The sequence below is a fragment of the Bacillus sp. AG4(2022) genome (assembly GCF_031844465.1).
Taxonomy (GTDB): domain Bacteria; phylum Bacillota; class Bacilli; order Bacillales; family Cytobacillaceae; genus Bacillus_AB; species Bacillus_AB infantis.
Map to the genome: position 1 here is coordinate 1 of NZ_JAUZVH010000015.1, position 49,425 is coordinate 49,425.

The 49,425-nt window shown below is 44.4% G+C and carries 43 protein-coding genes, 2 tRNA genes, 1 pseudogene and 2 riboswitches; of the genes and pseudogenes, 41 read left to right on the top strand and 5 right to left on the bottom strand.

The genetic code is table 11. From position 1 onward, the window contains the following. The first annotated feature begins 21 nt into the window (after positions 1 to 21). From Q9R36_RS25050 to tsaD, 6 genes are all read left to right on the top strand, one after another. A tRNA-Met gene (locus Q9R36_RS25050) sits at positions 22 to 95 on the top strand. A gap of 54 nt (positions 96 to 149) precedes the next feature. After that, positions 150 to 225, top strand: a tRNA-Asp gene (locus tag Q9R36_RS25055). A gap of 264 nt (positions 226 to 489) precedes the next feature. Further along, on the top strand, positions 490 to 945 hold the full coding sequence (tsaE, locus tag Q9R36_RS25060; RefSeq protein WP_253616024.1) for a tRNA (adenosine(37)-N6)-threonylcarbamoyltransferase complex ATPase subunit type 1 TsaE: 456 nt from the start codon (positions 490 to 492) through the stop codon (positions 943 to 945). Further along, the gene (tsaB, locus tag Q9R36_RS25065) at positions 942 to 1,652 is read left to right on the top strand and encodes a tRNA (adenosine(37)-N6)-threonylcarbamoyltransferase complex dimerization subunit type 1 TsaB (protein WP_311226065.1); all 711 of its coding nucleotides are present in this window, start codon (positions 942 to 944) and stop codon (positions 1,650 to 1,652) included. The genes tsaE and tsaB overlap by 4 nt, the downstream gene beginning before the upstream one ends. 4 nt (positions 1,653 to 1,656) lie before the next feature. Then, the gene (gene rimI / locus Q9R36_RS25070) at positions 1,657 to 2,106 is read left to right on the top strand and encodes a ribosomal protein S18-alanine N-acetyltransferase (protein WP_035403427.1); all 450 of its coding nucleotides are present in this window, start codon (positions 1,657 to 1,659) and stop codon (positions 2,104 to 2,106) included. Beyond that, the gene (gene tsaD / locus Q9R36_RS25075; protein ID WP_101552853.1) at positions 2,099 to 3,118 is read left to right on the top strand and encodes a tRNA (adenosine(37)-N6)-threonylcarbamoyltransferase complex transferase subunit TsaD; all 1,020 of its coding nucleotides are present in this window, start codon (positions 2,099 to 2,101) and stop codon (positions 3,116 to 3,118) included. The genes rimI and tsaD overlap by 8 nt, the downstream gene beginning before the upstream one ends. Before the next feature lie 299 nt (positions 3,119 to 3,417). Here the strand turns inward: tsaD and Q9R36_RS25080 are convergent, their stop codons facing one another. Next, the gene (locus Q9R36_RS25080) at positions 3,418 to 5,337 is read right to left on the bottom strand and encodes an ABC-F family ATP-binding cassette domain-containing protein (RefSeq protein WP_311226066.1); all 1,920 of its coding nucleotides are present in this window, start codon (positions 5,335 to 5,337) and stop codon (positions 3,418 to 3,420) included. 141 nt (positions 5,338 to 5,478) lie between these two features. Here Q9R36_RS25080 and moaC point away from each other — a divergent pair, with 141 nt between their 5' ends. The 4 genes from moaC to tatC all read left to right on the top strand — a co-directional run bounded on the left by moaC (position 5,479) and on the right by tatC (position 7,729). Further along, positions 5,479 to 5,961 (top strand): cyclic pyranopterin monophosphate synthase MoaC, encoded by a 483-nt coding sequence (gene moaC, locus Q9R36_RS25085; protein WP_148951026.1) that lies wholly within the window; start codon positions 5,479 to 5,481, stop codon positions 5,959 to 5,961. 43 nt (positions 5,962 to 6,004) lie between these two features. After that, positions 6,005 to 6,673 carry a redox-sensing transcriptional repressor Rex gene (locus tag Q9R36_RS25090; RefSeq protein WP_009795806.1) on the top strand — a complete coding sequence of 223 codons (669 nt, stop codon included), beginning with the start codon at positions 6,005 to 6,007 and terminating at the stop codon, positions 6,671 to 6,673. A gap of 102 nt (positions 6,674 to 6,775) precedes the next feature. Next, entirely contained in the window at positions 6,776 to 6,955 is a 180-nt protein-coding gene (locus tag Q9R36_RS25095) for a twin-arginine translocase TatA/TatE family subunit (RefSeq protein WP_009795807.1), read from the top strand. A gap of 18 nt (positions 6,956 to 6,973) precedes the next feature. Then, positions 6,974 to 7,729, top strand: a complete 756-nt coding sequence (gene tatC / locus Q9R36_RS25100) for a twin-arginine translocase subunit TatC (protein WP_009795808.1) — start codon at positions 6,974 to 6,976, stop codon at positions 7,727 to 7,729. Between the two features lie 21 nt (positions 7,730 to 7,750). Here the strand turns inward: tatC and Q9R36_RS25105 are convergent, their stop codons facing one another. Together Q9R36_RS25105 and Q9R36_RS25110 are read right to left on the bottom strand one after the other, a co-directional pair. Further along, positions 7,751 to 7,963 carry a YdiK family protein gene (locus Q9R36_RS25105; RefSeq protein WP_009795809.1) on the bottom strand — a complete coding sequence of 71 codons (213 nt, stop codon included), beginning with the start codon at positions 7,961 to 7,963 and terminating at the stop codon, positions 7,751 to 7,753. After that, positions 7,964 to 8,695 (bottom strand): CPBP family intramembrane glutamic endopeptidase, encoded by a 732-nt coding sequence (locus tag Q9R36_RS25110; RefSeq protein WP_009795810.1) that lies wholly within the window; start codon positions 8,693 to 8,695, stop codon positions 7,964 to 7,966. 365 nt (positions 8,696 to 9,060) lie between these two features. Here Q9R36_RS25110 and groES point away from each other — a divergent pair, with 365 nt between their 5' ends. Together groES and groL are read left to right on the top strand one after the other, a co-directional pair. Next, a complete protein-coding gene (gene groES, locus Q9R36_RS25115; protein WP_101552863.1) occupies positions 9,061 to 9,345 on the top strand; it encodes a co-chaperone GroES in 285 nt (94 codons plus the stop codon). 57 nt (positions 9,346 to 9,402) lie between these two features. Continuing rightward, the gene (gene groL / locus Q9R36_RS25120) at positions 9,403 to 11,034 is read left to right on the top strand and encodes a chaperonin GroEL (protein WP_009795812.1); all 1,632 of its coding nucleotides are present in this window, start codon (positions 9,403 to 9,405) and stop codon (positions 11,032 to 11,034) included. 122 nt (positions 11,035 to 11,156) lie between these two features. Here groL and Q9R36_RS25125 read toward each other — a convergent pair whose 3' ends face one another. After that, entirely contained in the window at positions 11,157 to 12,341 is a 1,185-nt protein-coding gene (locus tag Q9R36_RS25125) for a DUF4317 domain-containing protein (protein WP_009795813.1), read from the bottom strand. Positions 12,342 to 12,756: 415 nt separating this feature from the next. On the opposite strand from Q9R36_RS25125, the gene Q9R36_RS25130 reads away from it, so the two are divergent. From Q9R36_RS25130 to Q9R36_RS25220, 19 genes and pseudogenes are all read left to right on the top strand, one after another. Further along, positions 12,757 to 13,335: a histidine phosphatase family protein gene (locus Q9R36_RS25130; RefSeq protein WP_311226067.1), complete on the top strand. Its 579-nt coding sequence runs from the start codon at positions 12,757 to 12,759 to the stop codon at positions 13,333 to 13,335. A 111-nt stretch (positions 13,336 to 13,446) separates the two neighbouring features. Beyond that, a pseudogene (locus tag Q9R36_RS25135) lies at positions 13,447 to 14,001 on the top strand (N-acetylmuramoyl-L-alanine amidase family protein); the annotation flags it as partial. A gap of 790 nt (positions 14,002 to 14,791) precedes the next feature. Further along, entirely contained in the window at positions 14,792 to 15,601 is an 810-nt protein-coding gene (gene cpaB / locus Q9R36_RS25140) for a Flp pilus assembly protein CpaB (protein WP_311226068.1), read from the top strand. 34 nt (positions 15,602 to 15,635) lie between these two features. Then, positions 15,636 to 16,796, top strand: coding sequence for a CpaE/TadZ family protein (locus Q9R36_RS25145; protein ID WP_009795820.1), 1,161 nt, complete (start codon positions 15,636 to 15,638; stop codon positions 16,794 to 16,796). A 15-nt stretch (positions 16,797 to 16,811) separates the two neighbouring features. Next, positions 16,812 to 18,137 (top strand): TadA family conjugal transfer-associated ATPase, encoded by a 1,326-nt coding sequence (locus Q9R36_RS25150; protein WP_396137138.1) that lies wholly within the window; start codon positions 16,812 to 16,814, stop codon positions 18,135 to 18,137. A 12-nt stretch (positions 18,138 to 18,149) separates the two neighbouring features. Then, entirely contained in the window at positions 18,150 to 19,076 is a 927-nt protein-coding gene (locus tag Q9R36_RS25155) for a type II secretion system F family protein (RefSeq protein WP_009795822.1), read from the top strand. Between the two features lie 2 nt (positions 19,077 to 19,078). Next, positions 19,079 to 20,017, top strand: coding sequence for a type II secretion system F family protein (locus Q9R36_RS25160; protein WP_009795823.1), 939 nt, complete (start codon positions 19,079 to 19,081; stop codon positions 20,015 to 20,017). 100 nt (positions 20,018 to 20,117) lie between these two features. Then, positions 20,118 to 20,348, top strand: coding sequence for a hypothetical protein (locus Q9R36_RS25165; protein WP_009795824.1), 231 nt, complete (start codon positions 20,118 to 20,120; stop codon positions 20,346 to 20,348). A 29-nt stretch (positions 20,349 to 20,377) separates the two neighbouring features. After that, positions 20,378 to 21,748, top strand: coding sequence for a vWA domain-containing protein (locus tag Q9R36_RS25170; protein WP_009795825.1), 1,371 nt, complete (start codon positions 20,378 to 20,380; stop codon positions 21,746 to 21,748). Positions 21,749 to 21,769: 21 nt separating this feature from the next. Next, positions 21,770 to 22,165, top strand: a complete 396-nt coding sequence (locus Q9R36_RS25175) for a TadE/TadG family type IV pilus assembly protein (RefSeq protein WP_009795826.1) — start codon at positions 21,770 to 21,772, stop codon at positions 22,163 to 22,165. Next, the gene (locus Q9R36_RS25180; RefSeq protein WP_009795827.1) at positions 22,166 to 22,819 is read left to right on the top strand and encodes a hypothetical protein; all 654 of its coding nucleotides are present in this window, start codon (positions 22,166 to 22,168) and stop codon (positions 22,817 to 22,819) included. 64 nt (positions 22,820 to 22,883) lie between these two features. Beyond that, positions 22,884 to 24,155, top strand: a complete 1,272-nt coding sequence (locus tag Q9R36_RS25185; RefSeq protein WP_311226069.1) for a hypothetical protein — start codon at positions 22,884 to 22,886, stop codon at positions 24,153 to 24,155. 12 nt (positions 24,156 to 24,167) lie between these two features. Continuing rightward, positions 24,168 to 25,037: a hypothetical protein gene (locus tag Q9R36_RS25190; protein ID WP_009795829.1), complete on the top strand. Its 870-nt coding sequence runs from the start codon at positions 24,168 to 24,170 to the stop codon at positions 25,035 to 25,037. Continuing rightward, positions 25,018 to 25,695, top strand: coding sequence for a hypothetical protein (locus Q9R36_RS25195; protein WP_009795830.1), 678 nt, complete (start codon positions 25,018 to 25,020; stop codon positions 25,693 to 25,695). The genes Q9R36_RS25190 and Q9R36_RS25195 overlap by 20 nt, the downstream gene beginning before the upstream one ends. A 346-nt stretch (positions 25,696 to 26,041) precedes the next feature. After that, positions 26,042 to 26,842: a hypothetical protein gene (locus Q9R36_RS25200; protein ID WP_311226070.1), complete on the top strand. Its 801-nt coding sequence runs from the start codon at positions 26,042 to 26,044 to the stop codon at positions 26,840 to 26,842. Positions 26,843 to 26,971: 129 nt separating this feature from the next. Further along, positions 26,972 to 28,393 (top strand): vWA domain-containing protein, encoded by a 1,422-nt coding sequence (locus Q9R36_RS25205; RefSeq protein WP_311226071.1) that lies wholly within the window; start codon positions 26,972 to 26,974, stop codon positions 28,391 to 28,393. Between the two features lie 661 nt (positions 28,394 to 29,054). Further along, positions 29,055 to 30,464 (top strand): VWA domain-containing protein, encoded by a 1,410-nt coding sequence (locus Q9R36_RS25210; RefSeq protein WP_311226072.1) that lies wholly within the window; start codon positions 29,055 to 29,057, stop codon positions 30,462 to 30,464. A 147-nt stretch (positions 30,465 to 30,611) separates the two neighbouring features. Beyond that, positions 30,612 to 31,457, top strand: coding sequence for a hypothetical protein (locus tag Q9R36_RS25215; RefSeq protein ID WP_311226073.1), 846 nt, complete (start codon positions 30,612 to 30,614; stop codon positions 31,455 to 31,457). A 102-nt stretch (positions 31,458 to 31,559) separates the two neighbouring features. After that, positions 31,560 to 33,248, top strand: a complete 1,689-nt coding sequence (locus tag Q9R36_RS25220; RefSeq protein WP_311226074.1) for a hypothetical protein — start codon at positions 31,560 to 31,562, stop codon at positions 33,246 to 33,248. A gap of 146 nt (positions 33,249 to 33,394) precedes the next feature. Here the strand turns inward: Q9R36_RS25220 and Q9R36_RS25225 are convergent, their stop codons facing one another. Next, positions 33,395 to 33,694 (bottom strand): hypothetical protein, encoded by a 300-nt coding sequence (locus Q9R36_RS25225; protein WP_009795838.1) that lies wholly within the window; start codon positions 33,692 to 33,694, stop codon positions 33,395 to 33,397. 545 nt (positions 33,695 to 34,239) lie between these two features. On the opposite strand from Q9R36_RS25225, the gene Q9R36_RS25230 reads away from it, so the two are divergent. From Q9R36_RS25230 to ptsG, 10 genes are all read left to right on the top strand, one after another. Then, entirely contained in the window at positions 34,240 to 34,530 is a 291-nt protein-coding gene (locus Q9R36_RS25230; protein WP_311226075.1) for a hypothetical protein, read from the top strand. Positions 34,531 to 35,182: 652 nt separating this feature from the next. Then, positions 35,183 to 35,554 (top strand): DUF4064 domain-containing protein, encoded by a 372-nt coding sequence (locus Q9R36_RS25235; protein WP_009795842.1) that lies wholly within the window; start codon positions 35,183 to 35,185, stop codon positions 35,552 to 35,554. A gap of 16 nt (positions 35,555 to 35,570) precedes the next feature. Beyond that, positions 35,571 to 37,001: a vWA domain-containing protein gene (locus Q9R36_RS25240; protein WP_311226076.1), complete on the top strand. Its 1,431-nt coding sequence runs from the start codon at positions 35,571 to 35,573 to the stop codon at positions 36,999 to 37,001. Between the two features lie 377 nt (positions 37,002 to 37,378). Beyond that, positions 37,379 to 38,332 (top strand): AAA family ATPase, encoded by a 954-nt coding sequence (locus Q9R36_RS25245; RefSeq protein ID WP_035403445.1) that lies wholly within the window; start codon positions 37,379 to 37,381, stop codon positions 38,330 to 38,332. A 1-nt stretch (position 38,333) separates the two neighbouring features. Further along, positions 38,334 to 39,551: a DUF58 domain-containing protein gene (locus tag Q9R36_RS25250; RefSeq protein WP_101552935.1), complete on the top strand. Its 1,218-nt coding sequence runs from the start codon at positions 38,334 to 38,336 to the stop codon at positions 39,549 to 39,551. Further along, complete coding sequence (locus tag Q9R36_RS25255; RefSeq protein WP_311226077.1) at positions 39,548 to 41,749, top strand: transglutaminase TgpA family protein; 2,202 nt, start codon at positions 39,548 to 39,550, stop codon at positions 41,747 to 41,749. The genes Q9R36_RS25250 and Q9R36_RS25255 overlap by 4 nt, the downstream gene beginning before the upstream one ends. A gap of 37 nt (positions 41,750 to 41,786) precedes the next feature. Beyond that, positions 41,787 to 41,888, top strand: a riboswitch (purine riboswitch). A 270-nt stretch (positions 41,889 to 42,158) separates the two neighbouring features. Beyond that, the gene (guaA, locus tag Q9R36_RS25260) at positions 42,159 to 43,679 is read left to right on the top strand and encodes a glutamine-hydrolyzing GMP synthase (protein ID WP_170939627.1); all 1,521 of its coding nucleotides are present in this window, start codon (positions 42,159 to 42,161) and stop codon (positions 43,677 to 43,679) included. A gap of 85 nt (positions 43,680 to 43,764) precedes the next feature. Further along, positions 43,765 to 43,866, top strand: a riboswitch (purine riboswitch). 111 nt (positions 43,867 to 43,977) lie between these two features. Continuing rightward, a complete protein-coding gene (locus tag Q9R36_RS25265; protein ID WP_094769991.1) occupies positions 43,978 to 45,306 on the top strand; it encodes an NCS2 family permease in 1,329 nt (442 codons plus the stop codon). A 792-nt stretch (positions 45,307 to 46,098) separates the two neighbouring features. Continuing rightward, positions 46,099 to 46,941: a glucose PTS transporter transcription antiterminator GlcT gene (gene glcT, locus Q9R36_RS25270; RefSeq protein WP_009791724.1), complete on the top strand. Its 843-nt coding sequence runs from the start codon at positions 46,099 to 46,101 to the stop codon at positions 46,939 to 46,941. 189 nt (positions 46,942 to 47,130) lie between these two features. Then, entirely contained in the window at positions 47,131 to 49,197 is a 2,067-nt protein-coding gene (gene ptsG / locus Q9R36_RS25275; protein ID WP_094769990.1) for a glucose-specific PTS transporter subunit IIBC, read from the top strand. Positions 49,198 to 49,425: the final 228 nt, after the last annotated feature.

Genomic DNA, 49,425 nt, shown 5'->3' on the forward strand with positions numbered 1-49,425 from the left:
GTTTTAGAATACTTTTATCGTCGCGGGGTGGAGCAGTTCGGTAGCTCGTCGGGCTCATAACCCGAAGGTCGCAGGTTCAAATCCTGCCCCCGCAATAATCCATTTACATAAGGATGACAGCAGACTTATACTTTAATAACTGCTATTACGGTCCCGTGGTGTAGCGGTTAACATGCCTGCCTGTCACGCAGGAGATCGCGGGTTCGATTCCCGTCGGGACCGCCATTTTAATAATTTTGAAGTTTACCAGACGGAACGGAGTTTCGTTTTTTTTATGCTTAAATATGAAGACCCGGCAACCTGCCGGGTCTTATTTTAATTGCAAAAAAAGTTGGATGTACTCAATGGCATGATAAAGGCTGCATCCGGCCTTTTTGCCCAATCCCTCAAAATCATGTACACTTATATAAGATGTGTTTTATAAGGTCCTGCGCTTAATTTGTACGTTTTTCACACAACAATTACTTTACTGATAAAGGTGACTATAATATGAAGCAGTTTGAGTTTGTTTCCGGCAGCCCGGATTTGACGATGGATTTTTCAAAAAGGCTTGCAGAGCGTCTTTTGCCAGGCGATGTATTGACCCTGGAGGGCGATCTGGGAGCAGGGAAGACGACTTTTACAAAAGGCCTTGCCGAGGGTTTGGGCGTCCAGCGGAATGTAAGCAGCCCCACTTTTACCATCATCAAAGAATATATGGGCCGTATGCCGCTTTATCATATGGATGTGTACCGTGTAGAGGATTCCTTTGAGGACCTTGGGTTTGATGAGTATTTTGAGGGCAAAGGTGTTACCGTTGTCGAATGGGCCCATCTCATTGAAGACCAGCTTCCGGAAGAAAGACTTCAGATTGATATCCGGCACGGTGAGGCAGGAAGCAGGATGCTTATCCTTAAACCGTATGGCGTTAGATATGAGGAATTATGTAAGGAGATATTGGGATGAAGGTATTAGCGATAGACACATCCAATTATGTGCTGGGAATAGCCGTAATCGATGATGAGAAAGTTATAGGCGAGTATATAACCAACTTGAAAAAAAACCATTCTGTCCGAATTATGCCCGCAATTGAAACATTATTAAGGGACTGTGATTTGACCGCCGCGGATTTAGAGAAAGTTGTGGTTGCACAAGGGCCTGGATCTTATACCGGTGTCCGGATCGGCGTTACAATAGCCAAGACTTTGGCCTGGTCCCTTCAGGTTCCGCTGACTGGCGTTTCAAGCCTTGCAGTGTCGGCCGCATCTGCAGGACGTTATTTTGACGGCCTTGTATCTCCTCTGACAGATGCCAGAAGGGGCCAGGTATATACCGGCCTTTATCGTTATGAAAAGGGCAATCTGGTGAATGTTGTGGAAGATCAGCTGCTATTATCTGCTGATTGGGCAGAGAGGCTGAAGCAATACGATGAACCGGTGCTGTTTACAGGAAATGATGTTCCCCTCCATAAGGAAGTAATAGCTAAAACGCTTGGAGATCAGGCAAGGTTTGCAGGGTTGACTGATTATAATCCGCGTCCTTCTGAATTGGCGCTGCTGGGAAAAGATAAAGAAAGCACCGACGTCCATACATTTGTGCCAAACTATATCCGTTTGGCAGAGGCGGAAGCAAAATGGCTGGAAAGCAAGAATAAGCCGGAAGCCGGGCTATAAGATCATGGGTTATTCATTTCGTTTTATGGCAGAGGAAGATATCGACCAGGTGCTCGTCATAGAGCACAAGTCATTTACACTCCCGTGGAGCAGGGATGCTTTTATCAATGAACTGACTAAAAATCAGTTTGCGGTATATCTTGTACTGGAGGATGATGATGCTGTTATAGGTTACTGTGGTGCCTGGATAGTCGTAGATGAGGCACATGTGACCAATATAGCTGTCCTCCCGGAGTACAGGGGAAAGAAGCTTGGAGAGGCCCTGATGAAGAAGATGATGGAAGCAGCCAAAGAGCTGGGGGCTGTCACTATGACGCTTGAAGCAAGGGTTACGAATATTGCTGCACAGTCTTTGTATCGAAAGCTGGGATTCCAAAACGGCGGCATAAGAAAAAACTATTATACAGACAATCAGGAAGATGCGATTGTAATGTGGGTGAAATTAGATGAATAAAGATACATTAATTCTAGGAATTGAGACAAGCTGTGATGAGACAGCTGTTGCAGTCATCAAAAATGGAACAGAGATACTGTCAAATGTAGTGGCATCGCAGATCGAAAGCCATAAGCGGTTTGGAGGCGTTGTTCCCGAGATAGCTTCCCGCCACCACGTTGAGCAGGTGACGCTTGTACTGGAGGAAGCCCTGCAGCAGGCCGGGATTTCCATGAAGGAAATAGATGCAGTTGCCGTAACGGAAGGACCAGGTCTTGTAGGAGCGCTGCTCATCGGAGTTAATGCTGCAAAAGCCCTTGCATTTGCCCATAATAAGCCGCTGATCGGCGTTCATCATATTGCCGGCCATATTTATGCTAACCGCCTGATCACAGAGATGAAGTTTCCGCTTTTATCGCTTGTTGTATCAGGAGGGCATACAGAATTGGTGTATATGAAAGAGCATGGCCATTTCGAGGTGATTGGGGAAACGCGGGATGACGCTGCAGGTGAAGCTTATGATAAAGTTGCCCGCATTCTGGGGATGCCTTATCCCGGAGGTCCCCATATTGACCGCCTCGCTCATGAGGGAAGTCCGGCCATCCAATTTCCGAGGGCCTGGCTGGAGGAAGGGTCTTATGACTTCAGCTTCAGCGGGCTTAAATCATCTGTCATCAATACCGTACACAATGCGGAGCAGAAAGGCATCAAAATTGCGCCTGAAGACCTGGCTGCAAGCTTTCAGGAAAGTGTCATTGATGTACTCGTAACTAAAACGGTAAAAGCAGTCAAAGAATACAATGTAAAGCAAGTGCTGCTTGCAGGTGGAGTGGCGGCCAATAAAGGGCTGCGGGCTGCACTGGAAGGAGAATTCAGCACCCTGGAATCCGAGCTGGTGATTCCTCCTCTTTCACTTTGCACAGATAATGCAGCCATGATTGCGGCTGCCGGCACTATTTTATACGAAAAGGGTATCCGGTCAGACCTTGCACTTAACGCCAATCCAGGATTAGACCTCTCTCTTCATAACTAATGATATCTAAGCCGGTTCATAACCTTTCAAAGGTGCTGAACCGGCTTTTTATGTCTTCAGCAGATGTTATCAACAGATTTAAATTTCTGAATCTATGTTAACAGAAAGAGATGTGGATAACTGAGATAAATTCTGTTGAATCTGTGGACAATGTGGATAAAAACATCTTTAATTGTGGATAATGTGGAAAACCCTGTGGAATACAGTTAAATATACACTCTGTCTGTGAATAAAAATGTGAATAACAAAAATAAAGAACCAGGCTGTGGAAGCCTGGTTCTGCAGATTAAAATGAAAGCCTATTCAGCAAGCTCTGCCCATTCTTCCATTAGCAGTTCGAGTTCTTCTTTAGCTTCGCTGTTGTCTTTAGTGATGGCTAAAACTTTTTCATGGTCCTGATAGATCTCTGGCTCGCAAAGCTGCTGTTCATAATCCTCAATGGATGATTCCAGCTGTTCGATCCGTGCTTCAATCTCTTCAAGCCTGCGCATTTTCTGCCTCTCAAGCTTCTTTGTTTCTTTATCCTGTATATATGACTGCTTATCTGTTTTTACAGGTGCAGCCTTCTCTGCTTTTGTTGTCTCCAAGGCCAGAAGCTCAGCCTGCTCCTGCTTTTTATCAACATAATAGTCATAATCCCCGAGGAATTCTGTTGCTCCGCTGTTTTCCAGCTCCAGCACTTTTGATGCTATCCGGTTAATAAAATAGCGGTCATGGGATACGAATAAAATTGTGCCTGGATAGTCTATCAGGGCATTCTCAAGTATTTCCTTGCTGTCGAGATCCAGATGGTTCGTCGGCTCATCTAGGATCAGGAAATTGGCTTTCTGCATCATCAGCTTAGCAAGGGCGAGCCGCGCTTTTTCGCCTCCGCTCAGCGCGGATACTGGCTTTAGGACATCATCTCCAGAGAAAAGGAAATTCCCCAGTACCGTGCGGATTTCTTTTTCATTATGGAGAGGATAGTCATCCCATAATTCATTCAGGACACGTTTGTTTGATTTCAGCTCAGCCTGCTCCTGATCATAATAGCCAATCTCTACATTTGACCCGTAATCGATACTGCCGCCGATTGCCGGCAGTTTTTGAATGAGGGTCTTCAGCAGGGTAGACTTACCGACGCCATTTGGACCCACTAGTGCAGCGCTGTCTCCTCGTGACATGCGGAAAGAGATATTCTCTGAAACCTTATTCTCGCTGTAACCGACCTCAAGGGAATTGACCTTCAGGACATCATTGCCGGTCTGCTTTAAAATATCAAAGCTGAAAGCAGCTGATTTTTCATCGCCGAGCGGCCTGTCCATCAGTTCCATCCTTTCAAGCTTTTTCCTCCGGCTCTGTGCCCGCTTGGTTGTCGAGGCGCGTGCCAGGTTGCGCTGGATAAAGTCCTGCAGCTTGGCCACTTCCTCCTGCTGCTTCTCATACTGGCGCATATCCCTTTCGTAATTCTCAGCTTTTTTCTCTAAATAGTAGCTGTAGTTGCCAGGGAATTTGGAAATCTGCTGGCGTGTTATCTCATATACCTGTGTGACGACTTTATCAAGGAAGTAACGGTCATGGGAAACGATGAGAATGGCTCCCTCATAGCCCTGCAGATATTGCTCCAGCCAGGATAGGGTTTCAATGTCCAGATGGTTGGTGGGCTCGTCCAGAATCAGGATATCTGGCCTGGTCAGCAGCAATTTGGCTAAAGCCAGCCTTGTTTTTTGGCCGCCGCTAAGGACAGATATGCTTGTATCATAACTAAAGGAATGAAAATTCAGTCCGTGCAGGATGGAGCGGATATCGGCTTCATACTGATAGCCTCCCTGTTCCTTGAACTGTACCTGCAGCAGATCATATTCCTTAAGGATCTTCTCGTAGGAGCCAGGATCATTGAATGCGCCGGGATCTGCCATTCTTTCTTCCAGCCGGCGGAGCTCAGCTTCCATCTCCCTCAGCCCCTTGAAGACCGAAAGCATTTCATCCCAGATGGAAAGGGCAGATTCAAGCCCTGTATTCTGTGCCAGATAGCCGATGGAAACATCCTTCGGTTTAATGATTTCGCCTGAATCATGGGACATATGCCCTGCTATTATTTTCAAAAGCGTTGATTTGCCCGCACCGTTCCTGCCCACAAGGGCGATCCTGTCGCGCGTTTGCACCTCAAGCTTTATATTGGATAAAATCATGTCAGCTCCAAAGTACTTTGACAGCTGATTTACCTGAAGTAAAATCATTGTTCTCACCTCTGTATTCTAAAGGTTAGTGTATCCTATTCATTCCCTCACAGCAATAAGATGAAATTTGTGAAACATCATACAATATAGCTTACATACCTATTTAAAATAGTGTATGATTCTTTAGAGAGGTGTTTATGAATGTCAGAATTCACACATTTTAATAATGAGGGCAGAGCCCGCATGGTGGATGTCAGCAGCAAGCCCGAAACTGTCCGGACTGCATCTGCTCACTCAAGTATAACGGTTAACAGTGAAATATACGAAAAAATAACCGGCAACAGCATGAAAAAAGGCGATGTTTTGGCAGTGGCCCAGGTAGCTGGCATCATGGCCGCCAAAAAGACGTGGGAAATCATTCCTATGTGCCATCCCATTCCGCTGACCGGCATCGATATTTCTTTTGGATGGGAAAAATCAGAAGAAGATTACCGGCTTAATATTTCTGCTCAGGTTAGGACAAAAGGGTCTACCGGAGTTGAAATGGAAGCGCTGACAGCTGCCAGTGCCTGTGCGCTGACGGTCTATGATATGTGCAAGGCTCTCGATAAGGGAATGATTATCGGACAAACCTATCTTGTTGAAAAGACAGGCGGAAAAAATGGGGACTTCAAAAAAGAATAGCAGACAAATACAATAGAAAATCAGCAGGGTGGGGGGAAAAGCTATGTCAAATGAAGCCATTAAAATACCGCAGGCAACGGCCAAACGACTGCCGCTGTATTATCGATTTTTAAAAAATCTCCACTCTTCAGGTAAACAGAGAGTTTCCTCGGCGGAGCTCAGTGAAGCTGTGAAGGTGGATTCTGCTACAATCAGAAGGGATTTTTCTTACTTTGGTGCGCTTGGGAAAAAAGGCTACGGCTATAATGTTAACTATCTGCTGTCTTTTTTCCGCAAGACGCTGGATCAGGACGAAGTGACAAAGGTTGCCCTTATCGGGGTAGGAAACCTTGGGACTGCTTTTTTGAACTATAACTTCCTGAAAAATAATAATACCAAGATCGAAGCGGCATTCGATGTTGATGCCGGAAAAGTAGGCACAGATATTGGCGGTGTGCCTGTTTTCCATATGGATGATTTGGAAAGAATATCTGAAGAGCACGCTATTAAAGTCGCCATCCTGACAGTGCCGGCACCGGTTGCCCAAGCCATAACGGACAGGCTTGTAAAAGGAAGCATCAAGGGCATCCTCAACTTTACACCGGCAAGGCTCACAGTTCCTTCTGCCATCAGGGTCCATCATATCGACCTGGCTGTGGAGCTGCAGTCACTCGTCTACTTCCTGAAGCATTATCCAATGGAAGCCCTTCAGGAAGTGGAAGCAGAAGAGTAAGGTTCCGGAATGTGACAATTATCGCAAAGTTAGCATTACGGATAGAATTATACAGGCGTTAGTGGTATCATCAATATGATAGATAAAGGGAGGTGAGGCGCAATGATGAATTTAGGAATGGGAAGCCTCTTGCTTATTGTTTTTGTCGCTTTGCTGATTTTTGGACCGAAGAAACTGCCTGAGCTTGGAAAAGCTGCCGGCAATACCCTCCGTGAATTCAAATCCGCTACCAAAGGGCTTATGAATGACGAAGATGAAGAGAAGAAAAAAGAAGTTAAGTAACATAAGGATGTTATATGTATGAGTCATAAGGATATGACAATTTACGAACATATAGGCGAATTAAGAAAACGGCTTGTCATGACAGTCGTTTTCTTGTTCTGCGCGATGATTTTAAGCTTTTTCCTCGCCGAGCCCCTCATTGTGTATCTGCAGGGCGCCGATGAAGCGAAAGAGCTGACGATGAACGCATTCCGCCTGACCGATCCAGTCAAAATCTATATGCAGTTTGCTTTTATTATAGCTTTTGTCATGACATCCCCGGTCATCCTTTACCAATTCTGGGCGTTCATCAGTCCAGGTTTGTATGAGAAGGAACGGAAGGTCACACTGAGCTATATTCCTGTTTCTGTGATCTTGTTCATTGGCGGAGTGGCATTTTCATACTTTATACTTTTTCCGTTTGTTGTGGACTTTATGACCCGGATTGCGGACAGGCTTGATATCAATCAGGTGATTGGGATCAATGAGTATTTTCAGTTCCTGTTCCAGCTGACCATTCCGTTCGGGATCCTTTTTCAGCTGCCGGTTGTCATCATGTTCCTGACCAGGCTTGGCATTGTCACACCGATGTTTCTGTCAAGCATCCGTAAGTATGCATATTTTGTGCTGCTTGTCATTGCGGCCTTCATTACGCCGCCTGAGCTGCTGTCGCATATGATGGTAACAGTGCCTCTTTTGCTTCTATATGAATTGAGCATTTTCATCTCCAGATTTTCATATAAAAAAGTGCTGGAGGCTGAAAGGCTGCAGGCAAAGGAAATGGAAGCCAAATAAAAAATGAGCCTGGAATAAGGCTCATTTTTTTTGGTTATTTTTAATTTGTTTGATTTTATAGTGAAAGGCAATCATCCGAAGGCCTGAACCGAAATCAAAAGTTGCCAGAAGCACGAGCAGATACGTGAAAAATCCCCATTCACCGGTTTCATTTATATTCTGGATCGCAAAGTAAGTAAACAGCACGCCCAGGAATATATAGATGAATCCGGAAAACAGCGGTGACTGCCTCATTTAAAATCCCCCAATAAAACTTTGAATTTGTTCCATTTCTTCTATCCACTTTTGTAGTTTGTCCTGATTCATTTGAATGATGACTACCAAAGTATTCATCGACACATGCGCAAAAATCGGGACAAGGATCCGCTTGGTCCGCACATACAGGAACGCGAATGTGAAGCCCATTGCAGAATAAAGGAGCACATGCTCAGGCTCGAGGTGCGCGAAAGCAAAAATCACTGAGCTGATCAGGGCCGCCAAAAAGAAGTTCATTCTTTTATGAAGGGCGCCGAAGATGACCTTCCGGAAGACGATTTCCTCCAGTATCGGGCCGATGATGCTGCTGACAATCACGACGAGCGGCAGGGTCTCGATGATCCTGATGATCTGCTGGGTGTTCTCAGAGCCCATTTCAATGCCGATCAGGTTTTCGATATTAGCTGCAAGCGACTGTGCAAACAGTGCCAGGAAGACACCAGCAATTGCCCAGGCGACGGAAGCAAGCGGAGACGAAGCACTGCGGTCAAGCGTCTCCTTTGATTTAAATTCTTTCCGCAGCAGGAATAGCACAAGGATCAGGGCAACTGTAAAGCTGAAAACAAGCCAGTAGGCGACAGACAGCGCCTGCACTTCCGCCGGGCTCCCGCCGGATATAGTTCCGATCACTGCGAAAAGCGGAACTCCAAGATAGCTCGATAACTGCATGCCTATATAAACAATCAGGATAATCCAATATTCATTCTTCAAAAGTTTATTCTCCTTTATCTAAAAACATGCCATACATACCATTCTACTAATAATGAGCATAGATCACAAATAAGAGGGCGCCGCCTAAAATATATAGAATAAAATCTTATTTCCTTCATATACTTAAAGGGTTGGCCAAAAATGAACATGGATTTGTCAGTGTTCCATGTTCATTTTTGGCCCATACGTGTTAAGCTCTGTTTCACACAGCCTTATACATAGAAGCAGCACATTTTTAACAAAATTTTTTATGCGTCCCACTTGCAAATAAAGTGAAGATTCATTAATATAATAATTGTGTTAGCACTCATTAGATGAGAGTGCTAATAAATAACTACATAAAAGATTTGAGGAGGTTGTTTCACTTGTTAAAGCCACTAGGTGATCGTATTATTATCGAGCTTGTTGAAACGGAAGAAAAGACTGCAAGCGGCATCGTACTGCCAGACACAGCTAAAGAGAAGCCTCAGGAAGGCAAGGTTGTTGCTGTAGGTACAGGGCGCGTTCTTGAAAACGGCGAGCGTGTTGAGCTGGAAGTTGCTGCTGGCGACACGATTATCTTCTCAAAATATGCCGGTACAGAAGTGAAATACGAAGGCAAAGAATACTTAATTTTACGCGAAAACGATATTCTGGCAATTGTAGGCTAATAGCCCCCGTAAGCCGGACACTATACACACCATAAAACTTGAGGAGGTTTTTTTACAATGGCTAAAGAGATTAAGTTTAGTGAAGAAGCCCGCCGCGCCATGCTGCGTGGAGTGGATTCCCTTGCAAATGCGGTAAAAGTTACTCTTGGACCTAAAGGACGCAACGTGGTTCTTGAGAAGAAATTCGGTTCACCTCTTATCACAAATGACGGTGTTACCATCGCAAAAGAAATCGAGCTTGAAGATGCATTCGAAAACATGGGTGCCAAGCTTGTAGCTGAAGTAGCAAGCAAGACAAACGATGTTGCCGGTGACGGTACGACAACTGCAACTGTCCTTGCACAGGCTATGATCCGTGAAGGCCTTAAGAACGTAACAGCAGGCGCTAACCCAATGGGCATCCGCAAAGGTATTGAAAAAGCGGTAACTGCGGCTGTAGAAGAGCTTAAGTCCATCTCCAAGCCAATCGAAGGCAAAGAGTCCATTGCACAGGTTGCTGCAATTTCTGCTGCTGACAACGAAGTCGGACAGCTGATTGCAGAAGCAATGGAGCGCGTTGGCAACGACGGCGTCATCACAATCGAAGAATCAAAAGGCTTCACAACTGAATTGGATGTTGTAGAAGGTATGCAGTTCGACCGCGGATATGCATCTCCTTATATGGTAACTGATTCTGACAAGATGGAAGCTGTTCTTGAAAATCCATATATCCTGATCACTGACAAGAAGATCACAAGCATCCAGGAAATCCTTCCTGTTCTTGAGCAGGTTGTACAGCAAGGCAAGCCATTATTGCTTGTAGCTGAAGATGTGGAAGGCGAAGCGCTTGCTACGCTTGTAGTGAACAAACTTCGCGGCACATTCAATGCTGTTGCTGTTAAAGCTCCTGGCTTCGGCGACCGCCGTAAAGCCATGCTTGAAGACATCGCAGTCCTTACTGGCGGTGAAGTAATCACTGAAGAGCTTGGACGCGACCTTAAATCTGCGACAATCGATTCTTTAGGACGCGCTTCTAAAGTAGTGGTTTCCAAAGAAAACACAACAATCGTTGAAGGTTCTGGAGACAGCGCTCAAATCGCTGGCCGCGTGAACCAGATCCGCGTTCAGCTGGAAGAAACAACTTCCGAATTCGACCGTGAAAAGCTGCAGGAGCGCCTGGCTAAATTGGCTGGCGGTGTAGCAGTTGTCAAGGTTGGAGCTGCAACTGAAACTGAACTGAAAGAGCGCAAGCTCCGCATCGAAGACGCCCTGAACTCTACTCGCGCAGCAGTAGAAGAAGGAATCGTTTCCGGAGGCGGCGTTGCCCTTCTGAACGTATACAATAAAGTGGCTTCCCTTGAAGCAGAAGGCGACGAAGCGACTGGCATCAACATCGTTCTTCGCGCAATGGAAGAGCCTGTACGTACAATCGCCCACAACGCAGGCCTTGAAGGTTCTGTCATCGTTGACCGCCTGAAGCGCGAAGACGTAGGCACTGGCTTCAACGCTGCTACTGGCGAATGGGTAAACATGATCGAAGCCGGTATCGTTGACCCAACAAAAGTAACTCGTTCAGCCCTTCAAAACGCTGGATCTGTTGCGGCTATGTTCCTGACTACAGAAGCTGTAGTTGCTGACAAGCCGGAAGAAAATGCCGGCCCTGCAATGCCTGATATGGGCGGCATGGGTGGAATGGGCGGCATGATGTAATCAACATCATAACCCCTGAAATGAGCTTTAAGCAGAAGCCCCCTGCCAGTACCGAAATGGCAGGGGGCTTCTTATGGATAAAACCCGGTTCCTTCTCATAAGGAACCGGGTTTTATTTACTCCTATTCTTCCGTACCGCCACCGCCAAATGCCTCCGGAATCATCGTAAACCCTTCAATCACTGTCTCTTCCTCCACCTCAATCATCAAATAACGTTTCCCATCCACCACAATCTGCTTCACATACCGCAGATCTGGGGGGCTGATGGAGATGTTGGCGACTTTGGTGCTGATTTTTATAGATTTTGATGTAAATTTAGGCAGGACACTGCTGGCTTTGATTTCGTATTTGTCGTCGTCAATGATCTTTTGATAGGAAGATTCAACTTTTTCGGAATCGACATCCTCAAAGCCGCTCATTTTGAGAACGCGTTCTACGTCTTTGGAATCGAGCTTTGGCGGCTCTTCTTCTTCATTTTCCACAATCATGCGGTTGATTTCCTCATAGACCGTGGAGAGCGCAGAGGTGCTCAGCTGATCTCCTGTGACATCCTTGATGATTTCCTCGAAGACGATTTTATCATCCTGGGCTGTCATTGTTTCTTCCCCGTTAAGCACATCCTCTATGAACAGGTGATCCGGCTCGTGGACCTTGCCTGCAGAATAGAGAACATGGTTGACATCCGCTGCGTTATCGGTGAAACATGGAAATAAGAACCCGGAGAGCGGAGCATTAAGGTTGATGATTGGATCCATTACAAAGTGGTATCTGAATTCTTTTTCGACATAGTCAAAAAGCAGTTCCTTCTTCGGCTCCTGGGTGTTATTGATGCTGCAGAGAATGAAGGGATGGGAATAGACGGTATCCCGTTCGCTTTCTTCTGCTTCATCATTGCGGCGCTTCGTCGGCTTGTAATATTCCCCGCGGATGAATGTGATGACGATATCTTTTTCATATTGCCGGACTGCAAGCAGTTTTTCTACAATCTTAAGCATCTGCTCTGCCCAGCCTTCCACATCACTGCTCAGCAGCCCTTGATGGAGAATCAGCTGGCTGCTGTTGTCCGCATCGCGCTGGAACTTCAATTCGAAGAGCTTTTCATCGAGCTGGCCGGCGAGCATCTTTTTAAAATTGTGCAGAAACAGCTCCTGCTGCTCCTGATCCAGCATTTCAAAAGGCTGGCTCTGGTAATGAAAAATGTCGCTGGAATCCTTCATGATATACACATTAAAAATATCGGAGATTTTCAGCAGATCATTATTGATCTTGAACTGCTTCCGAATTTGGGCGATGTCTTTTTTGTTCATGTTTTTTAACACTCCTAAGCTGCCTTCTTGGCATATGTACTAGGATAACAAATAAAGGGTCATAGTGAAATCCTATTATGATCACTGCCTACATAACTTTTTGAAACCTTTTCCATTCCTTGTCGTCTAACGGTGGAATTTTTCCAAAGGGGAGGTGCTAATGGTTGAATTATGAGCTTCATTTATCGGCACAGCAAGATGCAGGGGAAGATATACTGAGAACATTGAACTAATGGGGCAGCCGGAGAAAGCGAAAGCGTTGCTTATATGCTTGATGGTGAAAGAACAAGTGATATGGAAATATTTATTAAAAACGATAGTGCTGGAGTCCGTCTGGGAGACGGGCTTTTTTTATTGGTTGAGGTCCTATCTGTCATTTATACTGAAATCAAAAAGGGAAAAATGGTGAATGGATATGAAAACCGAAATCTATTTTATAAGACATGCCCATTCTGAGTTTTCGCTGGCGCATGAAGAAACACGGGGATTGTCTGCGAAGGGCTGGTCTGACGCCCGCAGGGTGGCTGATCTATTGGCAGTAGAGGGAATTCAGCATATTCTCTCAAGTCCTTATATGAGAGCAATACAAACAGTCGAAGGGCTGGCAAGAAACTTAGGAAAAGAAGTGGAATTGGACCCGCGTTTGCGGGAAGGGGATTTGGCATCTAGAAGCCATCATTTTGAAAAGCCGCTGGAAGCCTTGAAATATGTGTATGATAACCCTGGCTTTAAGTATCCAGGCGGAGAATCAAACCTGGAAATCCAGGAACGGGGGATATGCGCGCTCAGAGATGCTGTTTCTAAATATGGCGGCAGGAAAATTGCTATAGGCATCCATGGCCATATCATGACCTGCCTGCTGAATTATTTTGATGAGAAATTCAATTTTGACTTCCATCAAAGCACCACCAAACCGGATATATACAAACTTACACTTGATGACCAGTTTAATATGGCTGGTTTTGAAAGGCTTTGGAGGCCGGCTTTAGTTTGAGCAAATGTCCAGGCAAACTGCTTATCTGGAATACTGTAGCAAAAGCGCCACCCGCAATGTACAGGCTGGCCAATGACCTTCCTCATAAACAGTAGGGAGGTGGTGAAAATCATGGTAAAAATATTTATTGACCCGGGACATGGGGGAGCTGACCCGGGAGGAGCGGGATCAGGGCTGCTGGAGAAAAATATAACGCTGGAAATTGGGACAAGAGTGCGGTCCATCCTGCTTAATGAGTATCGGGGAGTTCTTGTGAGGATGAGCCGCAGCGGGGATCAGACAGTATCACTGAAGCGACGGACAGATGCCGCCAACAGCTGGGGGGCTGACTTCCTGCTTTCACTCCATGTAAATGCCGGCGGAGGCACCGGATATGAGGACTATACCTATCCGGGAATTGGGGCACCGACTTCCACCTATCAGAATATCATCCATCAAGAGATAATCAGGCAGACAAGCTTCGCCGGCCGCGGGAAAAAGCAGGCCAATTTCCATGTACTCCGCGAATCACGCATGCCGGCGCTCCTCACTGAAAGCGGCTTTATCGACAATCCGGCAGATGCCGCCAAGCTCAGGAAGGGCTCTTTTCTTGAAAGCATCGCCCGGGGACATGCCAATGGAATCGCAAAGGCCTTCAATCTGCGGAAGAAGAATAAGCCAGTCTACCATCTGGTTAATGCCGGGGAAACTGTGTATGCATTAAGCAGATCAGAAGCTGGAACAGACTAGACAGTGCCTAAACCATCTACCCTGGGCAGCGCCTGCGGGTAAAATAAAGCAGAATGATCTTAAATCATATATTATCACTTCGAGATAGATTCTATATTAATAGAAGAAACTCGGAATAAAAGAAGGTTTCCTTAAACGGGAGCCTTTTTATTTTTGCCTGGAGAAGGTGCTCCTTTCTGACTAAGAGAAGAAGCCGGCAGCGCTTTAAACAGACAAAATAATACTTAAAGAATCACAGACTTTTGGCAGACCTGAAAATATTCTTAATGAGTTAAACAATTCCATAAAGTGAAAAATTACTCTTTAAAAACTTATTATGCAGAAAATTGAACTGGTATCTCGTCGTCAAAATGCTTTCTAGATACATTTCCCTAAAAAATAATACTAAATACCCGCAAAATTTAACAATTGTAAAATAAATAACCTAAAATATTACAATTTTAAGGTGGTTATATAACTCTTCACCTGCTCGCTTGCCCAACTTTTGTCTCAAAAAAAAATCTCGATTTAAAGAGTTGCTAGGAAGATAATTACAGACAAAATTCGACAAAACTGGAAGCATGTTTGACGGAAATGTGAACGCATGATAGTTAATATATAGTATATAAAAAGAAAATTTTTGAAATTGACCTGGTTTAGAAAGGTTTAAACGAGGTAAATAGTAGGGAATTTACAGGAAAGATTTTCTTATAAAAATAAAAATTACCTATAGGAGAGAAGCCGCAGGATGTTGGAGTCGAAGAGGAGAGCTATCATATTTATTCTTGTATCAGTTTTATTAGCAGCAGCAGCGGGATTTTTCGTATTGCAGAAGGTCAGCGCGCTGAATTCAGAGCTGGGAGGGATGACAGAGGTTTATGTAGCTGCAAGTGATATACCTTCACGGACACTTATTGAGAGGGAGCAGGTAAAAACTGTTGAAATCCCTAATCGGTATGTGAACAATTCCCATGTAACCAATGTTGAAGATTTAATTAATAAGGTACTAGTTGTACCGGTAGCTGCAGAGGATGTTATTACTAAAACAATGATTAAGCCTGTATCAAATGTCAGGGACGAGAATAATAGGCTTGTGATGATTCCGCAGTCAGATAAAGTAAATTTTGATCAGCAGCTGGAAGCTTTAGATAGGGTTGACATTATCGTATCGCACAAATTTAATGACAAGCCCGTAACAGAGACATTTATGAAGGACGTTCCAGTAGCAGCGGTGCTTAAAAGCAATAAAAAGTTTAAGGGGATTGTTGTGGAGATTGCAGATAAAGACGCTCCACAAGTCATACACATGCAAAATTATGCAGATAGTATGAGGATTCTAAAAGCCAATGTAGGCAAAGAGGAGCCTGCAGAAGGGGAAGCGGCTGAGGCAGACGAAGCTCAGGCTTCAGAACAGAAGTCAGCAGAGCAGAAAGCAGCGGAGCAGAAAGCTGCTGCAGATAAGAAGGCAGCTGCAGATAAGAAAGCAGCAGAGCAAAAAGCTGCAGCAGAAAAGAAAAAACAAGAAGAGCAGCAGAAAACAAACGGCACGGGAAGTTAAAGGCCAATCAACCAGTTAATATTGGAGGACGAACATGGGTGACGAAATTAAAATTCTGCTTGTAAGCGATGAAGAACAATCACTAACAAGTATCAGAGGTCTTTTCACTGATTTCAAACAGGTAGAGACAATAAACCACAATGAGGTCAGGACTGAACTGGACCGCTTGGCGCCTGACCTGGTGTTTTTGATTGAGTCTGAGGGAGAAGCTACTGTAGATACCATTGATTATATCCATGCGGCAAGCCCTATGCTTCCGATCGTATTCATTGCCTTCTCGCAGGACTTTGACTTATTAAGAAATGTTACTAGGGCAGGAGTCGTTGACTATTTTATTCTGCCGGATGAAAATACAATGCTGTATGGAAGATTGGACAGCATCATACAGATGGCTGTCCAGAGAAAGCAGCAGCTATCGGAGACAGCCTCAACAAGCCAGTCGTTTAAGAGGGGCAGGGGAAGAATCTTCTCTTTTTACAGCGGAAAAGGTGGAAGCGGCAGAACAATTATATCCAGCTCATTTGCTCAAACATTAAAGCTGGAATCTACTGCTCAGGTCATCTTGATTGATTTGAATCTCCAGTTCGGCGGAGTCGAAACTTACCTATCTATTGAATCAAACAGGTCATTGGCAGATCTGCTTCCTGTAATCGAGGAACTAAATGAAAGCCATATCCGAAATGTATCTGAAAAGGAAAGATACTCTAAACTGGAAATTCTGCTAAGCCCGCGTGATGCCGAGGTTGCGGAAAATCTGCCAGAAGGCTTTGTTTCCCGTTTATTGCGGACTTGCCGGAGAAGTTATGATTTTGTGCTTGTAGATTTGCCTACAGTCATGAATGAGCATACGTATTCTGCGTTAGAGGAGTCTGACAAAATTTACTATACTCTTAATTTAGATACACCATCAATAAGCATGCTGAAGCAGGTAGAGGGGTTATTTTTGAGGCTCGGTATTGAGACAGAAGGCAGAATGGAACTTCTTCTTAATGAAGTCGGACGAGAGAATGAAATTAAACCCGCTGATCTGAAAAATATCATTCAATATCCGATAGCCTTTAAAATCCCTCGGGATATCAAAGGGGTTCAGGCACATATCAATAAAAGCGAGCCATTCAGGAAAGAAGCTGTAGAAAAGAAACTCATCCCGTTCACAAAATCCATTAAAAAATGGGTAAGCCAAATTTTAGAGTAAAAGGGTTGATGACCTGTGTCACTATTTGAGAAAAAAACAGAAAAAAAGGCAAGCCGATCATCTTCCAGGGCACTATTGGAAAATCACTATATCTCTGAACTGGTAGACCATTATAAGACAAGGATATTAAAGGAGGCTAATCTCGAGGTCCTCACGAATTTGCCGCAGGGCGAAATGAGGCTGAGAATTGAACAGCTCATCAGCCAATATATGAGTGAGGAGAAAATTATCCTTCCTAGGCATGACAAGGAACTGCTGCTCACGAGAATCATTGATGAATCTATAGGATATGGTCCCCTGGAGCCGCTTCTGAATGATGCCACCATTACAGAGATACTTATTAACGGACCGAAAGAAATATATATTGAGAAGCTCGGCAAGCTGCAGCCTGCACCCATCTCGTTCCGGGATGACAGTCATGTCCGCCATGTGATTGACCGGATTGTTGCTCCGCTGGGCAGAAGAATTGATGACAGCTCGCCAATGGTCGATGCAAGGCTTCCGGATGGGAGCCGTGTGAATGCAGTCATTCCCCCAATCAGCTTGAATGGGCCTCTAGTTTCGATACGTAAATTCCGGAAAGACCCTTTCAAAATGTCAGATCTCTTAAAATTTGAAACTTTAAATGATGATATGTCAGTCTTCTTGGACGCCATCGTAAAGTCTAAGCTGAATGTACTGATTTCCGGCGGAACAGGAAGCGGGAAGACGACACTCCTGAATGTACTTGGAAATTCGATACCAGCTAAGGAAAGGGTCATCACTATTGAGGATTCAGCTGAGCTTCGGTTGGATAAGCCAAATGTTGTAGGAATGGAAGCAAGACCGGAAAACATGGAAGGCGAAGGGGAAATCACCATTCGTCACCTAGTGAAAAACTCTCTGAGGATGAGGCCGGATCGAATTATTGTCGGTGAGGTCCGTGGAGCTGAAGCATTTGATATGCTGCAGGCAATGAATACCGGACACGAAGGCTCCATTACTACAGTTCACGCCAATACCCCATTTGATGCCCTCAGACGGGTAGAGGGGATGGTTATTATGGCAGGAATGGATCTTCCTTCAAGCATCATCCGTGAATATATTGTCGGTGCCCTTGATATTATTGTTCAAAGCTCCAGGCTGACAGACGGCACAAGAAAGATCACCTCTATCTGCGAAATTTACCGCAATGAGAACGGTGAAATCACCACAAATGAAATCTTCACTTTTAAAAGGAATGGACTGAAGGGCAATGGCCAGGTGGATGGCTATTTTACCCCTACGGGCCATCTGCCAAAGTGCCTGGAAAGAATAAAGATCTTTGGAATCGATATTCCAGATACACTATTTACCGCATAGGAGGTGAGCCTGATGGAAAGTGCCGTCTTATTCGGGGCAGCTGTGCTGCTGTTTATTTGGGGGATGTACAACTACCTAGGGTACAGGAAAGAAAAGAAGGAAATCCAAAAGAAATATGAAGAGCTGTTCAAAACAGAAAACCAGCGAAGCAGTTTTATTGCAAAAGTTGGGGACCGGTTTGATCAAACAGATTACGCACTGGAGCTGAAAAAGAAGCTGGTTCAGGCTAATATCCCTATTTTGCCTTCCGAGTTTTATGCAATCCTCATTTTTATCGGGTTCCTGATGTCGATCTTGTTATTTGGCTTTTTTAACATACCGTTAATCATTAGTGCTGGAATATCTGCTATAGGGATGATTGCAGCATACTGGTTCATATTCTTCATCAGGAAAAATAAGTACACGGAGCAATTAAATAATCAGTTATCAGAGGCATGCAGACTGCTTGGAAATGCCACAAAATCAGGAATGACCATTACTCAGGGACTGGAAGTTGTTGCTTCAGAAATAAATTCCCCCGCAAGAGAGGAATTTAAAGTGTTAACGCAAAATCTCAGGCTGGGGCTGGATTTTGAACGTGCTCTTGCCGAGATGGAAAAAAGGATTAAAACGAGAGAATATAAGCTTTTTATTTCTGCATTGATGATCCAAAAAAGATCAGGCGGAAACTTAACGAAAGTACTTTACGAAATGGCGCAGACACTTGAGGAGCGGAAAATTTTGCGGCAAACCATTAAAACAGCAACAGCAGAGCAGCGTTTTGTCTCATATATTCTGCCTGCGATGCCTATCTTTCTATTATTCATGCTGAATAATATTATGGATGGATTTATTGACCTTATATTCACAGTTCCAGGAGCTATTTTAATGACAATCTTTATAATCGGGATGGCAGTAGCTCTTATTCTGGTAAGAGCTGTTACCAATATCAAGGTGTAGCTATGGATTCAATCATTTTGATTACTGTTATACTTTGTTGGCTGACGCTAGTCCTAGGATTAATTAACCTTTACCAGTTTGCTAAAAGAAAAGAAGTTTTAAAGCTTCATATTGATGAAATCGCCGCTTCCTCTGCGTTCGACGTTTCCAAGAAGAAGAGTGGGTCTGAAAAAGTCATTACTTTCTTAGCGAGATATGCTGACGATTTTTCTACAATTGGGGAGAGAGTAAATTTATTAAGTGAATCCGCTGAAATTCAAACTCTCCTTAGGAAAGCAGGCAATCCATTTGAGATGACAGTTGGCCGCTTTCAAGGGTTTAAGATTGTTTGTGTGATTATTGGATTCATTGCTGGATTGTTCGCGGTATTATTAGGGCTTCCTTTATCCAATATAGCGTTTGTAACACTTCCTATTTTTGGATTCTTTGTTCCTATACTCCTGGTCCGTTCAAAGGCAAAAAAACGGCAGCAGCAGTTAAGGAGTGATCTGCCAGATTTCTTGGATACCGTTAGTGTGAGCTTGCAGGCGGGCTCCAATATGGATAGTGCTTTAAAGGAAGTCATTAAATATTTTTCAGGCCCAATAAAAGAGGAGTTCTCCATATTCCTGCAGGAAATCGACTTAGGGGTCCCCAGGGAAAAAGCCTATGGAGGCCTGCTCGAAAGAAATGACAACGAAGAGTTCCAAAGTTTTATAAAATCATTAATTCAAGCCACTAGATTAGGAGTTCCAATGGCCTCGACATTAAAAAGCCAGGCAGAGGATATAAGGAAAATCAGCTTGGAGCAGGTGAAAGAAAAGGCAGCAAAAGCATCGCCTAAAGTTACAATGATCACATCATTCATCATTGCTCCATTAATCATGCTGCTGATTATCGGGCTGGTGCTGCTGAATATGATCTACGGTGAAAATAGTTTGTTACAGTTCTTCACCACTTAGTAATGCCGAAACTTGGAAGGGGTGATGCCGAAAACTATTCGTTCCGGATAAATGTGTACTAAGGATTTAATAGATAACTAAAAATTAGGAGGAATTTATAATGAAAACGATGTTAACAAAAATGAACAATTGTGTGATTGGGCTATATGCGAATGCAAAAAGCAAGGTTCAAAATGAAGCAGGTGTTTCAACAATTGAATGGGTTGGGCTGGCAGCAGTTGTTGTAGCATTAATGTTTGCAGTTGCCGGAGCGATGAGTGGACAGGGAAGCGGACTCGCAGGTGCTATCGTTGGGAAAATTTCAGATATGATCGAGTCAATTGGGAACTAATTTTGTTTTAGTAAGCTTGGAGGACATCTATGCGTAAATTATTTAGAATTCTCTTTGCTCCTCTTCTCATAGGGAGTATCATTTCCGGGTGCTCCGCAAGCGGAGGAGAAGATGATAAGCAGGTTCAAAAACAAGAAGTCAAGAAAGAGAAGGCTGATGCTGATCAGGCTGTTGGCAATGCTGACAACCCGTCAAAGCTTGAAAGTCCTCCTTTGCCCGTATCATTGGAGGAAATCTTCTCTTATCCTGAGGGTTCCTTTTCCAGTGAGGATTTAAGCATAGACACTTCAGATACAGAGGCTGCGTTGAATGCAGTTCCTGCAGTGCCAGAAGATGCTTCTGATGAAGAGATTAAAGAGCTATTTGGGTACCTGTATTCTCTGTACAAAATGGAATATCAGGATCCAAGGGCTATCATGGAATCAGCATCTGAGGTGGAAGGACCTGAATCAGAGGGCGGATCCCAGGAATCACCCGCCAGTTTTAATGTTGAGATTGTCCTGGATGCCAGCGGAAGTATGGCTAATAAACTAGGTTCCAAGACCCGGATGGAATTAGCGAAAGAATCTATAAAAGAATTTGCTTCCTCCCTCCCTGAAGAAGCAAATATCAGTTTAAGAGTATATGGGCATAAAGGAACAGGGTCAGATTCAGATAAAAAAATGTCCTGCTCATCCAATGAGCTGGTGTATCCGCCCCAGCCTTATAATGAAGGTGAACTGAACAGTGCACTGGATAAATTCAATCCAGCGGGCTGGACGCCGCTTGCGCAATCCTTGATAGAAGCCCAAAAGGATTTGGCCCAGTTTGAAGGGCAGGATAATAAGAATATGGTTTATGTGGTCAGTGATGGGATTGAAACATGCGACGGTAATCCGGTAGAGGCTGCAAAAGATCTGAAAGATTCCGGTGTAGCCCCTGTTGTCAATATCATTGGGTTCGATGTTAAGGGGAAGGATCAGCAGCAGCTGGAGGAAGTAGCAAAAGCTGCAGGAGGAACGTATCAGAATGTTACCAGCCAGCAGCAGCTGCAGAATGAGCTGAATAAGGCTGTAGAGGAATCTTTAAAATGGCGGACCTGGTATTACGAAGAACGAATGAATTCCTTGGAAGACTTCAATACTCAGAAACTGGATATCCGCTCCATTAAGAACGACTGGGTGAAGAATCATAATATTGAGAAAGCGAAAATCACCACCTCATTAAGCCAAATAAAGCAAAAGGGCAAAATAACTGATGAGCAGCTTTCACAATTAACAGACTTCAGAGATGACTATTACAAAAGCCAAAGGCAAGTAATTGATGATTTGGCAAACGTATTAATTGATGCAAAACAATCTGATATGGAAAGTATTAGGCAGCAAATAGATGAATTATATGAAAAAAATGTATCCAATTAAACAACAAGGAGGGGGCGCATTGTGAAAAAGCTAAAAAATGAACAGGGCTCGGCCACCATTGAATTCCTCGCAATGGTGCCCCTTGTTTTGTTGATATTGATGATTTTTGTTCAATTTCTGGTAGCAGGATACGCCGTCATGGTGGCTCAGTCTGCAGTGAATGAGGCAGCTAAGGTTTATTCAACCTCAGGAGATATGGGCGAAGCTAATACTGCAGCAAGCACTGTCTTATCTAACGCAGGAGGAAATCTGAATTTCAACGGAGTCGTTGAAAGCGGACGAAATGGCAATAACTTTACACTTACACTGAATGTAGATTTAAGACTGATCTTTATTCCTGAAAAATATACAGGATCACTGCCGAATATATCATTTGCCAGGTCGATCAATGGCAGGGTGATAGGGGTGATGGATTAAGTGGAACGCTTGAAAAATGAAAAAGGCAATACTACTTTATTCATGATCAGTTTTTTTGGAATTTTTGCTCTGATGTTTATGATGATTGCAAACTTTGCGAATGTACTAATTGAGAAGCAGCATGCCTCCAATAATGCGGAACAGGCGAGTCTTGTAGCATCAGGGGTTATTTTGGAAGCACTTGATACAGCGATAACTGAATACGATGAAGAGGTTGTTAGACGCCTTTTGGAGAATCCCGATTTAGATCTTGAAAAGCTGCGGAAAAAGGTTGACGATGAAATCAAAGCTTTGCCAGAGGACTACAAGAAGTATGAGAAAAACCATATTGCGATTAATAATATCCTCAAACAAGAACTGCCAGGCAATGGCCTGCTTCAAGAAAAAGTTTTGGCAGAATTGAATAACGCGGAGAGTCTAATTCCTTTTGAAGTCGGCTCAAATATTTCAGGAAATAATGGAAAGGTTGAAGAAACAACCATTTTCCTAAACAATAAAAACAGGATCGAGGTAGAAACCTCTACACGATATAAGGCAGTGAAATTCGACGAGTATTTTTCTGAAAATCAGCGTTACATCAAACAAAAGGGGCAGGGCCCGAGTTTTGATTTTGCAGAAGCAATGAGTTGGAGTCTTAATCTGTCGCCATTTTAAAAAGATTGGAGGGTAAAAAATGAAGAGTGTCAAAAGGATATTTGTTTCCCTTATGGCATTGGCAGTGATATTTTTCATGAACCCCGGATTTCTTGCTATAAATGCATATGCCTGGGAAACGTGGAACTCAAATTCCGGCTGGAATAACAATCCAACCTGGAGCAGTCCTGGCTGGGAGAGCTCTCCTGAATGGACAAATCCCGGATGGGAAACAGCTCCTGAATGGCAAACAAAGCCTGACTGGACCAAACCAGCATGGGAAACAGCTCCTGAATGGCAAACAAAGCCCGACTGGACCAAGCCTGCATGGGAGACAGCACCTGAATGGAACAATCAGCCTGAATGGAACACCAAACCTTGGGAAACTAAGCCAGAGTGGAATTCAGGTCCAGGCAATAATAACCCAAATGGGCCTTCCAGCAACCCGAATGGAAACAATCCAGGAAACAACCCAGGAAGCAATCCCAACAACCCTTCAACAGTGCCTGGCGGCAATACCAATAATCCCCCGCCTGGTCCGCCTTACAGCCAAGACTATAAAAACCCCGGATTGGAAACTCTTGACCAGCTGAATCAGACAAAAAATCCACCGTCAAACAACAGCAGCAATACTGCCGAAGATCCATTCCTGTCCATTAACTCTCCAAAGCCTTACGATGTCCTTAAATATTCTGCTAAGGATATAGTAGGAGGAACTATTAATCTGGCAGATAAAGTTGTGAGAGGGAATGATCTGGAGCTTAAGGATTATCTGGATTACAAAAAAGGTCTCGCGGTTAATGGATTTAAGACATTAACAAAGGGCGACCCTACTTTAGATGCCATCTACGATGCCCAGTCTGTTTATAAAAACTCAAAAGATCTTTATCAAAAGTACAAGACATTTGAAGAGTTTAGAAATATAAACAACCTCAAAAAAGCTGGAGATATTATAGAGGCAGCAGAAAAATTCGATGATTTATATCGGGCGGGTAAAACCTTTACGCCTGGAAACGCTATTGTTTCTGCTGTTACACTGCCTTTTGCTGTCAATGATACAGTGAATAATGTTAAGAAATTCAACAGTGCCGGTACATCTGAAGAGAAAACGGCAGCAGCCTTTGACCTGGTTGGTAATTCTGGAGAAATTATTACAGGTCTAGCCCCTGCAGTAGCGCTGATCCCAGGAGCGCAGCCGATAGCTGCGGGAATGGTGGTCGTCGGAGGGGTATTGAGTCTGGCGAGCCTTGGTCACAAAATGTATAGGAACAGAGAGAAAATTGTTAAAGACGTTAAAAAGAAATTTAATAAGGCAAAAGAAAAGGTAACAGGTTTCTTTAAGTCAGTGTTTGGATAATGAGGTGCAGAAATGATTGATGTAAAGCCATCGAAAGAACATTTGAAAAATATAAAGGAACATAAAAAGTTTCTGGAGAAGTGGGACATGTGGGATTTTGCCTACTATGACGGCAGTGAATACTATTTTCTGACTGCTTATAATTCAATAACCGGTGGCATCACCGGTTACTTGATTTTGAATGACAAAGGAGAGGAAATATCCTACAGCCAGGCTAAGGAGCCTGCCTATTACCTTATTAGTTACAATACATTGGTGCATAACACCATAAATGGCCTGGCACCGCGGATGAATAAGAATATGCAGCCTTACCAGGATATGGTGGAATTATTAAGTAATCATAAAGCAGAGATCGTTCAACAGGAGCCAGGTCTAAGTGGAGCAATAGACCAAATAATCGATTATACCCAGAAAAATATTCAGGAAGCAGCTTATGTTAGAGAGATTGTCTATACCTTGGGTGGCTATCAAAGAGAAGTAACTAGAGAAAGAGGATATTTCGATAAGGAATTCTTAAGAGTGATGGAGAATGAATTTGGACGGTACAGCGAAATCATGTACACATATGGAATTAGGGAGCGTGAAATGCAGCCTGATTATCAAAAGCTGTATCGTCTTCTGGACTCAGGAAAGATCTCAATCTCAAAGCTGAAAAGTATACTAAAGGCTGCCATTGAGACAAATGAAAAGGAACTTGAAAAATCTATGTCTACCTATGAGAGGGACCCGGACGGTGCTTCTCTGGAAATCGACCGGAATAATATAAAAGAATCCCTAAGAGTAAACAGGTCTGTCCAGGGCAAAAAAGATTTTGAAAAGATTTCAGCACCGTTAATTAGAAATCATAACTCAGGAGAGGCCAATGAAAAAAATCTTCTCTAATTCATTCAGCCTGTATGCGCAAGAATTTTATAAAATCATTCTTTTATCTTTGCTGACTTACGTGCCACTGCTTCTGGCGCATGCATTTATTGTCAACTATATTTACGAACAAACCTTATACACGGATTATCCTAACTTAATAGGTGATGTAGCCAATGGTGTATTTATGCTGATTTTCTTGACAATTGCGCAAATTCCTTTTATTAAATATACCTTGCTTGAGGATGAGGGAGAGGATAACCCGTTTAAAAAAGCTATTTCTTTCTCTCTTGAAAAGGCTATCCCCGTTTATATTTTTGCCTGCCTTTACTCACTTCTGATTTTTATTGGAGGACTTTTCTTTGTATTGCCTGGACTGGCCGTATTGCTGCTATTTTACTTTGTCCCTTACTTTTTTACTGATAGCGTGAAAAGTTTTAAAGTGGCAATCAAAAAATCAGTCAGCTTTATGAAGAAAAATTTTTTCAAGGCGTTTTTCTTAATTATACTGCTTTCCCTAACTCAATTGTTTTTTGAAAATGTTTTGATAACCCTTTTGACTTTTTATACAGATGTATATTTCACATTACTCATTGTAAAGATCCTGCTCCTTATGCTGCTGCTTCCGCTCCAAACCATCATTGTGACTAATCTATATAATGAGTGGAAGGCAGTCTAAACGATTCGTATTCAAGAAAGGAATGGGTAAAATCGTTACAAAAAAAGAAAGAAAGTGGAAATGGATCTATCTATTGATAATGTTGTTTACCTATCTTATATACATTCCCGCATTCTTATTAGATTGGCTGGTGCTGGATGGGAAGTTCCCTCTTATCCCCCTATTTATAGGAGCAGCCATTCCTTTTATGAGGAGGAATCACCTTAAGAAAATAAGATTTGAGGACTAATGATATAAGCGCAAATATATAAGACCCGGAATATTGTATCCCGGGTTTTATTTAATGGCCTTTTTATAAAAATAGTCGGGAATTTGAAGCGAAAATATAGTGAAAGGGGATATGCTGATGCTCGACTACAAAAAACTGCCAGACCATATCAAAAAAGTAGCCAAAGAATATGACCCCTCCAGCAACAGGATCGACTGCCTGCCTTCAAAGTTTCACTATAACGGGCAAAAATACTACGCGATAAGCTACTATCCAACCCTTCAGGACCTCTATATCAGGGAGGATGGCTCTGTCCCTCCTTACGAAGAAGTGAAAAGAGCAACTCTCATCGTCCATGTTTATCGAACAGCAGGCTCAACTATAGTCACAACCGGAGCAAAGTGGGCGCTGTCTCCTTCAGCCAAACTGTACAGAAGATGGGAAAAGGTCCTCACATCGCTGAAGAACAAGCTTCAGGCCACTGCTCCTCCGGAAATGATGGAAAGCATAAACCGCTGCCTGGACTCTGCCAAAAGATTAAGGGAAGATCAGGCTATCATTTATAACAGCGTCGAAAAAGGAACGGACTTGCTGGTAGAGGCCAATGATACAGAGATCGTAACAGAGGAAACCCAACGGCAAGTAAGGGTCTGTGTGGTGGAAATGGTAAGGGCAGCCGTCCGGAAAAATGATGAACAGCTCAAGACAGAAAGAGACCGGAAGGAGATTCTAGCCTACTTACATACCGTATTTTTTAAAAAGCCATCACTCCTTCTGGATTATCTCTGGTTCATGAGAAATGAACCCCATATGCTGAGCAGCTATTCTGAAACAGCGAGAGACATGCCAGAACTCAGGGAAATGGTGAAGGAAGATACCCCGGTGGATGAGCTGGATAATAAGGAAGAGCTTTATAGGCTGCTGATGAATCCGAAGTGATTTTTAGAGTGTTAAAGAAGAATATCAAGTACTACTTTCAACTGAAATGGCAGTGATAAAGATTATCTTATTAAAAAAGCAAAATGCAGTGCACAAACATAAAATAGAAGGCTGATCTGGAGGTCTAAAATGAGCAATTTTATTAAAAAACTCACTATTCTATTCCTATCAATATTCATCATCACAGCATGTTCAAAAGAAAGTGGGAATAACACTGAACAAAAACAGTCAAAAGGCAATGATGCAGCGGCTATCGGGCAAGTCGACGAATCTGAAGACACTGAAAACGCTGAAAACGCTGAAGACGCTGAAGACGCTAAGGAACAAATAAATCTAGCGGAAAACAAAAAAATCCCAGCCAGTCTGGAGGAAATCATCAGCTATCCAAAAGGTCCATTTACTGCTGAAGACACACAGATTAAAGACCCAGAGGTACAGCAAGCCTTGAGCAAGGTCCCTGAGCTTCCGGAAGAGGCATCCGAAGAGGAGTTAAATGACCTGTTTGCTTACTTGTATTCTCTTTTTAGAAAAGAGTACCGTGATCCGAGAGAGGCTATTGTTTCTTTAACCGTAAGTGGGCCGGAATCAGAAGGAAGTTCCGAAGAGAAGGGAAGCTTTAATGTTGAAATCATATTGGACTCCAGCGGGAGCATGGCAAATAAAATGGGATCTCAAACACGTATGGAGCTGGCAAAAGCGTCGATAAAAAAATTTGCATCCGCACTGCCTGAAGAAGCAAATGTCGGATTAAGGGTGTATGGCCATAAAGGAACAGGTTCGGATGCCGATAAAAAAATGTCCTGTGCATCCAATGAGCTTGTTTACGCCCCTCAGCCATATATTGAGGCGGAATTAAATACAGCTTTAAATAAATTTAAGCCTGCAGGATGGACTCCGCTGGCCCAATCACTGATGGAAGCCCAGAAGGACCTGGAAGCTTATAAAGGGGAAAAGAACAAAAATATTGTTTATGTGGTGAGCGATGGAATAGAAACCTGCGATGGCAATCCGGTCGAGGCGGCAGCAAGTTTAAAAGACTCAGGAGTGGCACCAGTCGTCAATATCATCGGATTCGACGTAAACGGTAAAGACCAGCAGCAGCTGGAAGAAGTCGCACAGGCCGCTGGCGGTACATATCAAAATGTCAAAAGCCAGGAACAGCTGGATAATGAGCTGGAAAAGGCTATTGAGGAATCAGGAAAGTGGACTAAATGGTATGTAGATGAAACAGGGAAAAATGTTCAAAATAATATCCGGCAAAAAGATGAGCTTCTTTCTATATCAAACGATTGGATTTTTAATCAAACGTTTGAAGAATATAGAATAATCTCAGCTTTATCTTCTTTGGAATACGAAGGTAAAATTACTGGTGACCAAGGGTTGAAGGTATTGGAAATAAGGGATGCATACTATAGCAGCCAGAAAGAAATTTTTGACGAGCTTGAGACTGTTCTAATGGATATGATTGAACAAGGCTACGATGACAATGAAAAAAGATCAATGAGCTGTATGACAAAAACATCAATTAATCTTGCAATATTACGGTTATGATTGGCTTCTAATAGGGTGCCTGTGATTTTAAGCAGTACACAATATCCGCAGCTCATAAGCTTTTCTTCTATTTACTTTACTGTTAGAAAAGCCTGAAGGACTGCAAAAAGAAAGCCGAGAGCACCTTGAGAGAATTAAAAAGAAGCCGATGTTATTAAGTCAGAACTCTAGAAAAGCGGTAGAGGCCAACAATGAGTAGGGCTGTAAAGTGAAGGAATATACAATCTGAAAATCTATGATTCTAGAATGAATTAGTTTAGAAAGTTAAAAGCACCGATATCATTAGAAGAAACTTATGCCTATCCAGAGGACCCAATTTCATCAATAAATACAGCAGCAATAATCCAGCGGTCCAGGAAAAGCCAAAGAATCTAGGGAAGAACAAATAAGTCTTAGGCTATAAATACCTTCATAAACTGTGAAAAATGTAACAAAAGAATTGGATGATAGCTCAAGCAGAAAACTGCATGAAAAGGTAATCCCCATGCTACAAGGGTCTTATACCAGAGAAGATGGCCAGGGGAATGCCTGATACTCCCCGCAATGAGCTAGAAAGGCATACAATCATTACTCCCGTATGAACTGTAGACTATCCAAATTTCAGTAGAATAGGAATGGTTCAATTTTGTTAATTTTAATTTTTAAGGGGTGTTTTTCCACTATGGGAAAAAAGTTTCGGAACATTTTTGTTATTTCTATAGTCATGCTCACTTTGCTGACAGCATGCAGCGATAAACAGACGGATACAAAACAAGATGATCAAAAAGAAACCTCTGCCATGAAAGAGGCTGAAGACAACAAAGACAGTACAGACAGCAAAGATGAAACCTCAATTGAAGAGATGTTAGCTTCATTGCCAGAACCAACAAAAACCACTGTTGAGCTAGCCAATGCAGAAGCAGGCATGTTTTCCGGGCAGGATTATGATGAGCTAACTCCTGAACAGCAAAAAGGACTGTTAAAACAATTAAAGGAGCTTCCTGAGCTTGGTGAGGAACCGACCGGCGAAGAGATTGAATTGTATTGGAGAAAGTTGCTGAACTTATTCCACGAAGACTATCCTAATCCGGCAGAAGTATTGGATGAACTGGAGATGGAATCGTTTGGCAGTCCGGATATTAAGGACGAGCGCTACCAGTTTAAAGAAAACCTGAATGTAGAGATTCTCCTGGATGCCAGCGGAAGCATGGCAAACCAAATCGATGGCAAAACCATGATGGATATCGCTAAGGAGTCTATTGGAGAGTTTGCCGAAGACCTCCCTGAAGGAGCAAATGTTGCCTTAAGGGTTTATGGACATAAAGGTACAGGTTCTGACCAGGACAAAGAGCTTTCCTGTAAGAGCAATGAACTCATCTATGAAATGGGTGACTACAACGGCGAAAAACTCAATAGCACTTTGCAGACTGTCAAGCCTGCTGGATGGACCCCGCTTGCCGCTGCAATAGAGGAAGCAAAAAATGATTTGCTGTCCTATAAAGGAGATACGAATACCAACATTATCTATCTGGTCAGCGATGGAGTTGAAACCTGTGATGGCAACCCTGTGGAACAGGCCAAGAGCCTTGGAGATTCTGATATTCAGCCGATTGTCAATGTGATTGGTTTTGACTTAGATGCAGAGGGGCAGAATCAGCTGAAGGAAGTAGCCAAAAGCGCAAAAGGGTTATTTAGCAATGCACGCAATCAGAGTGAGCTGAAGGAAGAACTGGATAAAGCCAAACAGATAGCGAAAAAGTGGGATGAGTGGAGAAATAACGCTATAAACGATGCTTCGAGCCAGAGATACGATTTAAAACTAAAAAACATCCCAACCTTCGGCATTGAATGGAATCAGGCAAACCGTTATGAAAACCTCAATATCCTAAAAACACTTACAGCCTTGAGAGATGAAGAACAAATTACTAGAGAAGCACATAGCCTCCTGTCAGATCTGGCTGATGAACGATTTAGCTCTGTATCGGACCTAAACGACGAAATTAGGCTCGAACTACGAAGCCTAGCCGATTCAAATTTTGAAAGTGTTAAACAGGAAATTGAAAAAAAGTACAATGAAAACCAAAATAATTAGTTAATGCGATCAATAGTATTGGTGACAGCATTTGTTGAGATAAGGACTAACAAACTATTTTAAACTATAACCTTGTAATCTCTAAAGTCTTGATTGGCTAACATGCCAATCAGGGCTTTTTATCATACACAAACCGGAGGTGCCCCAATGATCAACGTCAAACCAACAAAACAGCACATCCAAACCATCAAGAAGCACAAGAAGTTCCTCGAAAAATGGGATATGTGGGATTTTGCCTATTTTGACGGGAAAGAGTATTACTTTTTGACGGTGTACAATACTTTATTGGGTAAAATCACAGGATATTTGCTTTTGGACGCATCAGGCCGGGAGCCAGAGGCTGAAAAGGTTGAGGAAGCTGCTTACTATTTAATTTCCTACAATACCATGGTGCATAACACTATTGCAGGCATTGTTCCAAGGATGCATATGAATATGGAGCCTTATCAGCAGATGGTGAAGTTGCTGGGCAAGCATAAAGGAGAGCTGGTGCGGGAAGACCCCGAGTTGGAAGCTGCCATAGAGGAAATCCTTGTATTAACGAAGGTGATTATAGAAGAGTCTTCGCAAATCAGGGACATTGTGTATACAGTAGGAGGCTATCAAAGGGAGATTACGAGGGAAAGAGGCTTTTTTGACCTGGCCTTTCTGCGGAAAATGGAGGAAGAGTTTGAAAGGTACAGTATTATTATGTACACTTTCGGGCTGAGAGAGCGGACAATGGCCCCGGCATATAAACGTATTTATGAGTTGGTCTCCTCAGGCAAAGTTAAGGCTCCCAGGCTCAAAGGCCTCTTGCAAGCAGCAATGGAGACCAATGAGAAAGAATTAGAAAAATCCATGTCCACCTTCGAAAGAGATCCTGATGGAAATCCACTCGAGATTGATAAGGAAAATATCCAGGAATCACTCAGGCTGAATAGGAAGGTGCAGGGGAAGAAGGACTTCAAGGAAAAAATTGTGCCTATCATCAGGAATTATTTCAATAAGTGAAGTGAGCTGCTGACCCTTTTCCCAACAAAACGAAACCCCTTCGCCCCTCATCCGTATACATACTATGCATCAAGAAATAATAACTCCTGAAAGGGGAAGCATATGGGAAGCATTTTTATATTTTCGATTATAATCGGTCTGGTGATAGCAGTTCTGCTTGTGCCGCTTCAAGGCGGCAGGAGCGGGAAAAAGGATAAGAAAGAGAAGAGCCGCTTCAGCCCCGTTGGCATGACAGTGGCGGCGGCCATTTCCATTATCGCCGCATTCGGTTTTTATTATTTAACCAACCTGGACCGGAATTTTTCTTCCGTGTGGCTGGTTCTCATTCTGGCTTCAGGTGTCGGCGCCTTTTTGGCGGCAGGGAAGGAGCGTCTTGTTAAGAGCATTGTGTTTCTGGTATCCCTGCTGGCCGGAATTTACTTTTTGACCGCGTTCGTTTTTAACGCAGATGAAAAGTATGAGTCAGCGAAGATGGATGTAAAGACGGAAATCGAAGCTTTTGATGAAGAGAAGACACCGGCGAGCGTGCCGCCGAAATTTGCCCGCAATAAGATGAAAAAGGCATTTGGCCAGGTGCCGGATACGAGCTATTATGAGCTTGGCAGCCTGCAGATCCAGAAGGTGAACGGCGATTATGTCTATATTGCGCCAGTGGAGTTCTCCGGATTCTTCAAGTGGATGAAGGGTGACGAAACGCCGGGGTATTTTACCATCAGTGCGACGGATTCTAATGCCAATCCAAAGTTTGTGAAAGAAAAGATGACCTACACGCCTTCGTCTTATTTTAACAAGAACATAGAGCGGCACATCCGGAACAACTATCCAAAGAGGATATTCAACGGTGACGTGCAGCTGGAAGTGGATGATAACGGAAAGCCTTATTATGTCCGCACCTACGGAGAGTTTATCTCTGCCAGGAATGGCTTTAATGCAGAGGGAATCGTTGTGGTCGATCCGCAAAACGGTAAAATGAAGTCGTATAAGCTGGCAGATGCACCTGACTTCATCGATGGCGCGGTATCGCCTGAAACCGTCAGCCTGCAGAACAGCTATTACGGAAACTATGTCCAGGGCTTCTGGAACAGTGTCTTCGGAAAATCCGAAGTGAAGCTGCCTTCTGATGAAGGGACAGAGGCAAATGTAAGCCCGATTTTCGATGAAAATGGAGATATGTATTACTTCACAGATTTCACCTCGCCAAAAGAAGGGGTAGACAGCATGCTTGGCTACTCTTTGACAAATTCAAGGACGGGCGAAGCGACCTTCTACACAGGGAATCTGGAAGAGTCCTATATGGATTCGCAGGGGAACCTGCAGATCATCGATAAGAAATTTATTGAGAAAAAATGGAGCGGCGAAATGCCGATTCTGTATAACTTCTACGGAGAAGCCAGCTGGCTGACGCCGGTGCTGGATGCGAACGGATTCCTGCAGAATTACTTTATCGTGTCAGCGGCAAATCCGGAAATCTCCGCCTATGCCAATACGCCAAATCAGGCGCTTAAGCTTTATAAAACAGCCCTGCAGCGCGGCGGCGGAAGCGTCAACGGCAGCTCCAAGGCCGAAGAAAAACAGATCAGCGGAACAGTCGTACGCGTCTATAAAGAAAAAACCGGCGACTACACAACCGTCTACTTCCTGCTCGAAAGTGGAAAAAGCTATATCGTCTCATCAGAAAACAGCCCGATGAGCATCTATCTAGAGGAAAACGACAAAGTAAACGTCATCTACCTCGACACAGGAGAAAGCTCTCTGCCGGTAAGGGGGATGGAGATAGAGGGGCTGCAGTAGGAGTGTCAGGCACCGCAGATGGACAATATGCAATAAATGTCTTTTTGCGGTGTCAGGCACGGTCCGTAGATAGAGAATGCCTGACAATAATAAGAAACCCTCACAAAAACCTTGCTCCATTAAGGCTTTTGTGAGGGTTTCTTTGCTTATTCGTCCGGAAACAGATCCATATTGAATAAATTGTATTCTTCTTCCGCTGGGTCTTCTTTTGGTTCTTCAACAGGATCCTGCCTGCGGGCCTCGGCTGGCCTGTGCCCATGCCGGCGCCTGTTAAGATCCTTGAACTCCATTTCCAGATACTCTGCCTGATCGTGAGAAATCTTGATGGTCACTTCATTGCCGGATTCATCGGCAGCCTTCAGCAGGACATAGCTCTCAGCTGAGTCCCTCAGCGTGACATTGCTCAATGTCAGGTTCATATCATTCAATTCATAGCGTGCTCTCATCGCAAAGCCTCCATTGCCTTTCTCGCTTACCCCATAGATGACTCTATTCTACTGGTTATGAGGGGAATTATCAAAGCAGGGAGTCACAAATGTGAGATAATCTGTGTTTGAAACCCAAAATAGAAAGTTGAAGAAATTCCCCTTCCTTAAGTATAGTCTGGCCGTGGCAAATAAGAGATATTATTAATGATCTGCATTTATTGAACCCGAATGTACTGTACTTAAAGTTCTTACAGTTGCAGCTTCTGAACCTGGTCGGGATTTACTATATTTGGTATATTTAAAGCAGGGAGTGCGTGAACTAATAATGTTATTTGCCATGGGTGTGCTAAATACTTGGAAAAGTAATAGAATGCAAGGTCTTTGAGCAGACCTGCTGCTGTTTGGCTTTCTTTTCTTGATAGGAGCGATATTGGCAGCCATTGATATAGCTTCTTTACGGGAGAAAGGCAGGAAGCTGAATAATAAAGCACTCTGCACTGGGGCGGTCATCGCGGTACTCTTTCTCCTTTGGCGCATAGTATGAGCTTTTAGGGGGGAATTCAATGAACAAAAAAACACTTTCCCGTATTGTAACGATTTACACGGTAGTGGTACTCGGAGGCTTCATCATCTATGCCTGCACAATCCAGGAAAACGGGATGATTGATACCCAAAAGTACTTCAACCAGATTGTCACATTTGTTGTGTTAGCTTCAATCGGACTTATTCTTGCTGGCATAAGCGGGGCCTCTCTCAAGGATGAGGGGGAAAGGGTAAGTAAAAAAGCAGTATATGGCGGCATTTCAATTGCAGTTTTCTTTCTTTTGTGGCGGCTTTCAATGGGGCTGCTATAAGCTGAATAAGGTAAAGTAAGAGAGTTTTCCCGTGGAGAACTCTTTTTTTATGTTTAATCGGCAGGTAAGAGGGAATATAAGTTTGATTTTAAAAAAATAGAAAAATTATCCAAAAGAAACAATAAATCATAAGGAAGCTGATATTATCAAGAAAAAAAACCCTTGCCAAATTCAATCTTTTCTTCTTTCTCGCCGTTAGCCTTTCTTTTGGCATATATGCCTATACAGTATCTGAAAACTGGCTGATTGATTTTCAGGAGCAAAAATATAATCTGCTGTTTTTTTGCTTGCTTTTCCTCTGCTGCCTTGGTGTTGCTGTAATTGATGGGACAGCTGGGAGGTATGAGGGGGAAAGGGTAAGCGGAAAAGCGGTTTTGGCAGGGATCAGAATCGTGGCGGTGTTTATGCTGCTAATGGCAGCCGGGGTGATATTGAGAATGCTTTAGGATGAAATAGCATTCCTGGGGGGGACCTGGCTTAAGGCAAGAAATAATACAGCGCATATCGTGTCTTGATAGGCCTAAATCACCAATAGAAATTCAAAAAACAGGACCAAAAACCCAGGAACGAAACAGAGTGGTAAACGTAAAATTATGGAAGGCAATGATCATATACCATTATTAATCGCATCAACATAGGAGTTGGATTGAGAGTGAAAAGGACAGCGGAGTTTGTGTTAGGGCTGGTGGGCGGCATCATCGGCATTTTGTTATCGTTTATAGGGTTTGTTATTGCTTTTGTGGCAGCAGCCTCAGATGATCAGCAGGCGGCAGGCATTATCTTTATTGTCACGCTCTTATTTTTCATGATCCAGGCAGGGGCATTGATTGTCGGCTGTCTGGTAAACAGGATGAATCACAAGCTATTTGGGGGGCTGATGATCGCATTTGGCGTATTGAGCTTTCCGATTTCAATTTTTCTGATGTTCGTGCCAAGTGTTTTATATATCATCTCGGGTGCCTTAGGCTTCAGGGTTCCGCAGGAAAGGCAGGAACATTCTATAACACTTGAAAAAGAAATTTGATCAGGGAGGGTAAAGAATGCTGAAAAAATACATGCTGCTGATGCTGGCCGTCTTGTTTGTACTGGCCGGCTGCTCTGGGGAAAAGAAAGTGGACAAGGCGGAACCAGCCCGGTCCGATGCCGGTTCGGCTGATCAAAAAGAGGCCGGGAAGGACAATGAAGAAGAAGGCAGTGAAGTCACAGATGAAATCAGCACGGTTGTGATTCCTTCTACGGTGGAAGAGTTCCGGAATGCAGAGCCGGGCCTTTTAACAAAGGACTTCAGCTATGAAAAGGAAACCGCGCTTTGGCCTGATTTCAATACGCTTTCAGGGATCAGGGAGGACTTTGAGGGTCACATGCAAAAGGTCACAAAGGAAACGAATGATCCGGATATGATGTTCAAGGCACTGCTTTATTATCTTGGCAACAGTGCCTATCAGCAGTCCATCGGCAGAATCATGGACTATGAGCCGCAATTTGATGAACCGCTCCTGCCTGAGCCGGAGCAGGCAGCACAGTCTGAAACCGGTGAAGAACAGGAAGACGGAAAGGCTCTTCTTCTCCTTGATGCCAGCTCCAGCATGCTGCTTGACGTAGACGGCAAGCAGAAAATGGAAATTGCCAAGAGTGCAGTCAGAAGCTTTGCCAAGACCATTGGCGAAGAAAATGATGTTTCCCTTTATGTGTATGGGCATGCAGGCACACAGGAGGACAAGGACAAGCAGATTTCATGTACGACGATTGATGAGGTTTATCCGCTTCAGTCATATAACGAAGAGTCTTTCTTCAAGGCTGTTGAAGGGGTAGAGGCGAAAGGCTGGACTCCGCTGGCCGGCGCCATAAAGGCTGCAAGGGAGGCGAGCATGGACTATGAGGGTGATATTACCCTTTATATAGTCAGCGATGGAGCGGAAACCTGTGACGGAAATCCGGTGGAGGAAGCCAGGCTGTTTGCTGAAACCAATGAAAGCCGGAAGGTGAACATCATCGGCTTTAATGTGGATAAGGAAGCAGAGGATCAGCTCAAGAAGGTGGCTGAGGCAGGCAAGGGCGAATATATCGGCGCCGACAATGCCGATCAGCTGAACAGCAGCATCTCCAATGAGTGGGTGCCTGGGCTGATAGACATAATTGGCGTTAAGTGGTCTACTCCCAAAAATACATTTGCTGTCTCATTCCAGAAGATGGACATTGATCAGATGGGCATGGGGCTTGGATATGCCATCAGGAATGAGGCCGGGCGCATCCGGGACGCCATTGCGAACCTGAAGGAAAATGAACTGATCGATGCCGCCATGGAAGAGGAGCTGCTTAAAAAGACAGAAGAGCATGAAAAGGTATTGGAAGGGCTTCAGGAAGAAATTATCAATAGCAAGCATCAGGAAATTGATGATGAAGTGGAAAGGATCGACCAAAAGATCAATGACTGGGCTGAGCGGATGGAAAAGCTAAGGGAAAATCGTTAATCAAACGTTTGATTAATTGTACGTGAAAGCATGCCCTGCCTATTGCGGGCATGCTTTCATTAGTTTCTGATATTGCACAATATTAAGCATGTAATCACCTTGGGCGGGAAGATAAATTGAAAAATAGAATTCTCTAATTCCTCACTAATCCTAAACGTTTCCGGCACTGCCGGAAATCTTTCCATTTTACATATTTTTGAAAATTACCTACAATAGATATGCTGGCCTTTCGTTAATATTTTCCCAGGTCCGTATTTTTTACAGGTTTTTAATAGAATCTGTCGAATATAAGTTATTAGTATCATAATTCAAGAGAAATTCATGTTAAGTACGCGCCTTTTGGCCTGCTTAATAGTCATAATACAGGAGGGATATAGATGCGCGATCAAATGAATCCCGCGGCTGAAAGGATTTTGCATAATATCGAGAAGGTTATGATCGGAAAGCGCAATGTCGCTGAGCTCAGCCTTGTGGCACTGCTGGCAGGCGGGCACGTTCTGCTTGAGGATGTCCCTGGTGTTGGAAAAACAATGATGGTAAGAGCGCTGGCCAAATCGGTGGGCGCCAACTTCCGCCGGATCCAGTTTACTCCCGATCTGCTTCCATCAGATGTGACAGGCGTTTCTATATATAATCCAAAAGAGATGGAATTTCAGTTTCGTCCGGGGCCGATCATGGGGCATATCATCCTTGCTGATGAAATCAACCGGACTTCACCTAAGACTCAGTCTGCCCTGCTTGAGGGGATGGAAGAGAGCAGTGTGACCATTGACGGGGTGACACACAGGCTGGAGAAGCCGTTCTTTGTCATGGCAACCCAGAACCCGATTGAATATGAAGGGACATACCCTCTGCCGGAAGCTCAGCTGGACCGTTTCCTGCTGAAAATGAAAATGGGCTATCCGGAAGTCGCCGAAGAAATGGAAGTGCTGAACCGTGCGCAGAAGGTGCCGCCGATCGATGAGCTGGAACCAGTCATTGACCTTGAAGAATTGAGGGAGCTTCAGCAGCAGATCAAAGAAGTGCATGTGAATGAAACCATCAAGAGATATATAGTTGATATCTCCAACAGGACAAGGACCCATAGCAGTGTATATCTTGGAGCGAGCCCGCGCGGATCGATTGCGCTAATGAAGTCGGCCCAGGCTTTCGCTTTCATGTATGGCAGGGATTATGTCCTTCCGGATGATATCCAATACCTGGCCCCCGCTGTGCTGGCACACCGAATCATCCTGAAGAGCGAGGCCAAATTTGAAGGCATATCTGCCGAGGAAGTTGTGGACCGCGTGATTGCAAGAGTGCCGGTCCCTGTCCAAAGGGCTGTGAAGTAATATGAAGCAGCTGATACATCTGGGCAAAAATGTCTGGAAGCTGATCGTATTATTTCTCCTCATTCTGATCACATTTTCTTATGCAATGTTCCAGGGCGGATTTGTGAGCTGGTTCCTATTTTACAGTTTCCTTCCTTTTGCCCTGTACGGGCTTGCTTTGTCCTTTTATTCGGTCGGCACCTTCCGTGCTGAAAGGGATCTTATAAAGACTGATTATAATGCCGGTGAAAAGCTTAAGGTAAAAGTAACATTGAAGCGGGACAACTCTTTCCCGCTGTTTTTTCTCATTGCCGAGGACTGCCTGAATGAGGCGCTGTCTTTTTCCGCAAAAGCGAATAAAGCAAAATCCTTTGTGTTTCCCTGGTTCAAGCGGGAGGTTTCTTTTGAGTATGAAGTGGATGGACTGCCCCGCGGCGAGCATATCTTTGAGGCTATCCGCCTGAAAACGGGTGATCCAATTGGCTTGATTGAAAAGGAAAAGCTTGTGGAGGCGGAGGGCCGGATCATGGTTTATCCCGCTTATGAAGAGCTTATCTATAAGCCGGCAGACAACCATTATGACCAGGGAATGACTGCATCGAAGGAACGGGTCCAGAGGGATACTTCCATGGCAGTCGGAATTCGGGAATATCAGCCCGGAGACCGGTTTTCCTGGATCAACTGGAAAGCGACCGCCAGGCGGAATGACATCATGACAAAGGAATTTGAGCAGCGGAAATCTCATGATGTGTATATTATGATGGATTGCGCCCCTGACGAAAGGTTTGAGGGAATTGTATCATTTACAGCCTCGGTCATCAGAGGCATCCTCCGCAAGGGCGCCCAGACCGGCCTGATCACGATGGGAACGGAAAGGGCGGCATTTCCTGTCAGAGGCGGGGAAGGGCAGCAGCAGCAGCTCTTTTATCACCTCGCAAAAGTGAAGGATGACTGCCCGGTTTCCTTTGACCGGGTGCTGGAAACAGAGAATTTCCTTGCCCAGCAAAATGTCTCGCTTATGCTGATCACGGCTCAGCTGACGAAGCGGCTGGTGGAAAAGGCCAGCTTCTATGCTTCCCATAAAAATGCCGTCACCATTTTTCTGCTGAAAAACGAGCGTGAGGCCGCAGCCAAGGAGGAAATTGCGCTGAGGGCTTCTGCCAACGCGCGCGGGGTCAGGGTCGTGCTTGTCCATGAAGGCCAATTTTCGGAGGCTTTTTCGGAGGTGAATAGAGGATGAGGGCAGATGAGAACAGGCACACCATCACTTCTGTCATTTTATATATGTTCGGATTCCTGCTTCTGTGGGAGTGGATGCGCCCGCTTGAACAGCTGACAGATACGTCTAACATACTTGTGTTTATTTTGTTCATTGTTCTTGGCCTTGTGATGTATTATTTTCACGTGAATATGGTGGTCAGCGGCTTTGTTAAATGCCTGTATATCCTGTATTCCCTGCATTATCTTTATTATGAGGGAGCTTTTTTTTCACCGGAATGGGTGCTGCCGTTTTTCATGGAGATCAAAGAAAATCTGGCCTTTGTGTCGGCAGCCGAATGGCCGGAGCTCACAGACTTGTTCAGAAGCCTTTTGTTCTTTGTGCTGATTTGGCTGATGACCTATTTGCTTCAATATTGGCTGATCAATAGAAGGCAGATTTTTATTTTCTTTTTTATGACATTGACCTATATTACTGTGCTTGATACCTTTACTCCATACCAGGCAGACGGCGCCATTGTCCGTACTGTAATCGCCGGTTTCGGTGTGATGGGGATCCTGACATTCCACAGGCTTATGGAGCGGGAGACAATCTTAAAAAAGAGGACTTTCTCGAGAAAATGGATGGCCCCTCTTGCGGTGATGATTGCCCTGAGTGTGGCGGTCGGCCTTGCCGCTCCCAAGGCAGCGCCTATTTGGCCCGATCCAGTCCCGTATATAAAATCATATGGACAGAACAGCGGGGACGGACCAGGCGGTTCTGTTGCGAGGGTAGGCTATGGAGTCGATGATTCCAGGCTTGGCGGACCCTTTATCGGAGACAACCAGGTTGTTTTCCGTACTGAAGTGAAATCGCGCCATTACTGGAAAGTTGAGACGAAGGATGTGTATACAGGCAAAGGATGGCTTGCTTCTGAAGAAGGGGAAGAGCGCATTCCGTTCACTGAGGAAGACGAAGTGCCGATTTCCTCTTTTTCTGGAGAAGGGATGACAACCAATCCGGAAACAAGTTCAGTCTATTTGTATCAATCATCTCCGCATATTGTATACCCGCTTGGTGTTGAGAGCATACAGCCAAAAGGGGATGTGAGCTTTGAACTGGATCCGGCGATTGAAAAAGTTTATGCTGTCCAGCCGATTCCCCTGAAGGAATACAGTGTGAGCTATGAGGTGCCGAAATATAGTGTTTCTGCACTCCAGGAGTCCGGAGATGGCCAAAGTCTGGACGGCAGTTTCCTTGAGAGGTATACCCAGCTGCCTAATAATCTTCCGGCAAGGGTGAAAGAGCTGGCAGAGGAGATTACGGCCAATGAAACAAGCTGGTTTAATAAGGCTAGGGAGATAGAACGCTATTTCCGGATGTCCGGCTTTGCTTATGACCAGACAGATGTGGCCGTTCCCGGTGCCCGCGATGATTATGTAGATCAATTCTTGTTTGATACAAAAAGGGGCTATTGCGATAACTTCTCTTCCTCGATGGCTGTTCTTGTACGAAGCCTCGGTATCCCTGCCAGATGGGTGAAAGGCTATACAGAAGGAGAATATCAGGCAAGGGAAAGTGAAACAAGCAGGACCTTTGAAGTCACGAATAACAATGCTCATTCATGGGTGGAGGTTTACTTCCCTGAAATTGGCTGGGTTCCTTTTGAGCCGACACAGGGCTTTTCAAATAATATCCAGTATTCCTATGACACTCAATCGCCAGACACTGCTGAAACGGATACGGCAGAAACTGCGGCCCAGCCGGAAGAAGAGCCGGCTGCGCCAGATTCCCCGGAAGAAAACAGTGATAAGGCATCATCCTTTACGCTGGCTGACCTGGGTGTAAAGGCAAAGGAATTCTTGACTGGCTCCTGGAAGGCGATGTCTCTGATCTTACTGCTTCTTGCCGCTGCGGCTGCGGCTGCTTACCTGAAAAGGTCCAAATGGCTTCCAGTCTATTTCATCTGGAAGTTCAGGCGGATGAAAAATAAGGACGGCCGCTTTGTTTCAGCGTATCTGACTCTGCTCAAACAGCTTGAAGGCTATGGCCTGAAAAGGAAACAGGACCAGACGCTGAGGGAATATGCTGCATATATCGATCATTTCTTCTCTACACAGGAAATGAGCAGGATTACTGCCCAGTATGAGCGGGTTCTGTACAGAGGCAGCCAAGAAGAAGGACGCTGGGAAGAAATCAGGGAATTGTGGGAAAATTTAATTAAAAAGACAATAGCTTGACCAAAAAAATGACCTGTTGATACAATGTTCACGAGAATCATAATTTAATATGCACCTTCATATATCCTCGATAATACGGTTCGAAAGTCTCTACCAGGTCACCTTAAATGACTTGACTATGAAGGCAGGTCATTCTATATAGCGTTTTATGGCATTTATGCTTAAAAACCGGAATTCTGCCTTCAGCGTATTTGCGGAGGAGAGTTCCGGTTTTTTTTGTTTGATTTGGCTGGTGCTGGACAGGCATGCGGCAAGAGCCGGCCAAAATTAACCGGATATATGGAGCATGAGATAAGAGTTGCTGTTTCGGACTGCGGTTAAAGTAAGGGCCGGGAGAGCAGGATAAGAAAAAATAACATAACCGAGGTGGACAGATTTGACGGGGAAAACAGAACTGCAAAACCAGGAAATGATTGTCGTGCTAGACTTTGGCAGTCAGTACAATCAGCTGATAACTAGAAGGATCCGCGAGTTTGGGGTATACAGTGAGCTTCACCCCCATACAATTACAGCAGAAGAAATCAAGGAAATGAATCCTAGCGGCATCATTTTCTCCGGCGGCCCGAACAGTGTATACGGCGAAAATGCCTTCGGCTGCGATGAAAGAATTTTTGAGCTGGGCTTGCCTATTTTCGGCATCTGCTACGGCATGCAGCTGATGACTATGCATTTCGGAGGCAAAGTTGAGCGCGCGAAGCACAGAGAGTATGGCAAGGCTGTCCTGACACTCGAACATGAGTCCAAGCTTTTTGCCGGACTTCCGAATGAGCAGACAGTCTGGATGAGCCACGGTGACCTTGTTACAGAAGCACCTGAAGGTTTTTCTGTTGATGGAATCAATCCTTCCTGCCCAATCGCTGCGATGAGCAATGAAGAGCGCGGGCTTTATGCGGTTCAATTCCACCCGGAAGTCCGCCATTCTGTATACGGAAACGATATACTGAAGAACTTTGTCTTTGGCGTCTGCGGCTGCAAAGGCGAATGGTCAATGGAGAACTTCATAGAAATCGAGACAGAGAAAATCCGCCAGGCTGTAGGCGATAAGAAGGTTTTATGCGCACTGAGCGGCGGGGTGGATTCTTCTGTTGTCGCTGTCCTTATCCATAAAGCGATCGGTGATCAGCTGACATGTATTTTCGTAGACCATGGCCTGCTCCGGAAAGGAGAAGCCGAAAGTGTCATGAAGACCTTCTCTGAGGGCTTCAACATGAACGTTATTAAAGTTGATGCAAAAGACCGCTTCCTTAACAAGCTGAAAGGTGTCAGCGATCCGGAACAAAAACGGAAAATCATCGGGAACGAATTCATATATGTGTTTGATGATGAAGCGGCCAAGCTGGAAGGAATTGAGTTCCTTGCACAGGGAACTTTGTATACCGATATTATTGAAAGCGGCACGGCAACTGCCCAGACAATCAAGTCCCATCATAATGTCGGGGGATTGCCGGAGGATATGCAGTTTAAGCTGATTGAGCCTTTAAATACTTTATTCAAGGATGAAGTCAGGGCATTGGGGACTGAGCTTGGTATCGCTGATGAAGTGGTATGGAGGCAGCCATTCCCTGGACCAGGTCTCGGAATCCGTGTACTCGGAGAAATTTCAGATGAAAAGCTCGAAATTGTTCGTGAATCAGACGCGATTTTACGGGACGAAATCAAGAAGGCAGGTCTTGACCGCGATATCTGGCAGTACTTTACCGTTCTTCCTGATATCCGCAGCGTAGGTGTGATGGGTGATGCCCGTACCTATGATTATACAATCGGGATCCGTGCCGTAACCTCTATTGATGGAATGACTTCAGACTGGGCAAGGGTGCCATGGGATGTGCTGGAGATCATATCCACCCGAATCGTCAATGAAGTGGATCATATCAACCGTGTTGTATATGATATTACAAGCAAGCCGCCTGCAACAATTGAATGGGAATAAAAATACGAACAATAAAAAGGCGAACATGAAAAATGTTCGCTTTTTTTATTGACTGAAAATAGCGCTCCTGCTAAAATGAAGAAGAACTGAATATGTCGTATTACGTCGTATAATATCAGGGATATGGCCTGAAAGTTTCTACCGAGCTGCCGTAAATAGCTTGACTACGAGGTAAATGTTTATAGGGATCATTTTACTGAACTTATTATAAATTCCCCCTATAGGCAGGAACCTGTTGTCACGCTCCCGGAAACCGGCGGGCGTTTTTTATTTGGTTTTTACACTAGGGGGGAAAAGAATGAAAAAGTATTTCCAGTTTGAAGAGCTTGGCACGAATTACCGCCGCGAAATCATTGGCGGATTAACTACCTTTTTATCAATGGCCTATATCCTGGCCGTCAACCCGCTCACATTGTCATTGCAGTCGGTTCCTGATCTTCCTGACAGCATGAGGATGGATCAGGGTGCAGTCTTCGTGGCGACAGCCCTTGCTGCTGCCATCGGGTCGATCTTGATGGGCCTGATTGCTAAATATCCGATCGGACTTGCGCCGGGGATGGGCTTAAATGCGTTTTTCGCCTATACAGTCATATTGACGATGGGAATCTCCTGGCAGCATGCACTCGGCGGAGTGCTCATTTCCGGTCTGATTTTCATACTTCTCACGCTTTCAGGCATCAGGGAAAAAATAATCAATGCCATTCCTGCTGAACTGAAGTTTGCAGTAGGAGCGGGAATCGGGCTGTTCATCGCCTTTATCGGGTTCCAGAACGCCGGAATCATTGTCAATGATGATGCTGTCCTGCTCGGGCTTGGAGATCTTTCAGACGGAAATGTCCTTTTGGCCATCTTCGGTATTATTATTACGGTCATCTTAATGACAAAAAACGTCAAGGGCGGTATCTTCATCGGGATGGCAGTGACTGCTATAGCCGGTATGATTTTCGGACTGATCAATGCTCCTGAAAGTATTGTAGGGGCTGTACCAAGCCTTGAGCCTACATTCGGAGCTGCTTTTACAGCATTTGGCGATAGTTCATTCTTTTCGACAGAAATGCTTGTGGTTATTCTGACGTTCCTGTTCGTTGACTTCTTTGATACAGCAGGAACACTCGTCGCGGTCGCTAACCAGGCGGGTCTCATGAAGGGGAATATCCTTCCGCGCGCAGGCAAAGGACTGCTGGCTGACTCTTGTGCCACTGTAGCGGGAGCTATACTAGGAACTTCAACAACAACATCTTATATTGAATCATCTGCTGGCGTGGCTGCCGGAGCAAGGACAGGATTCGCTGCAATTGTGACGGCTGCGTTCTTCTTGCTTTCACTGTTCTTCTTCCCGCTGCTCGATGTAATAACAGCGCCAGTTACAGCTCCGGCTCTGATCATTGTAGGTGTCCTGATGGTCTCGTCGCTTGGGCAGATTGACTGGAAGAGATTCGAAATTGCTGTTCCAGCCTTCCTGACGATCATAGCCATGCCGCTCACATACAGCATTGCAACCGGAATCGCAATCGGCTTTATCTTCTACCCAATCACCATGATCGTAAAAGGCAAAGCTAAAGAGATCCACCCGATCATGTACTTCCTGTTTGCAGTGTTTGTCCTATACTTTATTTTCTTGAAATAATTATTTGGGGAGCCTCCTTATACTGGGGGCTCTTTTTGTTTTTGTGTATAGGATTGTCTTATCCTTGAGGCCCACAGGAAGTGGGCCATGCAGGCGCTGCCACAGGACGTGGCGTACTTAGCCTGCGTTCCTTAGTGAACAGCCGCCTCCGCTTTTCTTATTGTCCAGCTCCGGACGCTAGCCCCTCGAGGTCTTAAGCCAAACAGATCAAAAGGTTAAAGAGCAAACCTTTCGCTCTGTTCGTCTTAAGCTTGTCGGGGCTGAGCAAGCGCCCTCCGCTTTTCTGTTTGTCCAGCTCCGGACGCTAGCCCCTCGAGGTCTTAAGCCAAACAGATCAAAAGGTTAAAGAGCAAACCTTTCGCTCTGTTTGTCTTAAGCTTGTCGGGGCTGAGCAAGCGCCCTCCGCTTTTCTTATTGTCCAGCTCCGGACGCTAGCCCCTCGAGGTCTTAAGCCAAACAGATCAAAAGGTTAAAGAAAACCTTTCGCTCTGTTCGTCTTAAGCTTGTCGGGGCTGAGCAAGCGCCCTCCGCTTTTCTGTTTGTCCAGCTCCGGCTCCTAGGTGCTCGAGTCATAAGCCATCAGGCCAGAAGGCTAAAGAACAACCTTCCGTCCTGCTTGTCTTATGCTTGAGGCCCACAGGAAGTGGGTCATGCAGGCGTTGCCACAGGACGTGGCGTACTTAGCCTGCGTTCCTTAGTGAACAGCCGCCTCCGCTTTTCTTTTTATTGACTTCCGATTTTGTCTTTTATAACATGAAACTACTTGATGGAGACTGAAAAGAGGAAGAGGATATGAAAACGCTTGAAGTGAAAAAGGCACTAAACAATAATGTATTGATCGGCCATCACCAGGAGCATGGCGAGGTTGTCCTCATAGGGAAGGGGATTGGCTTCAGCCATAAGAAAGGTGATTTCATTGATGAAGCTTCAGTAGAAAAGCTTTTTATCCTGAAGAATGAAAAAGAGCAGGAAAACTATATCAAGCTTCTCCCGCATGTGGACAATGAACTGCTGGATGTTATTATTTCCTCTCTTGAACTGATTAAGCAGCGGACTAACTCTGAATTGAATGAGCATATCCATGTGGCGCTGACCGACCACCTGATGTTCGCTGTCAGCAGGCTGTCCATTGGCATGGAAATGCGCAATCCCTTCCTGATTGAAACGAAAGCGCTGTATCCTTTCGAGTATGATGTCGCTAGAGATGTTGTCCAGCTGATTGGAGAAAGGGCGGGGGTCCACCTGCCTGAAGGGGAAGTTGGATTCATCGCCCTCCATATCCACAGTGCCGTCATGAACCGGAATCTTTCCGAGGTTAACCAGCACTCGCAGCTTGTGACCCATCTGGTTAATATGATTGAAGAGCAGCTTGATATAAAAATCGATAAAGAAAGCATTGATTATATGAGGCTTGTCCGGCATCTAAGGTTTACAATCGAGAGGGTCCATACCGGCGAGCAGGTGGAAGAGCCAGAAAAAATTGCAGACCTCTTGAAGTCAGAGTATCCTGTGTGTTACAATCTTTCCTGGAAGCTCATTAAAGTGATGCAGCAAGCATTGCGAAAAAAGGTTTTTGATGCAGAAGCGGTGTATTTGACGATGCACTTGCAGAGGCTTCAAAAGAAAATCAAATAGATATCATAATTACGTGTTACTGATACGATCAGGCATGAGTGATTAGATAATTGAAAACAAGTTTTATGGGTAATATACACCTGTACAGCTTTTTTCGGTTATTTTTTCCTCATGCCTTTTTTGCTTTCTGCTTAATTGTGCTCAGTATTGGAAACGCTTTATGAGCTTATAAAAAAAGGAGGAATTCACATGTTTAAAAAAGCTTTTGGTGTCTTGCAAAAAGTCGGCAAGGCATTAATGCTCCCGGTAGCGCTCCTTCCGGCTGCAGGTATCCTGCTAGCCTTTGGTAATGCTCTGCAAAACCCTGCGCTGCTTGATTTAGCGCCATTCCTGGAAAATGGCGGAGTGGAAATGGTCGCTTCCGTCATGGAAAACGCCGGTAATATAGTCTTCAGTAACCTTGCCCTCTTATTTGCGGTCGGCGTTGCGGTCGGCCTTGCAGGCGGGGAAGGTGTAGCTGCCCTGGCTGCCATCATCGGTTACCTCATTATGAATGTAACGATGGGTACTGTATTGGGCATTGAAGCAAAAGACCTTGAAGGAAGTATGGAATATGCCAATGTACTGGGAATACCAACCCTCCAGACGGGTGTGTTCGGCGGTATTATTGTAGGTATTCTCGCAGCATCCATGTATAATAAGTTCTTTGAAATTGAGCTTCCGTCTTACTTAGGATTCTTTGCAGGAAAGCGCTTTGTACCTATTGCGACAGCTGCAAGTGCAGTAGTCCTTGGGCTCTTGATGATTATCATCTGGCCTCCGATCCAATCTGCACTTAATGCTTTTTCTCAAAACATGGTTCACGCGAACCTTACATTATCAGCGTTTGTGTTTGGTGTTATTGAACGCTCTCTTATTCCTTTTGGACTGCACCATATTTTCTATTCACCATTCTGGTATGAGTTCGGGCAATATACAACAAATGCAGGTGAATTGGTGCGTGGCGACCAAAGGATCTTCATGGCTGAAATTAAGGACCGTGTCCAAGATCTATCGGCAGGTACTTTCATGACTGGTAAATTCCCGTTCATGATGTTCGGTCTTCCGGCAGCTGCTTTGGCGATCTACCATGAAGCCCGTCCGGAAAGAAAAGCGATTGTCGGAGGCCTGATGGCTTCAGCTGCTTTGACTTCATTCCTGACTGGTATTACTGAGCCGCTGGAATTCTCATTCCTATTCGTTGCTCCTGTACTTTTCGGTATCCATGCAATTTTCGCCGGATTGTCCTTTATGACAATGCACCTATTAGACGTAAAAATTGGCATGACCTTCTCCGGAGGATTGATTGATTATATCCTGTTCGGTCTGATCAACCCTCAGACAAACGCATGGATTGTCATCCCGGTAGGTATTGTTTTTGCAGTTATTTACTACTTCGGCTTCCGTTTTGCGATCCGCAAGTTCAACCTTAAGACACCTGGACGCGAAGATGTAGAAGAGGAAGATGTTGCTGAAGGTGAGAATAAAGGTGGAGATCTGCCGTACCAGATCCTTGAAGCAATGGGCGGACAGGAAAACATCTCTCATCTTGATGCTTGTATCACGCGCCTGCGTGTTTCTGTAAATGATATTAAAGATGTAGATAAAAACCGCTTGAAGAAACTGGGGGCATCCGGTGTCCTTGAAGTGGGGAACAATATCCAAGCAATCTTCGGTCCTAGATCTGAAACGATTAAAGGCCAAATGAAAGATATCATGACCGGCAAAAAACCTCGTCCGGCAGAAAAGGCTCCTGAAAAGGGTGTTGAGCAGCAAATTGAGGAAGTAAACCCAGAAGCGCTTCAGACAGAGCATAAGGGTGAAGATGTTTTCGTTTCTCCTATTAAAGGAGAAATCAAGCCGATTACAGATGTACCTGATGCTGTATTCTCCGGCAAAATGATGGGCGATGGCTTCGCGATCGTTCCAAGTGAGGGTACTATCGTTTCTCCGGTTGACGGAAAGATCGTCAATCTGTTCCCAACGAAGCATGCTCTTGGCCTTCTTTCAGATTCAGGCCGCGAAATTCTGATTCATGTCGGCATCGATACAGTCAACCTGAAAGGTCAGGGCTTTGAAACACTCGTTAAAGAAAATGACAGAGTGGAAAAAGGACAGCCTCTCTTGAAGGTCGACCTGGACTTTGTAAAAGAAAATGCACCATCCATTATGACGCCGATTGTATTTACTAATTTGGCTGAAGGCGAGGCAGTTGTTATTAACAAAACTGGCAGCGTCGATCTGAAAGAAGAAGATATTATTACGATTAAGAAATAAGCTCCTATATAATATAGAAGTAAATGTAAAGCCGGCTGCGGATAGCAGCCGGCTTTTATAAATGGGATATATTTCATGTATAAAAATATTTATTCTGGTGTTGACGTGTATAGAGGAACGATGTTAATATGGGTGAGCAGTCTTTTTCGGCAAAAGCTTTCAACTTGAATCTTGAAAAAAGCTGTTGACAAACGTTGCGAGAAAATGTTATTCTAATATAGTTGCTTC

Excerpts from the sequence above, each read along its gene's own strand:
- tsaE (WP_253616024.1), top strand. The coding sequence starts at position 490 with ATGAAGCAGTTTGAGTTTGTTTCCGGCAGCCCGGATTTGACGATGGAT.
- tsaB (WP_311226065.1), top strand. The coding sequence starts at position 942 with ATGAAGGTATTAGCGATAGACACATCCAATTATGTGCTGGGAATAGCC.
- rimI (WP_035403427.1), top strand. The coding sequence starts at position 1,657 with ATGGGTTATTCATTTCGTTTTATGGCAGAGGAAGATATCGACCAGGTG.
- tsaD (WP_101552853.1), top strand. The coding sequence starts at position 2,099 with ATGAATAAAGATACATTAATTCTAGGAATTGAGACAAGCTGTGATGAG.
- Q9R36_RS25080 (WP_311226066.1), bottom strand. The coding sequence starts at position 5,337 with ATGATTTTACTTCAGGTAAATCAGCTGTCAAAGTACTTTGGAGCTGAC.
- moaC (WP_148951026.1), top strand. The coding sequence starts at position 5,479 with ATGTCAGAATTCACACATTTTAATAATGAGGGCAGAGCCCGCATGGTG.
- Q9R36_RS25090 (WP_009795806.1), top strand. The coding sequence starts at position 6,005 with ATGTCAAATGAAGCCATTAAAATACCGCAGGCAACGGCCAAACGACTG.
- Q9R36_RS25095 (WP_009795807.1), top strand. The coding sequence starts at position 6,776 with ATGATGAATTTAGGAATGGGAAGCCTCTTGCTTATTGTTTTTGTCGCT.
- tatC (WP_009795808.1), top strand. The coding sequence starts at position 6,974 with ATGAGTCATAAGGATATGACAATTTACGAACATATAGGCGAATTAAGA.
- Q9R36_RS25105 (WP_009795809.1), bottom strand. The coding sequence starts at position 7,963 with ATGAGGCAGTCACCGCTGTTTTCCGGATTCATCTATATATTCCTGGGC.
- groL (WP_009795812.1), top strand. The coding sequence starts at position 9,403 with ATGGCTAAAGAGATTAAGTTTAGTGAAGAAGCCCGCCGCGCCATGCTG.
- Q9R36_RS25125 (WP_009795813.1), bottom strand. The coding sequence starts at position 12,341 with ATGAACAAAAAAGACATCGCCCAAATTCGGAAGCAGTTCAAGATCAAT.
- Q9R36_RS25130 (WP_311226067.1), top strand. The coding sequence starts at position 12,757 with ATGAAAACCGAAATCTATTTTATAAGACATGCCCATTCTGAGTTTTCG.
- cpaB (WP_311226068.1), top strand. The coding sequence starts at position 14,792 with ATGTTGGAGTCGAAGAGGAGAGCTATCATATTTATTCTTGTATCAGTT.
- Q9R36_RS25145 (WP_009795820.1), top strand. The coding sequence starts at position 15,636 with ATGGGTGACGAAATTAAAATTCTGCTTGTAAGCGATGAAGAACAATCA.
- Q9R36_RS25155 (WP_009795822.1), top strand. The coding sequence starts at position 18,150 with ATGGAAAGTGCCGTCTTATTCGGGGCAGCTGTGCTGCTGTTTATTTGG.
- Q9R36_RS25160 (WP_009795823.1), top strand. The coding sequence starts at position 19,079 with ATGGATTCAATCATTTTGATTACTGTTATACTTTGTTGGCTGACGCTA.
- Q9R36_RS25165 (WP_009795824.1), top strand. The coding sequence starts at position 20,118 with ATGAAAACGATGTTAACAAAAATGAACAATTGTGTGATTGGGCTATAT.
- Q9R36_RS25170 (WP_009795825.1), top strand. The coding sequence starts at position 20,378 with ATGCGTAAATTATTTAGAATTCTCTTTGCTCCTCTTCTCATAGGGAGT.
- Q9R36_RS25190 (WP_009795829.1), top strand. The coding sequence starts at position 24,168 with ATGATTGATGTAAAGCCATCGAAAGAACATTTGAAAAATATAAAGGAA.
- Q9R36_RS25195 (WP_009795830.1), top strand. The coding sequence starts at position 25,018 with ATGAAAAAAATCTTCTCTAATTCATTCAGCCTGTATGCGCAAGAATTT.
- Q9R36_RS25200 (WP_311226070.1), top strand. The coding sequence starts at position 26,042 with ATGCTCGACTACAAAAAACTGCCAGACCATATCAAAAAAGTAGCCAAA.
- Q9R36_RS25205 (WP_311226071.1), top strand. The coding sequence starts at position 26,972 with ATGAGCAATTTTATTAAAAAACTCACTATTCTATTCCTATCAATATTC.
- Q9R36_RS25210 (WP_311226072.1), top strand. The coding sequence starts at position 29,055 with ATGGGAAAAAAGTTTCGGAACATTTTTGTTATTTCTATAGTCATGCTC.
- Q9R36_RS25215 (WP_311226073.1), top strand. The coding sequence starts at position 30,612 with ATGATCAACGTCAAACCAACAAAACAGCACATCCAAACCATCAAGAAG.
- Q9R36_RS25220 (WP_311226074.1), top strand. The coding sequence starts at position 31,560 with ATGGGAAGCATTTTTATATTTTCGATTATAATCGGTCTGGTGATAGCA.
- Q9R36_RS25225 (WP_009795838.1), bottom strand. The coding sequence starts at position 33,694 with ATGAGAGCACGCTATGAATTGAATGATATGAACCTGACATTGAGCAAT.
- Q9R36_RS25230 (WP_311226075.1), top strand. The coding sequence starts at position 34,240 with ATGAACAAAAAAACACTTTCCCGTATTGTAACGATTTACACGGTAGTG.
- Q9R36_RS25240 (WP_311226076.1), top strand. The coding sequence starts at position 35,571 with ATGCTGAAAAAATACATGCTGCTGATGCTGGCCGTCTTGTTTGTACTG.
- Q9R36_RS25245 (WP_035403445.1), top strand. The coding sequence starts at position 37,379 with ATGCGCGATCAAATGAATCCCGCGGCTGAAAGGATTTTGCATAATATC.
- Q9R36_RS25250 (WP_101552935.1), top strand. The coding sequence starts at position 38,334 with ATGAAGCAGCTGATACATCTGGGCAAAAATGTCTGGAAGCTGATCGTA.
- Q9R36_RS25255 (WP_311226077.1), top strand. The coding sequence starts at position 39,548 with ATGAGGGCAGATGAGAACAGGCACACCATCACTTCTGTCATTTTATAT.
- guaA (WP_170939627.1), top strand. The coding sequence starts at position 42,159 with ATGATTGTCGTGCTAGACTTTGGCAGTCAGTACAATCAGCTGATAACT.
- Q9R36_RS25265 (WP_094769991.1), top strand. The coding sequence starts at position 43,978 with ATGAAAAAGTATTTCCAGTTTGAAGAGCTTGGCACGAATTACCGCCGC.
- glcT (WP_009791724.1), top strand. The coding sequence starts at position 46,099 with ATGAAAACGCTTGAAGTGAAAAAGGCACTAAACAATAATGTATTGATC.
- ptsG (WP_094769990.1), top strand. The coding sequence starts at position 47,131 with ATGTTTAAAAAAGCTTTTGGTGTCTTGCAAAAAGTCGGCAAGGCATTA.